Annotated in this window: 57 protein-coding genes and 1 riboswitch (1 of these 58 running past the window's edge); of the genes, 17 read left to right on the top strand and 40 right to left on the bottom strand. The window is 36.6% G+C overall.

Annotated features, from left to right (window positions below; translation table 11 throughout):
- Together BANA01_RS17195 and BANA01_RS17190 are read right to left on the bottom strand one after the other, a co-directional pair.
- Positions 1-365, bottom strand: the 5' end (the start) of a protein-coding gene (locus BANA01_RS17195; protein ID WP_063254093.1) for an MBL fold metallo-hydrolase. Its footprint begins 493 nt before the window's first position; only the first 365 of its 858 coding nucleotides appear in the window; its start codon is at positions 363-365; the stop codon falls past the left edge of the window.
- A gap of 177 nt (positions 366-542) precedes the next feature.
- Positions 543-1,136 carry a cell wall hydrolase gene (locus tag BANA01_RS17190; RefSeq protein ID WP_063254092.1) on the bottom strand — a complete coding sequence of 198 codons (594 nt, stop codon included), beginning with the start codon at positions 1,134-1,136 and terminating at the stop codon, positions 543-545.
- 357 nt (positions 1,137-1,493) lie between these two features.
- Between BANA01_RS17190 and BANA01_RS17185 the strand changes: the two genes are divergently transcribed.
- Positions 1,494-1,940 carry a Dps family protein gene (locus BANA01_RS17185; RefSeq protein WP_063254090.1) on the top strand — a complete coding sequence of 149 codons (447 nt, stop codon included), beginning with the start codon at positions 1,494-1,496 and terminating at the stop codon, positions 1,938-1,940.
- Between the two features lie 41 nt (positions 1,941-1,981).
- On the opposite strand, the gene BANA01_RS17180 is transcribed toward BANA01_RS17185, so the two are convergent.
- Both BANA01_RS17180 and BANA01_RS17175 read right to left on the bottom strand, forming a co-directional pair.
- Positions 1,982-2,389 (bottom strand): disulfide oxidoreductase, encoded by a 408-nt coding sequence (locus tag BANA01_RS17180; protein WP_063254088.1) that lies wholly within the window; start codon positions 2,387-2,389, stop codon positions 1,982-1,984.
- The gene (locus tag BANA01_RS17175) at positions 2,382-3,095 is read right to left on the bottom strand and encodes a DsbA family protein (RefSeq protein ID WP_063254086.1); all 714 of its coding nucleotides are present in this window, start codon (positions 3,093-3,095) and stop codon (positions 2,382-2,384) included. The genes BANA01_RS17180 and BANA01_RS17175 overlap by 8 nt, the downstream gene beginning before the upstream one ends.
- Before the next feature lie 134 nt (positions 3,096-3,229).
- Here BANA01_RS17175 and BANA01_RS17170 point away from each other — a divergent pair, with 134 nt between their 5' ends.
- Together BANA01_RS17170 and BANA01_RS17165 are read left to right on the top strand one after the other, a co-directional pair.
- Positions 3,230-4,285, top strand: a complete 1,056-nt coding sequence (locus BANA01_RS17170) for a lactonase family protein (protein ID WP_063254084.1) — start codon at positions 3,230-3,232, stop codon at positions 4,283-4,285.
- A 27-nt stretch (positions 4,286-4,312) separates the two neighbouring features.
- Complete coding sequence (locus BANA01_RS17165; RefSeq protein ID WP_063254082.1) at positions 4,313-5,017, top strand: DUF421 domain-containing protein; 705 nt, start codon at positions 4,313-4,315, stop codon at positions 5,015-5,017.
- 45 nt (positions 5,018-5,062) lie between these two features.
- On the opposite strand, the gene BANA01_RS17160 is transcribed toward BANA01_RS17165, so the two are convergent.
- From BANA01_RS17160 to BANA01_RS17075, 18 genes are all read right to left on the bottom strand, one after another.
- On the bottom strand, positions 5,063-6,169 hold the full coding sequence (locus BANA01_RS17160; RefSeq protein WP_063254080.1) for an acyltransferase family protein: 1,107 nt from the start codon (positions 6,167-6,169) through the stop codon (positions 5,063-5,065).
- Positions 6,170-6,205: 36 nt separating this feature from the next.
- Positions 6,206-6,784: a YdcF family protein gene (locus tag BANA01_RS29190; protein WP_169803710.1), complete on the bottom strand. Its 579-nt coding sequence runs from the start codon at positions 6,782-6,784 to the stop codon at positions 6,206-6,208.
- 111 nt (positions 6,785-6,895) lie between these two features.
- Positions 6,896-8,125, bottom strand: a complete 1,230-nt coding sequence (locus BANA01_RS17150) for a glycosyltransferase family 4 protein (RefSeq protein ID WP_063254078.1) — start codon at positions 8,123-8,125, stop codon at positions 6,896-6,898.
- Between the two features lie 35 nt (positions 8,126-8,160).
- Positions 8,161-9,978, bottom strand: a complete 1,818-nt coding sequence (locus BANA01_RS17145) for a polysaccharide biosynthesis protein (protein ID WP_063254076.1) — start codon at positions 9,976-9,978, stop codon at positions 8,161-8,163.
- 170 nt (positions 9,979-10,148) lie between these two features.
- Complete coding sequence (locus tag BANA01_RS17140) at positions 10,149-11,327, bottom strand: aminotransferase class I/II-fold pyridoxal phosphate-dependent enzyme (protein WP_063254073.1); 1,179 nt, start codon at positions 11,325-11,327, stop codon at positions 10,149-10,151.
- A 52-nt stretch (positions 11,328-11,379) separates the two neighbouring features.
- Complete coding sequence (locus BANA01_RS17135) at positions 11,380-12,471, bottom strand: GNAT family N-acetyltransferase (RefSeq protein WP_063254071.1); 1,092 nt, start codon at positions 12,469-12,471, stop codon at positions 11,380-11,382.
- Between the two features lie 83 nt (positions 12,472-12,554).
- Entirely contained in the window at positions 12,555-13,316 is a 762-nt protein-coding gene (locus tag BANA01_RS17130) for a GNAT family N-acetyltransferase (RefSeq protein ID WP_063254069.1), read from the bottom strand.
- A 5-nt stretch (positions 13,317-13,321) separates the two neighbouring features.
- A complete protein-coding gene (locus BANA01_RS17125; protein WP_063254068.1) occupies positions 13,322-13,942 on the bottom strand; it encodes a sugar transferase in 621 nt (206 codons plus the stop codon).
- A gap of 76 nt (positions 13,943-14,018) precedes the next feature.
- On the bottom strand, positions 14,019-15,074 hold the full coding sequence (locus BANA01_RS17120; protein WP_063254067.1) for an acyltransferase family protein: 1,056 nt from the start codon (positions 15,072-15,074) through the stop codon (positions 14,019-14,021).
- Positions 15,075-15,077: 3 nt separating this feature from the next.
- Complete coding sequence (locus BANA01_RS17115; protein WP_063254066.1) at positions 15,078-15,896, bottom strand: glycosyltransferase family 2 protein; 819 nt, start codon at positions 15,894-15,896, stop codon at positions 15,078-15,080.
- A gap of 74 nt (positions 15,897-15,970) precedes the next feature.
- On the bottom strand, positions 15,971-17,368 hold the full coding sequence (locus tag BANA01_RS17110) for a sugar transferase (RefSeq protein ID WP_063254065.1): 1,398 nt from the start codon (positions 17,366-17,368) through the stop codon (positions 15,971-15,973).
- Positions 17,369-17,494: 126 nt separating this feature from the next.
- Positions 17,495-19,156, bottom strand: coding sequence for a glucosamine inositolphosphorylceramide transferase family protein (locus tag BANA01_RS17105; RefSeq protein WP_063254063.1), 1,662 nt, complete (start codon positions 19,154-19,156; stop codon positions 17,495-17,497).
- Between the two features lie 82 nt (positions 19,157-19,238).
- Positions 19,239-20,291 carry a glycosyltransferase family 4 protein gene (locus BANA01_RS17100; RefSeq protein ID WP_063254061.1) on the bottom strand — a complete coding sequence of 351 codons (1,053 nt, stop codon included), beginning with the start codon at positions 20,289-20,291 and terminating at the stop codon, positions 19,239-19,241.
- On the bottom strand, positions 20,266-21,582 hold the full coding sequence (locus BANA01_RS17095; protein ID WP_082799567.1) for an O-antigen ligase family protein: 1,317 nt from the start codon (positions 21,580-21,582) through the stop codon (positions 20,266-20,268). The genes BANA01_RS17100 and BANA01_RS17095 overlap by 26 nt, the downstream gene beginning before the upstream one ends.
- Position 21,583: 1 nt before the next feature.
- A complete protein-coding gene (locus BANA01_RS17090; RefSeq protein ID WP_063254059.1) occupies positions 21,584-23,044 on the bottom strand; it encodes an oligosaccharide flippase family protein in 1,461 nt (486 codons plus the stop codon).
- A 49-nt stretch (positions 23,045-23,093) separates the two neighbouring features.
- Positions 23,094-23,735 (bottom strand): CpsD/CapB family tyrosine-protein kinase, encoded by a 642-nt coding sequence (locus BANA01_RS17085; protein WP_063254057.1) that lies wholly within the window; start codon positions 23,733-23,735, stop codon positions 23,094-23,096.
- Positions 23,728-24,468: a YveK family protein gene (locus BANA01_RS17080; RefSeq protein WP_063254055.1), complete on the bottom strand. Its 741-nt coding sequence runs from the start codon at positions 24,466-24,468 to the stop codon at positions 23,728-23,730. Before BANA01_RS17080 ends, BANA01_RS17085 begins: the two co-directional genes overlap by 8 nt.
- 50 nt (positions 24,469-24,518) lie before the next feature.
- On the bottom strand, positions 24,519-25,538 hold the full coding sequence (locus tag BANA01_RS17075) for a pectate lyase family protein (protein ID WP_063254053.1): 1,020 nt from the start codon (positions 25,536-25,538) through the stop codon (positions 24,519-24,521).
- Positions 25,539-26,050: 512 nt separating this feature from the next.
- Here BANA01_RS17075 and BANA01_RS17070 point away from each other — a divergent pair.
- The 8 genes from BANA01_RS17070 to BANA01_RS17035 all read left to right on the top strand — a co-directional run bounded on the left by BANA01_RS17070 (position 26,051) and on the right by BANA01_RS17035 (position 36,800).
- Complete coding sequence (locus BANA01_RS17070) at positions 26,051-26,407, top strand: helix-turn-helix domain-containing protein (RefSeq protein ID WP_034674179.1); 357 nt, start codon at positions 26,051-26,053, stop codon at positions 26,405-26,407.
- Positions 26,408-26,510: 103 nt separating this feature from the next.
- Positions 26,511-26,627, top strand: a riboswitch (SAM riboswitch).
- Positions 26,628-26,711: 84 nt separating this feature from the next.
- Positions 26,712-27,824, top strand: a complete 1,113-nt coding sequence (locus tag BANA01_RS17065; RefSeq protein WP_034674182.1) for a methionine biosynthesis PLP-dependent protein — start codon at positions 26,712-26,714, stop codon at positions 27,822-27,824.
- The gene (metC, locus tag BANA01_RS17060; protein ID WP_034674177.1) at positions 27,824-29,011 is read left to right on the top strand and encodes a cystathionine beta-lyase; all 1,188 of its coding nucleotides are present in this window, start codon (positions 27,824-27,826) and stop codon (positions 29,009-29,011) included. Before BANA01_RS17065 ends, metC begins: the two co-directional genes overlap by 1 nt.
- 2 nt (positions 29,012-29,013) lie before the next feature.
- Entirely contained in the window at positions 29,014-30,873 is a 1,860-nt protein-coding gene (locus tag BANA01_RS17055) for a bifunctional homocysteine S-methyltransferase/methylenetetrahydrofolate reductase (RefSeq protein ID WP_034674175.1), read from the top strand.
- Positions 30,854-34,303 carry a methionine synthase gene (metH, locus tag BANA01_RS17050; RefSeq protein ID WP_034674173.1) on the top strand — a complete coding sequence of 1,150 codons (3,450 nt, stop codon included), beginning with the start codon at positions 30,854-30,856 and terminating at the stop codon, positions 34,301-34,303. Before BANA01_RS17055 ends, metH begins: the two co-directional genes overlap by 20 nt.
- 182 nt (positions 34,304-34,485) lie before the next feature.
- Positions 34,486-34,899: a MarR family winged helix-turn-helix transcriptional regulator gene (locus BANA01_RS17045; RefSeq protein WP_034674172.1), complete on the top strand. Its 414-nt coding sequence runs from the start codon at positions 34,486-34,488 to the stop codon at positions 34,897-34,899.
- 13 nt (positions 34,900-34,912) lie between these two features.
- On the top strand, positions 34,913-36,115 hold the full coding sequence (locus tag BANA01_RS17040; protein ID WP_034674170.1) for an MFS transporter: 1,203 nt from the start codon (positions 34,913-34,915) through the stop codon (positions 36,113-36,115).
- Between the two features lie 121 nt (positions 36,116-36,236).
- A complete protein-coding gene (locus BANA01_RS17035; protein ID WP_034674168.1) occupies positions 36,237-36,800 on the top strand; it encodes an FAD-dependent oxidoreductase in 564 nt (187 codons plus the stop codon).
- A gap of 38 nt (positions 36,801-36,838) precedes the next feature.
- Here BANA01_RS17035 and BANA01_RS17030 read toward each other — a convergent pair whose 3' ends face one another.
- The 7 genes from BANA01_RS17030 to BANA01_RS29585 form a co-directional block, all read right to left on the bottom strand.
- Positions 36,839-37,249, bottom strand: a complete 411-nt coding sequence (locus BANA01_RS17030) for a hypothetical protein (RefSeq protein ID WP_034674166.1) — start codon at positions 37,247-37,249, stop codon at positions 36,839-36,841.
- 123 nt (positions 37,250-37,372) lie between these two features.
- Positions 37,373-37,522: a hypothetical protein gene (locus BANA01_RS29590; protein WP_157411820.1), complete on the bottom strand. Its 150-nt coding sequence runs from the start codon at positions 37,520-37,522 to the stop codon at positions 37,373-37,375.
- A gap of 12 nt (positions 37,523-37,534) precedes the next feature.
- Entirely contained in the window at positions 37,535-38,755 is a 1,221-nt protein-coding gene (locus BANA01_RS17025; protein WP_034674164.1) for a helix-turn-helix domain-containing protein, read from the bottom strand.
- 148 nt (positions 38,756-38,903) lie between these two features.
- Complete coding sequence (locus tag BANA01_RS17020; RefSeq protein WP_034674162.1) at positions 38,904-40,169, bottom strand: S8 family serine peptidase; 1,266 nt, start codon at positions 40,167-40,169, stop codon at positions 38,904-38,906.
- Positions 40,170-40,329: 160 nt separating this feature from the next.
- Positions 40,330-41,268: a magnesium transporter CorA family protein gene (locus BANA01_RS17015; RefSeq protein ID WP_034674160.1), complete on the bottom strand. Its 939-nt coding sequence runs from the start codon at positions 41,266-41,268 to the stop codon at positions 40,330-40,332.
- Positions 41,269-41,475: 207 nt separating this feature from the next.
- Positions 41,476-42,360 carry a cation diffusion facilitator family transporter gene (locus BANA01_RS17010; protein WP_034674158.1) on the bottom strand — a complete coding sequence of 295 codons (885 nt, stop codon included), beginning with the start codon at positions 42,358-42,360 and terminating at the stop codon, positions 41,476-41,478.
- A gap of 25 nt (positions 42,361-42,385) precedes the next feature.
- Positions 42,386-42,529 (bottom strand): hypothetical protein, encoded by a 144-nt coding sequence (locus tag BANA01_RS29585; protein ID WP_157411819.1) that lies wholly within the window; start codon positions 42,527-42,529, stop codon positions 42,386-42,388.
- Positions 42,530-42,620: 91 nt separating this feature from the next.
- Between BANA01_RS29585 and BANA01_RS17005 the strand changes: the two genes are divergently transcribed.
- On the top strand, positions 42,621-42,839 hold the full coding sequence (locus BANA01_RS17005; RefSeq protein WP_034674156.1) for a YozQ family protein: 219 nt from the start codon (positions 42,621-42,623) through the stop codon (positions 42,837-42,839).
- Positions 42,840-43,007: 168 nt separating this feature from the next.
- Here BANA01_RS17005 and BANA01_RS17000 read toward each other — a convergent pair whose 3' ends face one another.
- On the bottom strand, positions 43,008-43,763 hold the full coding sequence (locus BANA01_RS17000; protein WP_034674154.1) for a TraR/DksA C4-type zinc finger protein: 756 nt from the start codon (positions 43,761-43,763) through the stop codon (positions 43,008-43,010).
- Positions 43,764-43,989: 226 nt separating this feature from the next.
- On the opposite strand from BANA01_RS17000, the gene BANA01_RS29955 reads away from it, so the two are divergent.
- Both BANA01_RS29955 and BANA01_RS16995 read left to right on the top strand, forming a co-directional pair.
- On the top strand, positions 43,990-44,163 hold the full coding sequence (locus BANA01_RS29955; protein WP_169803709.1) for a hypothetical protein: 174 nt from the start codon (positions 43,990-43,992) through the stop codon (positions 44,161-44,163).
- Positions 44,147-45,508, top strand: a complete 1,362-nt coding sequence (locus tag BANA01_RS16995; protein WP_034674152.1) for an amino acid permease — start codon at positions 44,147-44,149, stop codon at positions 45,506-45,508. Before BANA01_RS29955 ends, BANA01_RS16995 begins: the two co-directional genes overlap by 17 nt.
- Before the next feature lie 39 nt (positions 45,509-45,547).
- On the opposite strand, the gene BANA01_RS16990 is transcribed toward BANA01_RS16995, so the two are convergent.
- The 7 genes from BANA01_RS16990 to BANA01_RS16965 form a co-directional block, all read right to left on the bottom strand.
- On the bottom strand, positions 45,548-46,174 hold the full coding sequence (locus BANA01_RS16990) for a LysE family transporter (protein WP_034674150.1): 627 nt from the start codon (positions 46,172-46,174) through the stop codon (positions 45,548-45,550).
- A gap of 139 nt (positions 46,175-46,313) precedes the next feature.
- The gene (locus BANA01_RS16985) at positions 46,314-47,351 is read right to left on the bottom strand and encodes a glycosyltransferase family 2 protein (RefSeq protein WP_034674147.1); all 1,038 of its coding nucleotides are present in this window, start codon (positions 47,349-47,351) and stop codon (positions 46,314-46,316) included.
- A 19-nt stretch (positions 47,352-47,370) separates the two neighbouring features.
- Complete coding sequence (locus BANA01_RS16980) at positions 47,371-49,044, bottom strand: DUF6044 family protein (protein ID WP_034674146.1); 1,674 nt, start codon at positions 49,042-49,044, stop codon at positions 47,371-47,373.
- A 180-nt stretch (positions 49,045-49,224) separates the two neighbouring features.
- A complete protein-coding gene (locus BANA01_RS29185) occupies positions 49,225-49,368 on the bottom strand; it encodes an aspartyl-phosphate phosphatase Spo0E family protein (RefSeq protein WP_157411818.1) in 144 nt (47 codons plus the stop codon).
- A 151-nt stretch (positions 49,369-49,519) separates the two neighbouring features.
- The gene (locus BANA01_RS16975) at positions 49,520-49,924 is read right to left on the bottom strand and encodes a YugN-like family protein (RefSeq protein ID WP_034674144.1); all 405 of its coding nucleotides are present in this window, start codon (positions 49,922-49,924) and stop codon (positions 49,520-49,522) included.
- Between the two features lie 87 nt (positions 49,925-50,011).
- Entirely contained in the window at positions 50,012-51,358 is a 1,347-nt protein-coding gene (locus tag BANA01_RS16970; protein ID WP_034674143.1) for a glucose-6-phosphate isomerase, read from the bottom strand.
- A gap of 175 nt (positions 51,359-51,533) precedes the next feature.
- Positions 51,534-52,697, bottom strand: coding sequence for an iron-containing alcohol dehydrogenase (locus tag BANA01_RS16965; protein ID WP_034674141.1), 1,164 nt, complete (start codon positions 52,695-52,697; stop codon positions 51,534-51,536).
- 128 nt (positions 52,698-52,825) lie between these two features.
- Here BANA01_RS16965 and BANA01_RS16960 point away from each other — a divergent pair, with 128 nt between their 5' ends.
- Entirely contained in the window at positions 52,826-53,056 is a 231-nt protein-coding gene (locus tag BANA01_RS16960) for a DUF378 domain-containing protein (RefSeq protein ID WP_034674139.1), read from the top strand.
- A 36-nt stretch (positions 53,057-53,092) separates the two neighbouring features.
- On the opposite strand, the gene BANA01_RS16955 is transcribed toward BANA01_RS16960, so the two are convergent.
- From BANA01_RS16955 to yugI, 3 genes are all read right to left on the bottom strand, one after another.
- Positions 53,093-54,382 (bottom strand): Glu/Leu/Phe/Val family dehydrogenase, encoded by a 1,290-nt coding sequence (locus tag BANA01_RS16955; protein WP_034674137.1) that lies wholly within the window; start codon positions 54,380-54,382, stop codon positions 53,093-53,095.
- 23 nt (positions 54,383-54,405) lie between these two features.
- Positions 54,406-55,605: an ornithine--oxo-acid transaminase gene (locus BANA01_RS16950; protein WP_034674135.1), complete on the bottom strand. Its 1,200-nt coding sequence runs from the start codon at positions 55,603-55,605 to the stop codon at positions 54,406-54,408.
- Between the two features lie 156 nt (positions 55,606-55,761).
- Positions 55,762-56,166 (bottom strand): S1 domain-containing post-transcriptional regulator GSP13, encoded by a 405-nt coding sequence (gene yugI / locus BANA01_RS16945; protein ID WP_034674133.1) that lies wholly within the window; start codon positions 56,164-56,166, stop codon positions 55,762-55,764.
- Between the two features lie 204 nt (positions 56,167-56,370).
- Between yugI and BANA01_RS16940 the strand changes: the two genes are divergently transcribed.
- A complete protein-coding gene (locus BANA01_RS16940; protein WP_034674131.1) occupies positions 56,371-56,586 on the top strand; it encodes a helix-turn-helix domain-containing protein in 216 nt (71 codons plus the stop codon).
- A gap of 202 nt (positions 56,587-56,788) precedes the next feature.
- The gene (locus tag BANA01_RS16935; protein ID WP_034674129.1) at positions 56,789-57,613 is read left to right on the top strand and encodes an alpha/beta fold hydrolase; all 825 of its coding nucleotides are present in this window, start codon (positions 56,789-56,791) and stop codon (positions 57,611-57,613) included.
- The last annotated feature ends 58 nt before the right edge of the window (positions 57,614-57,671 follow it).

The following is a 57,671-nucleotide window of genomic DNA, read 5'->3' as shown; positions in this document are numbered from 1 at the left end:
CTCATTTTTCCAGTCAAAAAAGGAAATTCTAATTCATGTGCATATACAGGGACATTCCAATACTTGACTAATTCAATAATGGCTCCTACATGATCAAAATGACCATGTGTTAAAATAATGGCTTGCGGCCGGCTATTAGCACCGAAACGATCTTCCGTTACAGAAATAATCTCGTTAGCTGATTCAGGCATTCCAGCGTCAACTAAAACAAAATTCTTTGCTTCGGGATTTCCGACTAAACAGATATTTACAATTTGGATGGTGTGGCTATATAAATCGGGCAGGACCTCTATGCCAATACCACTGGCTATTGAAGTTGCGGGGATAAATTTATAATCACTGCCATAAGAAATCTCTTGATCCATTCTTAAACCTCTTTCTTTATATTAGTAATTTGGCTGACAAAGCTATTTTGCGCTTATACTTACTATCCTATGATGTAGGTTTATTTAAAATGGATTGATTAAACTATATACTTGAGATTGTTGTTCCGATCAATAACATAAAAAAAACGCCTGGAAATGTCTCCAAGCGTCCCCTGATTATCGTGCAAAACGATGATTTCCAATTGTCACGGTTACTTCACGTGAAAAGATCCAATCACTAACGGCTGTTTTTGGATTGTAGAAAAATAAAGAACCATTTCCTTTACCCATCAAAGCGATTGCTTCATTCACTGCCCTTTTGGACGCTAAGTCAGCTGGCTGATTAATTTGACCGTTTTGAACTGGCGTGAATGCATAGTGTCCATTTGAAATTTGATAAATGACTCCACGAACGGTGTTAGGGAAGTCTGGACTTTTCACTCGGTTTAGAATAACAGTTGCAACAGCTACCTTTCCGGCATATGGCTCACCAACGGCTTCTGCACGAACAAGTTTTGCCATTAATTCTTCATCTGCCGCTGAAATTGGAGAGTTTGGCAGAGTCATATATTGTCCTGCAATAAGTGGCTTACTATTGTTCGCACTCATTAAGCTATTAACTGGAATACCAAATCCTTTAGCAATTTTCCAATATGTCTCACCATATTGAATTTTGTGAGTAGTTGCTGCTTCTGACTTGGTCACACCAGTAAATGCTGACATTGAAAAGATTAATCCCGCTGCAATAACAAGTTTTTTTAATTTATTCATGTTTTATAGCCTCCTAGTATTCTCGTTGTTTTCTCTACTAATAAGGCTATCAGTTGTAACATACTTATTCATTAGCCAAAAATAACCAGTGCAAGAATAGCATAAATCGCTCCTGCTATGAAAGCATTTATCTATTAAATGGAATAGTTAACCAACTTGTTATCATTCCCTTCTTTTTCCCACTAATGGATAACTAAGGAAAAATTATTACATTCTATTTCAGGCTTATTTCATGAAATACCAATGTAACAATGATACCTTTCACCAAATTGACAAAATATCCCTTGATTTTTCACAGGTTTCTCCCTAAATCTTTGGTAATAATATAATAGAAGACAAAATGATGGAGGGTTCATAATGGAAAATCAGTTAGTCAGCATACTTAACAAACAAATTGCAAACTGGTCAGTATTGTATATCAAATTACATAACTACCATTGGTACGTAAAGGGTGGTCAGTTTTTTACCCTACACGCTAAATTTGAGGAATTCTATAACGAAGCCGGATTGCATGTAGATGAATTAGCAGAACGATTACTTGCAATCGGAGGGAATCCAGTTGCAACGATGAAAGAGTGTCTAGAACTTTCATCGGTTCAAGAAGCAAATGGAAGCGAAACTGCTGAGGAAATGGTTCAAACCATTATAAATGATTTTTCAATTATAATTGGTGAATTAAAAGAAGGTATGAGCATTGCCGGAGATATGGATGATGAAACCACAGGTGATATGCTCCTTGCCATTCATTCTGGTTTAGAAAAACATGTATGGATGTTAACAGCATTCCTTGGCAAATCGATTTAATTTAAGGAAATAAACAAATAAGACTCAGCAAATGCTGAGTCTTATTTGTTGTTGTTTCGAGCAATGAAAACGAAGCAGATGGTAATAATCGTGAAGGCGGTAAACGCCAAGATTGGAATGGTGATAAATCCTAGCCAATTAATATAATCTTTTGAGCAAGGCACACCACTTTTACACATTTCAAATTGCTGCAAATAAGGAATCTTTTGCAGAGCTGTGTGGTAGCCTGAAATGAGCATTCCAATAATCGACAATGGTAATGTGTATTTCACAATTTCATTATCATTCCGGTAAAAAGCAATCCCCAGTATGATTGCTAATGGATACATAAAAATTCTCTGATACCAACAAAGCGTACAGGGTATATAGTAGAGAACTTCACTAAAATACAAACTTCCAATGGTCGCAATAAGTGCTGTAACCCATGCAAGCAGTAAAGGTTTATTCATTCCCTTTCTCCTTCGCCGCTTCCTCAACTAATTTGTTTAAATCGTCCATGGTTTGTCCATCAAATCGCTTCCCATTAACAAAAATGGTCGGTGTTCCACTAACCCCTAATTTCCCTCCAAGAGCCTCGTCACTCTTCCAAGCGTCTTCGGGAGCTTTTGTATCAAAATAAGCCACTACCTTCTTAACCTCTTCCTCAGTAGCCATTTCTTCTAAAGTTTCGGTTAAAAATTCCTCGGTGAAAACATCAATCTTTTCGTATCGTGTATCTTCTGGCTGCTTATCATAAATAAGTTCATGAAATTCCCAAAACTTTTCGTTGCCTAACTCATGATAGACTGCCTCGGAAAATTTAGCTGTCCGATCTGAATCAACATTAATAAATGGATAATTGAAATAATAAAATTTTGCCCTGCCTGTGTCAACAAATTCTTTTACTATTAGCGGTACTACGTTGTCAGTAAAGTTTTTGCAATTTGGACACTTATAATCGCCAAATTCTACAATTGAAACAGGGGCTGATTCTTCCCCTAGAAAAGGCTGGTTGGAATAATCAATCTCTTCTTTAGCATTATCATCTGATTTGTCGTTGTTGGCTAAAAAGATAAATCCAATAACAGCAATTGCGATTAATCCAATAATCCAAAAAACAAATTTTGATGATGTAGATTTTTGGGTTTTGTTAACTTTCTTTTTCTTCTGCGCCATAATTGAACTCCTTATTAAGTAATTACTTTATGTTATTAACTATATAGTGACTTAAATAAAAATTCCACATATTAGACTGAAGCGCTTTGCTAAGGTTAAAATAAAGAGATAATATCTTAAAAGGAGTTTTTTACATGACATCACCTAATTTACAACTTGGCTATATTGGTACATATACCAAAGGCGAAAGCGAAGGAATTTACAGCTTTACATTAAATCGTTCCGAAAAAAAAATAACAGATATTAAAGCTGTAGCTTTCATAGAGAATCCAACCTACCTCACCCTATCAATGGATCAAAAATATTTATACGCTGTAGGGAAAGAGGGTAACTCAGGCGGACTTGCTTCTTTTTCTATTACAGACAATGGAGAACTTGTGCCTATAAATAAACAATTATCAGAAGGTTCTCCTCCTTGCCATGTGAGCGTTGATAGTAAGAATCAGTTTGTATTTAGCGGTAATTATCATAAAGGGACAGTCGAATCCTTCCTAATTAATTCGGAAACCGGCTCGATTCAGCCTGCCTCTTCTATTATCCAACATGAGGGTTCTGGACCTGACCCTAGGCAGGAAAAACCGCATGTACACTATACTGGATTGACTCCAGATGAAAAGTATCTTACCGCAATCGATTTAGGAACAGATTCTCTTACTACTTACGAAGTAAGTCCAGATGGAAAACTAATAAAAGCTCATCTACTGCCTTTAAAAGCTGGCAGCGGTCCTCGGCACCTGACTTTTCATCCTAATGGTATACTTGCGTATCTTATGACTGAATTTAGTTCAGAGGTAATTGTTCTGCGCTATCATCCGGAAAATGGTCATTTTACAGAGTTACAATATATTTCTACTCTTCCTGAAGCGTTTAATGAAAATAATCAAGGAAGTGCTATCCATATTTCAGCGGACGGCCGCTTTGTATATGCAGGAAATCGCGGTCATAATAGTATTGCTGTCTATCATGTCGAAGAAACTGGTGAACTAAGTTTCGTGGAACATACTTCTACGGAAGGAGATTGGCCAAGAGATTTTGCCATCGATCCCAGCGGTAACTTTATCGTTGCTTCTAATCAGGAATCCAGCAACTTGGTACTATTTGAACGAGATGAAAATAACGGAAAATTAACTCTTTTACAATCTGATATTAAGGTACCACACCCGGTTTGTGTTAAGTTTTTAGGAAAATAAACTTAACTTGTGAAGGATGTGTCTTTGATGAATTTCTTCCATAGTCAGGAATCCTTAACAACAATAGAATGGGTTTTACGTGCTGTCTTTGCCTATTTCTTTTTAATATTAGTGGCGAAGGCAATGGGGCAGCGTTCCATCGCTCAGCTTAGAGTGATTGATTTTGCTATCGCTCTAATAATCGGGAACATCATTGCCCATCCACTGTCAGATGAACACCTTGGATTAAAGGGTTCTCTGACGACTACAGTAGTTTTGGTGGTATTGTATATTGGCAGTGTTTATTCAATATTAAGATTTCCACGAGTTAGAAAATTAATCACTCCTGCACCCATTACACTTGTAAAAGACGGAGAAATTATCGTTAAAGGGTTGAATAAAGCCAGAATATCCATCGATATTTTATTAGAAGAATTACGTGAGGAAAAAGTAGAAGATGTTAAGAAAGTTGCCTTAGCATTGTGGGAAGCAGATGGGAAGTTGTCCGTTTTTTTGGATCCAAAATACCAACCAATCACCCCATCTACATATAACTTAGCTACCGAGCCATTTGATCTTCCTAAGACTATTATAAAAGAAGGCAAAATTAAACTTCATGAGCTCCACCAACTAAATAAGGATGAAGGTTGGCTCATAAACACACTAAGGAGCCAGTATCAGACTGAGGTAGGTAATGTTTTATTAGCCACAATCGACCGTAAAAATAAACTCAACCTTTTTTTATATCAATAATCAACAAAGAGGTGTCTCATTAAAGGCACCCCTTTGTTTATAAAATTACCCTTGTACCGTTTTTGTCTTAGGGGCAATCGGGTTACTCATTTTGTTATTATTAATACCTATAGATATCTTTCCAATAAAATAATATCCATATGGAATTTTATTGAGAACAAATGTGGACGCAATTGACAACAGTAGACTAACAAAGAAGTATATTACTGTAAGCATTGCTGGATTTATTTCTACAGGTAATCTGTTGAAGGCTAAATACATAACAGCTAAAAAGACTGAATGCATTAAATAAATTCCAAATGAATACTGGCTAATCCAAACAACAACTCTAGGTACTTTGTGTAATTTTGTAGCTATATAATAAATTAAGAAAATCATACTTGCAGTAAAAAATACCATATCTACTCTTTTGGAAGAAATAACCGGAATTATTTTTGATTCATATAAAAAAAGAACTAAGCCCCCAGTTATGAATGGACTAACTATTACCCATCTTGAAAATGTATTAATATATTTGATAAACACTGAAAAGTTCCTTCCACAGTAATAAGCGAGAGTAAAATAGAAAAACCAGCCAAAAAAAGGTACCCAATAAAACTTCTCCCAAATGTAAATTCCAATTTCATTTTGAGGTGCTTTGACAAAATTAAAGAATCCTAAATACACTAAATGAATGAGCAGCGCACTCCCCATAACGATGAATGGGTTCCACTTTTTCAAATATTTATGGAAGAAATAATGCAATAAATAAAATTGAAAGATTACTAGAATGAAATAACCATGGTAATCCCCCAATAATATATGTTTCCATAGGAAACTTCCAAAAGAACTCATAAAATTGTCTCCAGAACTTAATGATTGTTCAAACCCCTTCATTAGAGCATAAAATGTACCAAATAAAATATAAGGTACCATAATAAACTTTAGTCTTTTAGACCAAAAATTGTCTGGAAGTGCATGTGGATAAGAACGTGCCAAGATAAATTCAGAAATAAAGACAAAAGTAGGTGTCCCAAAAGTTAATAAAACTTGCATTAGGTTAACAATATTGTTGTCGTGAGAGTAAGCTCTTGCCAGGGAATGAAGAAGTAATATACTTAAACACGAAATGGTTCTCATCAGAAAAATTTCGTTTACCAATTTTTTCTCCAAAACTGATTCCTCCTTCTATTACTACTATTATTGCTGCTATTCATAAAAGAACATTTCAAAATAACGATACAATGTTCTTTTTGCTTCATTTCCATGAACACCAAAAGTATTTCCAATAATTTTTACATATTCACTAATGGTAATACCAAAACTGCGTTTGTTCATCCACCATACTATAGGATTATACGAGGTATCACTAGCTACATAAATAAGCTCATGATCACTGCCCTTATAGACTCTTTGAAAATTATATTTCACCCTCCTCATATGGAAATCAGAAGAGACAATGATAACGGAATGAAATTTATACTTTTTCATGAGTTTCTTTACGTAGACAGCGCTCTCATACGTACTATCTGCTTTTTTCTCCAATATTATCGAACTACTGGGCAGATGTTGAGCAGCCTCTGCCCATAAATTATCAGCCAATCCATTAGATACTATCAGTTTACTTGCATATCCCGACTCATAAAGTTCCATTGCTTTTTCCAGTCGTCCTTCTCCCCCACTTAATACGACAATCACATCTACTTTTTTTGGCTTTTCATCAATGACTAAAAATCGTCCTGCAAATATAAGAAAAAATATAAAAAAAAGCAGCACTGAAAAAAACACATATTTAATTTTTCTGGTGGTGAACAGAATTCCATTATTTCTATTCTGTGAAGACATCAACTTTGGAGGTACCATTATATCACCTGTGATGATCTATTTAGTGGTTCTTCTTTAAACGGTTGCTTGTTCAATAATCCTATAAATATCTTTATAGGAATATCTCCTATCAAATTTTTCTTCCGCTAATCTCCTGGCATTTCCTCCAAATGCTGCTCGTAAACCTTTATTATTATAAAGATGTTCAATTAGGGCTGCTAATTTAACCGAATCACCAGGGTTGTAGTTGTATCCTATACTTTCAATTGTCACCATATCCATAAATTCCTTATTAAGACTGCTATTTAATACTGGTAACCCAGCTGATAGAAAATCTCCAATTTTGTTGGTAATACTTTGTTGGGCACCTTTACTGATTGCATTTGCTGCAATATCTGAATTTACAAGATAAGGGATCATTTCCTCATATTTAAAATGGCCCATAAAATCGACAGGGGCATCAAGCTGATTAACCAACCTCTCAAACTTTGGCTGTAAAGGTCCAGACCCGAATACTTTAAAAACGATATTGCTGATACCTTTATGCTTCAGAATAGAAACTGCACGAATTACCGTTTCCAGGTCATAACTATAGCTAATGGTACCAATGTAGGTTATCCAAAATTCATTAGGATCTTTCTTTACATATTTTTCTTTATAGCTATCAAAAATACCAAGGTCTGTTCCAATAAAAATGGGTAAATAACTTTTAGCATTTTCATGGACATTATTTACTCGTTGAACATAACTTTTTGAAACCCCCACGACGTAATCTGCTAAACTATAAATTTTATTTGCATAGATAGTAAGTGGATATAATAAGATATCAGCCATTACCTCTGGAAGGGGTATTGCATTTTTGATTGCTTCTGGCCATACGTCCTGAATATCCATTACAAATGGAATTTGATACTGTTTGGCATATCTTCCAGCAATAAAAGCCGCATCCATCATTGGATACGCACAATATATTACATCGGGCTTTTGTTTACGATTCTTTAAATACAGTGCTAGTTGTTTTGAAAAGTGTCTATGACTTTGAATTCGATCAATGCCAATATTCTTTTTGTATCCTAGTTCTTCAATCATGACGATTGTGTACTTAAGGCTCCTGCTGATTTTTTCAATTACTGCTTTGTCTCTGAAGTTCTTATCACTGTGCTTAAAATTACTCGTAAGTAACGTAACCTTATGACCTTTGCTGCTTAACTTTTCTGCAATATACGTAAATCGATTAAATCCTTTTTCCCCAGGAAGTATTGTAAAGGGAGCGACTAAAAGAATCTCTCTTTTATTTAAAAACATCCTTACACTCTCCATCCAACGAGTTAGCTTGACTGCTAAACAACTGCTTTAATATTTTCATTAGATTGATTGGTCATAAACAACAGGAATTCCTTTAGTGATTCTCTATCAAGATAGGCATAATTTTCAATTAAATCTGTAATTTTCGTACTATCGACATTCACTGGTTTACCTACGAAAATCTTTGGATGCACCTGATTGTCTTGTGCTTCATTTTGGTTTAGAATTTCTTCAAATAATTTCTCACCCGGTCTTATCCCCGAATAAGTAATTTCTATCTCATCCTCTGAATAGCCGGATAAGCGTATTAAATTTTTTGCTAAATCAACTATCTTCACCGGCTCACCCATATCAAGAATAAATATCTCCCCGCCTTCTGCACGCGCTCCTGCTTGTAACACAAGTCTAGAGGCTTCAGGGATGGTCATAAAATACCTTGTCATTTCAGGGTGCGTTACCGTAATAGGACCACCTTTAGAAATTTGGCTCTTGAATAACGGAATAACACTCCCTCTGCTGCCTAATACATTCCCAAACCGGACGGCTACGAACCTTGTATTGCTTTTTTGGTTTAACTCTTGCACAATCATCTCTGCAATTCTTTTTGTGGCTCCCATAACACTTGTTGGGTTTACGGCCTTATCTGTGGAGATCATGACAAATGTCTCTACATGTGTTTCCCCTGCTGCCTCTGCTACATTTTTTGTACCAATAACATTATTCTTAATCGCTTCTTCTGGATTTCTCTCCATTAATGGAACATGCTTATGAGCAGCAGCATGAAATACTACCCTTGGCCTATATTCATCCATAATCGCAAATATCTTATCCCTGTCCGTAATATCAGCAATTTCAGTTACAATTTCAATGTTGTTACTTAATGAGGACTTCAATTCCATTTCTATGGAATAAATACTATTCTCCCCGTGACCAAGCAGAATAAGTTTAGACGGATCGAATTGTGAGACTTGTCTGCAAATTTCAGATCCAATCGATCCACCGGCACCTGTTACTAGGACAACGCTATTAGCAATGTATTGGGAAATCGAGTTTGCATCTAATTCAACAGGCTCCCTGCCCAAAAGGTCTCCCGGTTCTACATTGTGAATTTCATTAACAGAGACCTTACCTGTTACCAAATCTTCAAACATCGGCATCATCTGTGTATTAGCCTTTGTTTTGGAACATTCCTCAAAAATAATGTTTAGTTCTCTTTTAGTAAGAGATGGGATAGCAATAATAATATTTTCAATCCTTAAATCTTGTACCGCTCTTTTGAGCGTATTTAAGCCGCCAAGCACTGGCAACCCTAAAATTTCAAGGTGTTTCTTTTGTTTATCGTCATCAATAAAAGCGACAGGAATAAGCTCACTATTGCTATGTTTTAATTGTCTCGCAGTCAAAATGCCCGCAGATCCTGCACCGAAAATAAGCGTACGCTTTTTAACTTTGGCTTTTTCAGAAAAATGTTTATCTTTATAAATACGCCAAGAAAATCGTGATCCGCCAATTAAAAACATATGCATCATCCACGTTGTTGTTAAAATTCGAAAATATACATGTTGCCCAATAATAAGCTGAATGATTGCGGCCGTGATGATTGAAAAGGTTACTGCCTTTAGAACAGTTACCATCTCACTTACACTTGCATACTCCCATGCCCTTTGATATAGCTTATATTTATAAGCAAATAGATGATGACTTAAAAGCAATGTTGTTGATATTAGTACTAACTGTTTTACGGCAGGCATAATAAAGCCTGGGAACAAAATAAAACTGCATATATATACCGATGTAAATACAATTAGAGAATCAATTACGATTAAAGAAAGAACCCGTTTTTGGTAACTCAATCTTGGCCACTTCTTTCTGATTTTTATTAACGTCGACATCGAAAGAAAATCAAACAAAAGAAATCATTGCACAAATAAAAAGAACCATCATGTTCTTTTTAAAGAACATAAATGCATATAAAATCTTTCTTCAATTTACTGATCCAGTTTTTTAATTACACAAAATGGATCTATATTCCTATAAAATGTCGGCTTTTTCTGCGACTAACAAAAGATAGTATAGCTTCTATAACCCGGGATTGTTCTTCTTCGGTCATGTTCGTCCCAGAAGGTAAACAAAGCCCTCTTTCAAATAAATAACTTGAAACACTTATTTGGTTAGAATGTTGGTAGTACTTGAATTTATTGAGTAATGGCTGCAGATGCATCGGTTTCCATACTAGTCTCGCTTCAATGTTTTCTTTTTCAAGTTCCTGTACTAACTCAAAAGGGGTAAATGATAGTTGGTTCGAATCAATAAATAGAGTAGTTAACCATCGATTATGTCCTGTCCCTTGATATTCTGGCATAAAGACAAACTCTTTTATATTATTTAATTCCTGTACATATCGTTGAAACACAGCCTGTTTTTGTTTTACTCTATCTTCAATTACAGCCAGTTGAGCAATACCAATTCCAGCAAGGATATTGCTCATACGATAATTGTAGCCTAACTCACTGTGCTGATAATACGGCTTATTGTCACGTGCTTGGGAAGCGAGGAACTTTCCTTTTACAAGTGCAACCTTGTCATTTGAAACTAACATTCCTCCTCCTGATGTAGTAATAATTTTGTTGCCATTGAATGAATACACACCAAATTTCCCTGTCGTACCACTCTTTCGCCCCTTATAGGTAGTACCAAGTGATTCAGCTGCATCTTCAATCACGGGAACCTGATAAAAATTACAAATTTCCATTATTTCGTCCATTTTGGCATTCTGTCCATAAAGATGAACGACAATGACTGCTTTGGGCAAGTTCCCCTCTTTTTCAGCGTCCATAAATGCTCTTTTCAAAGCTTCTGGGGACATATTCCATGTATCAAATTCAGAATCTATAAACACAGGTTCGGCTTGTTGATAAAGAATCGGGCTAGCACTAGCAACAAATGTAAGAGAGGAGCAAAAAACTTTATCCCCAGCTTGCACATTAAGCAACCTTAATGCGAGATGGATGGCCGCAGTACCTGAACTAACTGCTAGAGCACCCTTTGCTCCAACATATTGGGATAAATCCTCTTCAAACCTGTCAACATTAGGTCCTAAAGGTGCGATCCAATTTGTCTCAAAGGACTGATTGATGTATTTATGCTCATTGCCTGTCATATGTGGTGACGAGAGATAAATTCTCTTATTATTACTTTCCATGAACTTACATCCACTCCCAAAAAGCATATTTATATTAAAATATAAGCAATCGTTATCGTTTACTTAGCTGAGTTTGTAAAGTAAAATCTGGATGTCTGTACAAAGGAAAGTAATTTTCGTTTCCTGGCAGATCTTTAACCAACTGGTGATAAATTTCCTTATTACGGATTCTTTTTCCAATGTAAAAAGGTAAATCCCCATATTTATTAAAACGCTTTTTAAAACGATATAGTGTATCCGTATCTCCAGCATATCCTCCACCTAAATGTAAAACTTTCTTGCCTTTAGACTTTGCCCATTCTACAACGTAATGAATTAAAGAATTATTAGGGGAGTAATTTAAATATTCCTCGTCCGAACCTAATAAGTGATAATGTATGAAATCTCCATAATGCATAAAAAAGCAAGACATAATAACTTTATCGCCCATCATAACTTCTATTAATTCCAAATGATTTCTCATAAGTTCCACACTGTTTTCAAAATAGGCTCTCTCGAAATAGTAATAATCATATGCGTTTTTCTTATCCATCGTTTTATAATACAGTTGCATAAAGTTATCAAATTCACTTGGAGACCGATGGACCATTGTAAAATATTCATTGGTTTGTGCCTTGCGTAGTCTATTTCTGTTTTTCGTGTCATAATTAGCCCATATATCTTGTAAATCCAAAGATAAATCAACGTAAATGGTATGACGGTTTAATGTTGATTCAACATCTTTATAATCCTTGTCATTTCTAATCAACGGATGAAAACGAACAAACTCCGAAATAATATTGTTGTCAGAACAAAAAGAATGAAAGGATTCCTCAAATCCGCTAAATAAATGGTTTTTATCGGAATTTTCAGTCATGTTAGTAATCGGGCCTCCATACCCATATGGAGTAGTAATATCGTATAAGTCCCCATATTTTCTCCTTATGTCTTCTGCATATGGAATGTCATTTAGACTCCTCATTAAAAACGGGTAATAGACAAAATCCTGACCATTCTCGTAGATAAAGAGCTGAGCCTTCCCCTCCCCATTTCTCTCAGAAACCTCAAAATATTCTGGTGTGAAATATATATCCTGGCTTGCTGTCTTTTCTAAGAATTCGTGCCATTTCTCTTTTTCACTTAAATCAAATATTTTATAAACCACTAAAGTCCCCCCAAAAGTTCTGTTTCATTCCGTTAAATTCAAACGAGATATGAAAAATCAATTAAAATTTAAATAGACCCATCTTAAATCTCTAATTTCATCCTGCTACTTACACAAGCCAAGGCGAAGGAAAAGTTACTTGAGAATTCTTCATTGCTCAATAGCAGGATTTTCCGTTTGGGATCAACCTGATAAAGGCAGTGGAGTAAATCAGCATTATTTAAAGACTCAGTGTTTGTTAGTCGATAAAATTGATTTTTAATTCTACCAATTTGATAAATTCCATTTTTTGTTGAACAAGTAAACAAAGAAAAATCGTATGCCTTTTGTTCCGCTTCTGCATTTGGATAATTTTCTATATAACATTCAAACGCACTGTTAGGGGTTATCGCTAGCTGCTCCCCAACATTCCAATTAATGGATTCCTGTTTCACAAAACCGATTTTTTCATACCAACTCATAGCTTTTGCATTATTATTAAAAACATCTAAGGTTATGCTGGATTTTCTGTATTCCTCCATTAACTTATTACCGTGTTCTTCTAATAGAGATTTTCCAAGGCCCAGCCCCTGATAATCTGGGAAAACATAAATATTATTTAAAAAAAGGCTATTCTCAAAAATACGCCATTCTGTATAGCCGGCTAACTGGTCCCCTACAAAGGCTCCATATAGTTTTACTCTTCGGTGCTCCTCAGGAATTGTTAGCAATTTTTCCAGGTAAGCTCCATATCCTTTTGAACTAAAAATGGTAAGTTTAAAAATACCCTTATCCATCCCGGACTCAATCAGCTTGGGTATAAGGTGAGCGTCTTTACTTTTTAAAGGTTCAATACGTAATTTCATTTCATTTATTCCACCTTTTGAATACTAGCTTTCATCCTTCGTTCCACATCAAAATCCAACATTTGTTGGTCTGGCACATCAGCAATCCCTTCCCGTTTTAGCGTCTTACTGATGGTCTTGAATATAATCCTCAAATCTAATAGAAAAGACAGGTTCTCTACATAAGTGACATCCAATTTCAATCTGCTGGTCCAATCTAATTGGTTCCTTCCCTCCACTTGTGCATACCCAGTAATTCCGGGTCTAACTGAATGTCTCTTTCCTTCTACTGGAGTATAGTATGGTAAATAGCGGACTAGAAGGGGCCGTGGTCCGACCAAACTCATGTCTCCTTTCACAACATTTAGTAATTGTGGTAACTCATCCAGACTCATTCTTCTCAGCCAAAGTCCTACCTTTGTTAATCGAATAGAATCCGGCAAATCATTGCCAGCTTCATCCTTTTGATTTGTCATTGTCCTAAACTTATAAAGAGTAAAAATTCCCTCATGATACCCGACTCGTTCTTGTTTAAAAAGAATCGGAGAACCTAATTTTAATCTGACCAAAATTGCAACTCCCAGCATGATGGGGCAGAAGAGGCACAATAGGAGCAAACCTGCAACAATATCAAACAATCTTTTCATGGTTACCTCCTATTTATTTTTTCAATATAACAGATTAATCCGTTTCTAAAAACGAACAAGAAAGAACATAATTGCCTCATTTTGCAATTCCTATTGGTATTTCTACAGGACGAATTTTTTTCGTAAATACCAATTTTCTTAAATATTTTGTCATCGGCCTTTCAACAAGTTTATAAACGAAACATGACGATATTACTGTTAAAACAATGACGATCGCCATTGAAACAAAATAGCCTAAAGAACCAATTAAATGAAGCCTGATCAATAAAAAGAGATAGAGGTGCAATAAAGGTGTATGAGCAATGTAGATTGAATAGGAAGCATCCCCCATGAATGATAGTATTTTCGGGACTTTTCTCTCCTTCTTGTCTTTTTCCGAGATACCTAGCATAAGAATCATAGAAAATACAGAAAAGAACAATGGCCCATGCAAGTACATAAAGTTGTATATATTATTGATCCAAACCGCTAAATATCCAAGCAGCCCGATTGAAATCAATAAGGTAGAATATCTAAATGAATAATTAAGAGTCAAATATGCAACTAAACACCCGAATAGGATTTCCAAACTACTAAAACTAAAAATAAACGAATCCTCAAAATATGGAACGAGCTTTAACTCGATTAAAATAGTCGCCACAATCCACATAAATATAATAGGCTTAAAGACTTTTGGACGAAAAAGAAAAGCACTAAATAATAGATAGAAGAACATGATATGACACAGTGACCAAGCAGAATCAAGTATAGGTACAGAGGGCAGAAGAATGAACGACTTTATAATAATTTCCCAGGTATATCCCTCAAATTTGGACGGAGATAGTAACGGTAACGCAATCAAAATTAAAGTAAATAACCAGTAAAGGGGGTAAATTCTTATTGCACGCTTTAAGATAAATTCAGTAGTCTTTCCGGGTACACCCGCATGTTTATGATAAAGGTAATAAATCATAAAACCTGTTACGATAAAAAAGAAATCCACACCACCCGTTCTTTCCCATTGCCCCATATTAAACCAATCGTATTGATAGTTGGTATAAAATAAAGTGTTCACATGTCCTAAGAGGACAAATAAAATGGCTACCGCCCTAGAAATCTGTACATATGATAAAGTTCTTCTTCCACTTGCCATTGCTTATCCCTCTATTCCAAAAAATCTTCTTTTCGATTTATCTTTTATTGCCTTAGTTTTCGAATGTTTCTTCAAGGCACGAATTGAATAGTTTGCAAAATACCATAAGGAAGAAGGGATCGTAAAATTTTCTACCTTTCTATATGTGTTCCATGTTTTCTGAGCAGATTTTAGCTTGTTACTTGACAGTGACTTTTCACACTTCCTGTATATTGCTAACTCCTCCGTCAGACCCACTGCTTTGATTCCTTTAGATAAGATTGATAGCCATAATCCATAATCCTCGGAGCAATCCCGATGTAATGGCATTTGTACAATCCCTACTTTCCTTCTATCTAGCATGACAGTCAGCGTACCTATTATTGTATTTTTTAACAGGCTCTTATAATCAATCATAACTGGTACTTGAAAAACAACATCTGTTCTTTCACCATTTTCAGTCATAATCCTGTATGCTGTATAAGAAAAGGCAAGATTATTTTGTTCCATAAACATTAGCTGACGCTCCAATTTTTTAGGAAGCCAAAGATCATCACTGTCTAGAAAGGCAAGATAGTCTCCATTAGCAGCACTGATAGCTATATTTCGTGCATAGGCAGGTCCGCTATTTTTTTCTAGTTCTATTAACTTAATTCTAGAATCCTTAACCATCTCTTCCTTTACAATTTCAACCGTGTTATCTAATGATGCATCATCAACAATAATCATTTCCCAATTTGTAAAAGTTTGATCTTTAACAGAATGTATGGTTTCAGTAATATATCTTGCAGCGTTATAGGTTGGAGTAATAACTGAAACAATCGGTTTAGTGTATTTTTCCATTTTTGTTTCCCGCCTTCTCCTTATTAATACAGATATTTGGACTTATCCGAATCTGTTAACTTCTAGCAAGATATCTAGTGATTAATCACCTTGTTTTGATCAAGATTTTTTAATAATTTTTGGTTACGAATATTTCCTTCTTTTAACCCTTGAGCTTGTTCACGGTGGAGAACGACCCTAATCGTCTGCAGCAGGATTTTCAAATCCAGCCAGAATGAATAATTGAGAATGTAAAGAAGGTCAAAACGCAATTTTTCTTCAACTGGAGTAGTATAGTTAGCTAAGACTTGCCCTAATCCTGTTATGCCTGGCTTTACCGTTAATCGAAACGAGTATTCCGGCAGGTTTTGTTTAAATTCATTAATGAAATATTCTCGCTCGGGTCTTGGGCCTACTATGCTCATTTCACCTTTCAGTACATTAAATAATTGTGGGAGCTCATCTAAACGAACAGCTCTAATCACTCTTCCAATTAACGTAATTCTTGGATCCTTATCTGTCGCTAATACTGGTCCTGTTCTCTTTTCAGCGTCTTGTATCATACTTCTAAACTTATAAATCAAGTATGGATTCCCATTTAACCCAATGCGTTCCTGTCTATAGAGAGCTGGTCCTTTCGAAGTGAGTGGTATTAATAAAAATAAAGCCAATAGAAGAGGACAAGATATTACTAATAAAATGGATGATACAATTACGTCAAACAGCCGTTTATTAATCTGTTGAAATACGCTTAAGCGTGGAGGTTTTATGGAAATGACCATCATATCATCTATTTGTTGTGTAGTAGCACCTATAATAGATAATTCAAATAATTGTGGTATTACCATTATTTCTTTTCCATGGTTAATGCATTGCCTTACAATTTCCTCTTTATCCAACCTATTAATAGTAGGGCTAAGGAGAAAAAGGTCACCCTTTTCTAGAAACTCATGTATGGAGCCCTTTTTAGATAAAGGAATATAACCTGAGATTTCGAACCACCCTTTATTATGGTTTAGGAATTTACCAGCTAAATATATTCCTGTATTAGAATCCTCCCCGATAATATAAACCTTCTTTTTACCGAATAATTTCTTGTTAACCAACCAAAAGCATATACGCATACAAATTAATAGATTTGTTTGAATAAGAAATACCACAAAAATATAACTTAGCTGAAAGGATAAATAAGGTGTCCATTTTGATATCATAAATTCAAAACCAGAGAAGACAACCATCGATAAAACAATGGAATAAACTAAATGCTGTATACTCTTTCGGCGCCAATCCGAATATAGATCATATAGATAAAAAACAAATAATGATGACGCCGATAGTACAATCAATTTAACGTTATCAATGATAGTCCCCTCAGTCGGGATTGAAAGTAGCTCGAATACCCAATATGTCATGATAAATCCTAAATAGACTAATATGATATCGACCATTGCCAACAAGATTCTTACAAATCGCCCTTTATAACCTTCCTTCATTTCAATCCTCCTTCCAAAAACTTTTATAATTGGAGCAGTAAGATTTACGTTTGCTCAACAAAACAATATTTTCTTAATAAAGAACAACCAAATCAAAAAAATTTTGTCTCTTTTTTCCCTCATTTTTCAAAGAGGGTCAACTGTTGTAGTTCCTTTCTCGAGCTGGGACGAGTTTACTTGCTTTATATCTTTTACTGGTCTTAATTTATATAGTTTTCTGAAAAAGTGGAAAAGGCTGTAGTCGAAACGTTTGCCATCTATAAGGGTAACTCCTCCTACACTCGAAAGCGTATGGACTCCATCTGGATACAGGCTATCGCTTTGGGGTTCTACAAAACTAACGGATTCTTCTTCAAATTCTGAGATTGTTAATGTTTTAATTTTATTTAGAACAATTCTGCCGCCATATGTTTTTGAACAATCCTGGGCAGGGCGGTAGAGCATCCCTTCATGAACGAAGGGTGTGCCGGCCGGCCGAGAAGACCGTATATCAATTTTAACCGGATTTAAACAATGCGGTTTCCATTCACCAAATAATTCATCAGCATAAAAAATATGAAGTTCATTGTTATGACTTTGTATCGTCGAAAACGATTTAGTACAAAACAACCACCAATGATCTCCATGTTTTACGATTGTTGAATCTACCGCATGAAAATCCTTAATTAAGGTTTTCACTTTTTTCCATTCTTTACTTGATTTATTTAATTGATAAATGGACGCTTCCTTTACTTCAGACGTTTCTGGAATGCAATATACTTCATTTTCATGTTCCAAAATAAATGGATACGACATATGACAGGGGAACTTTAACATTGCCTGATTAAATGTAACAATATCCCAATCCACATTTTTCTTAACATTTAGGCCACTTATATACCCTTTTACGACTTTATAATCCAATTCTTCCATTAAAATCCGAAGTCCGCCTTCTTCTTGATAGGCAAAGGGATCTGCATAATATAAATCCTTCTTTTGAAATAACCATTTTATTTTTACATTTGAATCATTAAGAACCTCATGTATTGGTTTAGGAACAATTCCAATATTCCAATATTCATAGGAAAACAATTTTGAAAACACCTTTTTACACTTATTTATTAACAACTTTCCTAAAAATCCTCCCATTTGCTTAGTAGTAGGTTTCATAAACTTGGGTGGTTGTGCAGCAATAGAACCTTGTCGCATGTAAGCAGAATGATTATTCAATATTTCCTGACAGACCCTTGCTGGCCATTCTGAGATTACCGAAGTAATGTGTAGTTTATTTTTCTTATAGGAATCTTTAATAATAGAAAAACAACCTTTTTTCAATAGTATATTTTCGTGTGAGATTTGGTTTAATGAAGCAAAGGTTACGTGTCGATCATTATAAATCTCCCAAATATATTGAGGAAGGTTTGAACAATGTTGAAAGGACCATACACCAAATCGGGGCAATTTTGTTATTTCTCCACCGAGATTGCCTTCACAAAGATTTAGCAGAAAATCTAGTTCAAAACCATTAATCTTTTTCAAATCTTTCTCAGAAAAATGATTATCATCTGTAACAGATTTTACGGAATCACATTCTAATATTGTTATGTTTTTCATAATGCTTGTTAGATTCGTTTTCCTTACATAAGTATTCCTGCCAAATATTTGCTTACTTTGATTGGAGTTAATCAAAATGATTAATCCTGCCTCAACAAACTCCAAATCCAGCATTTTCCTAATGCTATTTAATTGCCATCCTTCAACGTTGATGTTGTCACAAACAACGCCAAAACGAAGTCTTTTTATTCCCATTCCTTAACACTCCCAGGGTTTTACATAAAATAATGGTGTTCAATGTGACACTGCTGCAAGGTTCACTAATTGTTGTGACCGTTCAGCTGCAGTTCAAATACTCTTTTAACGTATTACTCACCATTTGTTCTAACGAAAAATCCACTTGAACCTTTTTTCTGGCATTTTCAATGAAATGTTTCCTCAGCTCTTCGTTCGTTTTCATTTCCAAAATTTTATTACAGAACTCATTAACTGAATGGTCATTTATAAGGACACCTGTCTGATTCCCGATAATAGCTTCCCCAATCCCGCCTCTATTAATGGAGATGATTGGAGTTCCAACTGCCATCCCTTCTAGAATCACCATAGGGAATACTTCTCGGTGGGATGTCAGTAATAATACGTCCATTTCTTTAATAAACTCCTCAGGATTGTGAACGGCTCCAATCATCTTTATCTTGTGAAGTAAGTTTTGTGATTGAATGATATTCTCAATTTTTGTTTTTTCTGGTCCATCACCTGCAATATAAAACATTAGATTTGGTATATCGCGAAGCTGGTTTGCAATCTTGATAAATAGGTCATGATTCTTTTCCTCGGATAACCTTGCTAATATCCCAACCTTAAAAGTTTTGCCTTTTTCTTTTTGATGAAAAGTAAACTGATTTAAATCTACACCATTATAAACAGTAGTAATTTTGTTAGGCTCAATTCCTGCATTAACAAGATTTCTCTTTTCAAATTCACTGACAGTGATGATTCTTTCGACATATTTATTTAATAAATGAGAAAAGATAACGGGATTTTTTTCCTCGAGAACGGTAACATTATGCTTTGTATAAACAATCTTAAATTTCTTTTTAGTAAACTTTTTTACTGCTATACAATAGAGAACCATTCTCAAACTATTCGCATGAACAAGGTCAATTTGTTTATCGTTAATCAATTTTCTTAGCCTTCTAATATTCTGAAGATGTTTCGTTCGGCTCATTTCATTAAAGTGGTTTTGATGTTTGATTTTCTTATACAATTCTCCAGGACCCGCAGCGTAGTAAAAAGAAATGTTTGGATGTTGTAATTGGTTCTCTAATTTACAAAAATACATTTCTGCGCCGCCGTGAATAAGCTTATCCGTTATGACTAGAATATTCATGTTTTGTTTCACTTCCTTTATAATTAACATTCATTTCTACTATTTGCTTACTGGTGGATAAGGAAGAAAACAATGCTGTCTTATGTTTATTATTGTTTAATTCGCGATTTTCCTTATGTAAATAGGTCGTTAAAATGGCAATATACATAAAAAACATGTCGTTAATAATGACCGATAGGAATCCCATTTGAAGAATCATGCCCACTAAAGCTAAAAAAAGGTATGGTTTATTTATGTGAATCTTGCTTTGAAATAACTGAACGAATAAAAAAAAGATAAATAAACAAAAACATGTCATTCCTAGTAAACCAGACTCTGATAAGATATCTAAAAATGTATTATGAACTTCTAGACTATCTCCATATTGAAAGAAGTTGTATTCTGAATAATTAAAAGCTCCAATTCCAATAACCATATGCGATGTAAAGTAATCCCACGCTCTCCCCCACAATTCAATCCTTCCACTTCCACCATCCTGGGAGAAGTCTTCAATTCTCGACTGTAAAATTCCAAATATATCAAATTTCATATAAACGATTGCAACATACACGGTGACCACTAGTGATAATACAAGGCCAAGCACTAGTTTTATCTGTTTAAAGGGGTTTTTAATGATAATAAAAATAAGGAATAAGAGTGCCATGACTAACAGTCCGCCTCTTGAAAACGTTAGTATGTTTGCAACTACGCAGAGAATCAAACCAAGCTTATTTTTCAAGGACTGCACATTACAAAGATAATAAGAAAAAAAGAGGGTATTATAGAAAACAAAGAAATTAGGATCCTGTAATAAACCAATTAGCCTTGGGTAATCTCTATCTAGCAGTACCCCGAATTGGACGACCCTATCACCTTCAAATACAAACCCTAGACTTTTTAAGCCAACAAAATAGAGGGTTAAACTTGCAACATTAAAAAATATTCCAGCGTCGGATAGTGCTCTTTCAATCACCGAATCTCTAGCATTGCCAATAACTGATTTCATAATAAAATAGCAGAAGATATAAAGGATAATTCCAAAGATGATTCTAATACTTGCCGCAGGATATAAAGCAAATGCCCCACTGAAGCTATACATCAAGTAAAATAACAACATTGCAATTTCAAACAAGTGCAGCCTTTGGAAGTAAAATAAACCAAGATTAATAATAAGAAACAAGATGAGGAAAATCATATAGGGCTTTATAGCAAACCCTACATAAATGTAATAATTTGCAAGTGTAACTAATAAAAAGAGAAGGAAGATTGTAAAGCTGTAATTACGTGATTTTGGAGTTAAATTATCGTACATCTTAAACCCCCTCAGATTTCTTCGATTTCCACCTTTTATTGATTCCCAATGGTTTTATATAACCGTTTATCTTTTCCCTATTTTCTTTATCGAGAAAGACTACAAAAGCCAATAAAATGTAATTGACGACAATGGCTAATAATGGGAGAGAATCTAGAAAAAGGTCAATAAAAGCTAAACAAATAATAAAAATGGCTAAGTACGGAACAATTACCCTTTTTGCAATAATCCAGCGATTTGGTATGCATAACCAAAAGCCTAGTAAGGATAACACTTCAATCATTACACCAGCAACTGCTGCACCAGATACGCCATAAGATTTACTAAAGAACATATAAAGAAAAACACCAAGAAAGACTGCGATTAATTGAACACCGGTACGATAAGACTGTAATGCTCTTGACGTTAATCCATCTGCTAAGGCAATATTTATCGCCTGTAATATTAACATTACTGATAAAATCTTAAGTGGTAAGGCTGCTTGAATCCACTTTTCACCAAATAACAACTGAATAATACTTTCTGACATATAGTAAAATGGAATTGTCATGGCCATTCCAACTAAAGAGATAATTTTTATTAGCTCAATGTTGTATTTTAAGTGATCTTGTAAAAGGTTATTATTATATGATCTAAACAATACCGGGTAATAGGCTCCAGCAACAATAAAGGGAATCTGCTGGAGGGCTTGTGGGATTCGATATGCTACTGCAAATAAGCCGACTTCTTTAAGGGTTATCGTCTTTTCCAACACAAGCGGTCCTAATTGGGGCAGCATGACAAAAATCAAACCACCTAATGTAAATGAGCCTAAATTTTGTAATAATCCTTTATGGAATGGGCATTTCAACCTGATATTTACATTTTTACTAACAAGGCAGACCCCAAATATACCTGCTGCAAAATAAGAAAGTCCATATAGAGTGCAAATGATCAGTGGATTAAGTTGAAGAATCATCCCAATTGTAAGGGTGACTACTAAACAAATAGATGAAATAATACGGATTAGTCCGTAAAACTGCATTTTCTCAATCAGTTGAAAATAGGTTGTTCCTATGCTTTGTAATGCAATTCCTGTAACCATTGGGATTATCAAAAAATAGGATGTCTGAATGATTTCTCGTTGTCCTGCGTTTGATAGATGAATAATTAGGAATCCACATAGAAATGTAACGACCAGTAAACCCATTCTCATTTTCACGTACGAGGAAATAAGAATGGATGTGTTAACCTCCTTCTTAGACCCTTCTCTTAGGACGATGTCACTTAGTCCAGCATCTGTAAAATAGCCCATGATCATGGCAAACGCTAAAACAACACTAAACATTCCATAATAATAAGACTGTAAATAATAAGCTAACACGATTAACGCCGCAGCATTTAATACACTAGATAAAGCTGTACTATAAAATAAATGTATAATATTCTTTGCAATTGAATTCTTCTTAACTATATTGTCCATGAATTAGCCACCTTATTTTGACACCTGGTTACCAAAACTACTGCCTGCATTATCCTGTTTGATAAATGACTCCAAGGATTTTTTGACTTGTTCTCTCTATATACTCTTTCGTCTTAAGTGCCTCTTCTTTCTTGGTTTTATTAGCTCTTACCACTAAAATTACACCATCACAGTGGTTTACTAGAATATGAGAATCTGATACGGTCAAGAACGGTGGAGCCTCATAAATAACGATTTCAAATTCTGATTGACACTTTCTTGCCAATTGATTGATCTTTTTCGTAATCCATATGTCTGAAAGATTTAAAGGAATAGGACCGGTTGGTAAGAGATACAGACCAGGAAATAACGTTTCTTTACAATGAAGTTGGAGATCTTCCTCCCTCGTAATTACATTGGTTAAACCAGTTTCATTGTCTAGATTAAACCAATTGTGCAGAGTAGGTTTCCTTAGATTGGCATCCACTAAAAGGACTTTTTTCCCTTGTTCAGCAAATGATAAGGCTAATTTAGATGAGATAATTGATTTTTCTCCTTCTTGGGTAGGTGAGGTCAACATAAATGAATTTGAATCCCTATCTAATTTTGATTCTATATTAGCTCGGATCATTCTAATTTGTTCCTTACTAACTGATTCCTCATTGAGCTGTAGTCTTTGCATTCTTTTTATTGTTTCATCTTTCTTAAACACCGATTTGTTCCCCATTTCTTCTTAAGATTTCAGCCTGAGGCTTCGTATAAGTTTTATTTTTAGATTTGTTTCTTTTATTCTTCAAATTTACTTCTCCTAAAACAGATATACCTAGTATATCTTCCACTTCTCTTGTATCCTTTATTGAATCATCCCAGTACTCTCTAAGCATTGAAAGACCGATTCCAAATAGAAAACCAACCATTATACCAATTGCGATATTGATCGTCATACTTCCAACTTTCTTTACTGACGGCTCCCCATTTGTATCACGTAATAGTTTAATATCACTGACACCAAACAGTTCCTGCATTTTATTAACAGAGACAGTGGCAATTGTGTGGGCGAGCTCCTTCGAATTTTCCATATTACGGTCTCTAACCACTATATTGATAATTTGTGAGTTTCTATTATTTTGAATAACCACTTTTTCGGCTAATTCATCATCCAAAATATTTAGCTCATTCTGAACTGAATTTAGTACTACAGGACTCTTTATGAAATCAATGGTAGAAGCAAGTAACATACTTAGCTCTTGTGCACCGCCATAATTACTTTCATTCTTTTCTAATTTACCAATTAATATATTTTCAGTGGCTTCATAGGTCGGCTTTAAGTAAAATCCCGATATTGCCAAGGTTAATAAAAAAACAATTAGGACTGTAATAATGATGGTAAGTATTCTCTTCCGGATAATGTGCATAAATAATTTTAAATTGATTCTTTCGTCCATAATAACCTCCAAAGAAAATAAATTATCTATAAACAAAAATGCTGTGCCTTTTACCTATTATTCTTCGCCTCTTCTTCCGGTGAAGAATAATAATTATTCTTCCCTTTATCTCTAATATAGGCTGATCCTATATTAGAAAATAAACTATTCCTCATAGAATCCTTCGAAAATTCTATTATTGATTTATTGTCCTTTAAAAGATGAACGTCCCATATCATACCTTCAAATTTATTATCAGAACCGTTAACTGTTATTACTTCTTTCGTATGTTTAGACACCTGAATTTGAAGACCACTAAATTCATTACCAGAACTTTCATTTGGAATCGTAATGGAACTAATAATGTCAATTCCTCTTACACAGTCATCTAATGTTAGATTTATAAATCGGTTGCCATTAATAAAACTATATTTATCTTTATCCTTTGGTTTAACAGCTTCTAATTTAACACCAGTATGAAATCCAGCAATTCGTATTTCGATAAAATTAACAAAAGAAATGAAATGACCTGACTCACCGGCATAAAGATGGATACCTGTACCTTTATTTGAACCGGCAGCGTTTACGATTGTTACATTTTTTATTTGCGTTCTATCCCATGACCAAATTTTTTGTTCACCGTCGATGTAAATGACATCTGAACTAAAGTTAGGATTAACAATTTCAAGAACACCATTTGAGATTGATGCATTCTTTTTCACATCGATTGCTCGGAAATTCCCATCTATTCTTAACCTCGTATTTTGACCAAATTCTAGTTCAACTCCCGCTTTTAATACCAGTCCCTGCTTCAAAATATATTTTTTATTTCCAAGTAGCTTAACTTTTCCAATTTTTGAATCATAACTATAATCTATTGCTGCCTGTATGGATTGGGAATCATCTTTCGAATCCTCTCCATTAGCACCAAATTCATCCACATTCACATATTCGGTCTGAACATTAACTGCCCTTGCTACTACTTTGTCTTCCTGTTCATATTTGTTATTGACTTCATTGTTATATAAGAAAAGAATAGCTGTTACCGACATTAATGCTGAAAAATATAGTATCAAACTCCTTTTATTCATAATCTTCTGTACCCACCTGTTAAGAGAACTCTCATCATTGCACCTCCATATACTGTGAAACACTCTTTAGCACTAATCGTTACTTAACCCCAATTTATAAGAGTCCCCGTTTTACACAAATAACCAATTCGATATTAAGAACATTATAGCACTGTGGGTCGAAAAAACAAATCCAAAATACATACCAATTTTTCCTGTTTTCCCTCAATATTTGACACATTTCCTTCTTAAATTTTAGAAAACCATGATTTTTTTTATCAAAATTTAGTTCTTTAAAGAGAACAATTTTTAGTTTATAATATGATTAATGTTTAAATAGTTTGTTCCTCTCTAGCCTTTTAAGTTAATCCATGATTGGATTCACTTTATACTTTTCAAGTGTATTTGCAGTGCCTCAGTATTTTACTAAACACTCTAAACAACCCCATGATATGCAGATTGTCTTTCTACTTATTTTTTTGCAAATTTCCAGAAGGTAAGAAAATTATAAATTTGGTCATAAGGAGAAGCCTATGATTGGAGAACGAATAAAGATTTTAAGAGAACAAAAAGGATATTCAATTACAGAATTAGCTGATCTCGCTAATGTATCAAAATCCTATTTAAGCTATATTGAACGGAACCTAAATAAAAATCCATCTATACATTTTCTAATGAAGGTTGCCAAACCTTTAGACATTTCTATTGAATATTTATTGACTGGGATGGATTCAATAGAGAATCAGATAGAAAACAGTGGAGATTGGCTGCTTGATAAAGAGTGGAAAAGTTTAGTAGAAAAAGCCATAGAAGACGGAATTAATAAAGATGATTTCAAAGAATATATAAACTATATTAAATTTAAAATATGGGAAAAAAACAAAAAATAAGATTAACCGCTTTCATTAATAATTGTTTGATATTAATTTGTTAAATGCATTGACACTTCTCCTTTAGTGTAGTAAATTTTATAAAAAGTCTAAATATTGTACTTTCTTATCAAGAGAGGCTGAGGGAATGGCCCTATGAAGTCTCAGCAACCTTCAATGTTGTTTTTCATTGAAAAGGTGCTAAGTCCATCAAGTTATTTATTAACTTGTGAGATAAGAAGAATGACCTATGCTAATGTGCATCCAAAAGTCTTCTTCTTATAGAAGGCTTTTTTTGTTTATATAAAGGAGGATAAAGATAATGGTGTATAAGATTGATACGAAGTTAGCACAAATTGGAAATAGAAGTGATACGGTGACAGGCACCGTAAATCCTCCTGTTTATTTTTCAACAGCCTACCGTCACGAGGGAATTGGACAATCCACAGGGTATGATTATTCACGTACAGGTAATCCTACCCGCCAGCTTCTCGAAAAGGCGATTGCCGACCTAGAAGGTGCGGATCAAGGCTTTGCCTGCAGTTCAGGGATGGCAGCCATATTTACGATTCTTTCTCTTTTCGAGTCCGGGGACGAATGGATTGTGAGTGAGGATTTGTACGGAGGAACGTATCGTTTACTAGAAAAGGGATTTAAAAAATGGGGCCTGAAAACCCAGTATGTTAATACTTGTAGTCCAGAAGAAATTGAAAGAAGGATAACCCCTCAAACCAAGGCGATTTTTCTTGAGACTCCAACTAATCCACTTATGCAGCAGTCAGACATAGGTGCTGTATCAAATATTGCGAAAAGGCACGGAATTATTCTGATTGTTGATAATACGTTTTATACCCCGCTTCTCCAACAGCCAATCTTGTTAGGCGCGGATATCGTCATTCATAGTGCGACGAAATACTTAGGCGGACATAATGATGTCCTTGCAGGTCTAATTGTTGCTAAGGGTAAAGAAATTTGTGAGGCATTGGCTTTCCATCATAATGGAGCCGGCGGTGTTCTTAGCCCTTTTGATTCTTGGTTAGTTATGCGCGGAATGAAAACTTTATCACTAAGAATGCAAAGACATGAAAGCAATGCGAAGGCGATTGTCGAATACCTTTCTAATCGTGATGGTATAACAGATGTCCTGTATCCAGGAAAAGGAGGAATGGTATCCTTCCGCTTACAAGACGAAGCTTGGGTAAATCCATTCCTTCAAAGTCTTTCTCTTATCACATTTGCCGAAAGCCTGGGCGGAACGGAAAGTTTTATCACGTATCCTGCAACACAGACTCATGCAGATATTCCAGAAGAGATTCGAATTCAATCAGGTGTCTGCAACCGGTTATTAAGGTTCTCCGTTGGTCTGGAAGATCCAACTGATATTGTTCAAGATCTTGAACAGGCATTAGCAAAATTAAAAGAAGGAGTGATTAGATAATGAGTTCAGAAAATTATAGTTTTGAAACCAAGCTCCTTCATAATCAGCATAAAGTCGATCCGGCAACGGGAGCCGTTAGCGTGCCCATTCAACATGCTTCGACCTTCCATCAATTTGATTTAGATCGTTACGGAAAATACGATTACGCTAGAAGTGGAAATCCTACGAGAGAAGCGCTTGAGGATGTTATTGCAGAGTTAGAGGGCGGAACGCGTGGCTTTGCTTTTTCGTCAGGAATGGCTGCTATCTCAACTGCCTTCCTTCTTCTATCATCTGGTGACCATATCGTGATTACCGATGATGTGTATGGCGGTACTTATCGTATGGTCACTCAGGTACTGACTCGCTTCGGAATTGAACATACCTTTGTTGACATGACAGATCTTGATCAAGTAAAAGCAGCAATCAAGCCTAACACCAAAGCATTTTACGTAGAAACACCGTCTAATCCTTTATTGAAGGTAACGGATATCAAAGCAATTACAAGTTTTGCGAAAGAGATTAACGCAATCACTTATGTAGATAATACTTTCTTAACCCCTGAATATCAAAGACCTTTAGAACTAGGAGCAGATGTTGTCCTTCATAGTGCAACTAAGTTTTTATCCGGCCATAGCGATGTGGTTGCAGGTCTAGCGGTTGTTAAGGATGAGGAATTAGGTAAAAGGCTGTATTCCTTACAAAACTCCTTCGGCGCCGTACTTGGGCCACAGGATGCATGGCTCGTGCTTAGAGGAATAAAAACCCTGCATGTCAGACTCGAACAGTCACAAAAATCAGCGATTAAAATAGCAGAATTTTTAGCGGAACACCCGTTAATCGAAGAGGTTTATTACCCAGGCCTTGAAAATCATCCACAGCACGAGCTTCAAAAAAGTCAGGCTGCTGGACCGGGTGCAGTTTTATCGTTTGAATTCCAGAATGAAAAAGCACTTCAAGTCTTTCTAACCAATGTAAAAATCCCTGTTTTTGCCGTTAGTCTTGGTGCGGTCGAATCCATTCTATCCTTTCCGGCAAAAATGTCACATGCAGCGATGTCGCAAGAGGAAAGGGAAAAACGAGGAATTAAAAACAGCCTCATCCGGTTATCCGTAGGCTTAGAGAATCCAGATGATCTCATAAATGACTTCTCTCAGGCTTTACATCAGGTGAAAGAAAAACTATTGGTCTTGCAGCAAGGAGAATGATCATGACCTTTTTAGAAAAATTAAAAAGCCAAATTTTAATAGGTGATGGTGCCATGGGCACCCTTCTATATTCATTCGGCAAAGATAGCTGCTTGGAAGAGTTGAACCTTTCCCATGCGGAAAAAATACAAGAGATTCATAAAGCTTATATAGAAGCAGGTGCGGATGTCATTCAAACCAATACCTATGCAGCGAATTATCTAAAACTGCAGAGATATGGTCTAGAGGACTCTGTTAAAGCAATTAACAGCGCCGCTGTCGAGAATGCTAAATTAGCAGCACATAAAAATGCTTATGTACTAGGAACATTCGGCGGTAACCGCGGGATTAAACCTAGCACCTTATCGATTGAAGAATTAAAGCGCAGTTTCCGTGAACAGCTATATTGTATATTATTAGAAGGTGTGGACGGGCTTTTATTCGAAACCTTTTATGACCTTGAGGAACTGGAAACGGTCCTTACGATTGCTCGAAAGGAAACAAAGCTGCCGATTATTGCCCAGGTCTCGCTTCATGAGCCTGGCATTTTACAAGACCAAACACCGATTAATGAAGCCTTTACCCGTCTTGAAAATCTTGGTGCTGATGTTATCGGCTTGAACTGCCGGCTTGGTCCCCATCATATGTTAAAGACCCTAGAGCAGATTGAATTGCCTAAACACGCTTACCTTTCTGCCTACCCCAATGCGAGTCTGCCAGCTTATACAGATGGTAAATTCCATTATGAAGGGGATTCAGATTATTTTAAAAAATCAGCTCAAAGCTTTCGTCAAGAAGGCATACGCTTGCTCGGCGGCTGCTGCGGTACAACGCCTGCCCATATCCATGCATTTGCAGCAGAATTAAAAAACAGTGTGCCTGTCACCGATAAAGTAGTTAAACGAGAAACAAAGAAAATCATCATTGAGCATAGTGCAGCTAAAAGAGAGCACCAGCCTCTTGAGGAAATTGTTAAGGAACGCCCGTCGGTTATCGTAGAATTAGATACTCCTAGAAAGCTTGATACCAGCAAGTTTTTTGAAGGAGCAAAGGCGTTGAAAGAAGCTGGAATCGATGCAATCACAATGGCTGATAACTCTTTAGCTCAGGTGCGGATTTCCAATGAATCTTTAGGTTATCTTGTTAAACAAGAATTAGGAATGCGCCCGCTTATTCATATTGCCTGCAGAGACCGCAATATTATTGGTTTGCAATCTCACCTAATGGGGCTTCATACCCTTGGAATGCATGATGTACTTGCTATCACTGGTGACCCTGCGCGAGTCGGAGACTTTCCAGGAGCCTCCTCTGTTTACGATGTATCATCTTTTGAGTTAATTCAAATGATGAAACAGTTAAATGAAGGCTTGTCATTCTCTGGGAAAGATCTTGGTCATAAAACAGCTTTTAGTATTGCAGGCGCTTTTAATCCAAATGTCCGTTCAGTAGAAAAAGCGGTGAAGCGTCTTGAGAAAAAAATAGAATATGGTGCCGATTATTTCATTTCACAGCCTGTTTTCTCTGAGGAAAAATTAATCGAAGTCTATGAACATACTAAGCACCTAAGTGCACCTATATATATTGGTTTAATGCCTTTAACAGGAAGCAGGAATGCAGAATTCCTTCATAATGAGGTACCAGGAATTAAAATTGCACAATCGATTCGAGACAGAATGGCAGCTTTGAATGATCAGCCATTACAAGCTGCACGTGAAGGAATTGAAATAACAAAATCTTTAATTGACACAGCACTGGATTTATTTAATGGAATTTATTTAATCACTCCATTTTTACGCTATGAACTAACAACAGAGTTAGCCATATATGCCAGACAGCGTGCAAGTCAAGTTAGGGGGAACAGCTATGTCGAAAGCTCCATTTAATGAACAACTACACAAACGAATCCTAGTTATGGATGGTGCCATGGGTACCATGCTTCAGCAAGAAAATTTAACAGCTGAAGATTTTGGCGGCGAGCAATACGATGGCTGTAACGAATATCTGAACCTAACAGCTCCTCAAACTATCGCAAAAATTCATCGCGAATATTTAGAGGCTGGTGCGGATATTATTGAAACCAATACCTTTGGAGCCACAAGCATTGTTCTTGATGAATACAATCTTGGTTTTAAGGCTTATGAATTAAATAAAATTGCCGCACAAATTGCTAAAACGGAAGCTGAAAAAATTTCTACTGCCCAGTGGCCACGTTATGTTGCAGGATCAATGGGACCGACCACAAAGACGTTAAGCGTAACTGGCGGGACTACTTTCGAAGCACTCGCTGCTTCCTATGAAGAACAGGCAATCGGGCTTATTGACGGTGGTGTCGACCTTCTGCTGCTTGAAACAAGCCAGGATATGCTGAATGTAAAGGCAGGCTTCATTGGAATAAAAAATGCTTTTAGCAAAACAGGCAAAGTTCTTCCATTAATCGTGTCGGGTACTATAGAGCCGATGGGAACAACCCTTGCGGGACAATCGATTGAATCCTTTTACATTTCATTAGAGCATATGAAACCTGTCGCGGTTGGGTTAAATTGTGCGACTGGGCCGGAATTTATGCAGGAGCATGTCCGTTCCCTATCCAATCTAGCTTCTACAGCGATTATATGTTATCCAAATGCTGGATTGCCTGATGAAGAAGGACATTATCATGAAACACCGGAAACGTTAGCGAAAAAGCTTGCCGATTTTGCTGCCCACGGATGGTTAAACATTGTTGGAGGCTGCTGTGGTACAACTCCTGATCATATTCGGGCAATCTCTGAAGAAATGAAAAAGTTCTCACCACGCGAGGCACAGACTTCTGACTTCCACATGGTATCTGGGATTGAACCCTTTGTATACGACGATCCGACATTGCGTCCTATTATGGTCGGAGAACGTACAAACGTGATTGGCTCTCGTAAATTCAAACGCCTTATTAATGAAGGTAAAATTGAAGAAGCTGCAGAGATTGCACGTGCCCAAGTTAAAGGCGGTGCACATGTTATTGATATTTGTCTTGCGGACCCAGATCGTGATGAGCTTAGCGACATGGAGAATTTCATTCCTGAAGTGGTAAAAAAAATAAAAGTTCCACTTGTCATTGATTCAACTGACGAGAAAGTAATTGAAAAAGCACTCAAGTATTCTCAAGGAAAAGCTATCATTAACTCCATTAACCTTGAGGATGGTGAAGAAAGATTTGAGGCTGTTGTCCCACTTATTCACAAGTACGGAGCAGCGGTTGTCGTTGGTACAATTGATGAAAAAGGTATGGGTGTTACAGCTGAAAAGAAATTGGAAATTGCCAAACGATCTCATGACATTCTTGTTAATAAGTATGGTTTGAAGCCGCAAGATATAATTTTTGACCCGCTTGTTTTCCCTGTAGGAACGGGTGATGAACAATATATTGGTTCCGCAAAAGCAACAGTGGAAGGAATTAAGTTCATTAAAGAACATCTTCCTAAGACACAAACCATTCTTGGCATCAGTAATGTATCATTCGGTCTGCCTCCTGTCGGAAGAGAAATTCTAAATTCTGTCTTTTTATATCACTGCACATTAGCTGGACTGGATTATGCGATTGTTAATACGGAAAAGCTTGAACGATTCGCTTCCATTTCAAAGGAAGAAGTTCAATTAGCAGAGGATCTTCTTTTTAATACGACAGATGAAACGTTGGCCACTTTTACCGAATTTTATCGAGGTAAAAAGAAAGAGACTAAAAGTACTGTACCCAACATGAGTTTAGAGGAACGACTCTCTTACTATGTAATAGAAGGTACAAAGGAAGGTTTATTGCCAGATTTAGCTTTAGCGCTTGAAAATTATCCTGCTCCCCTCGATATTATCAATGGACCATTAATGGAAGGCATGAAAGAAGTAGGACGATTATTCAACGATAATCAGCTGATCGTTGCCGAAGTACTCCAAAGTGCTGAGGTCATGAAGGCTGCTGTGTCTTACTTAGAGCCCTTTATGGAAAAAGGCGATGTCTCTGCTTCCAAAGGGAAGGTTATCCTTGCAACAGTAAAAGGCGATGTTCATGACATTGGGAAAAACCTTGTAGATATTATATTAAGTAATAACGGCTATGATGTACTAGATTTGGGGATTAAAGTATCACCAACTGAACTAGTTCAAGCGATTCAAAAGGAAAAACCAGACATTGTTGGATTATCAGGCTTATTAGTAAAATCTGCACAGCAAATGGTTTTAACAGCACAAGATATGAAAGAGGCGGGAATCTCAACACCTATTCTAGTTGGTGGAGCTGCACTTTCTAGAAAGTTTACCGATACCAAGATTGCAAAGGAATATGAAGGACTCGTTCTATATGCAAAGGACGCAATGAATGGGTTATCACTGGCCAATCAGCTTCAAACTCCAGAGGAGAAAGAAAAACTGATGGCAGAAAAACATGAAAAACTAGCGGCTTTAGAACTGCCGCGGGAGCTGCCAAGTCGTTCTTCGGTTTCAACAGCCGTAAAAACTAGACCAGCCGTTTCCACTGAAGTACCTGTATTCACACCGATGGATACCAAAAAACATATTATGAAATCCTATTCTCTATCCCATATTGAGCCTTATATCAATATGCAGATGTTAATCGGTCATCATCTTGGTGTAAAAGGAAAAATTGCAAATTTGATTGCTTCCAAGGATGAAAAAGCAATCAAAGTGAAAGAAGTTGTAGATGGATTATTAGCAGATGCTAAGAAAGAAAACTGGATTTTACCTGCTGCGGTGTATCAATTTTTCCCTGCTCAATCTGACGGAAATAAAATATTTATTTATGATCCAGAAGATACTAATCGCATTATTGAAACATTCGATTTCCCACGGCAGGAATCTGCACCACATTTGTGCTTGGCAGATTTCATAAAGTCTGTAGACAGTGGAGAGAAGGATTATGTTGGTTTCTTTACAGTAACTGCTGGTAGAGGAATCCGTGAACAAGCTGACAAGTTAAAAGCAGAAGGCCGTTTTCTTGAGAGCCATGCCCTACAATCCCTTGCACTCGAAACCGCTGAAGGATTTGCAGAATTAATCCATCGTCAAATGCGAGATCGCTGGGGATTCCCGGACCCGCTGACATTTACGATGCAGGATCGTTTTACAGCTAAGTATCAGGGGCAGCGCTTCTCTTTTGGATATCCAGCATGTCCAGATTTAGAAGATCAGAAGAAATTATTTGCCTTGATTCATCCAGAGGAAATCGGAATAGAATTAACGGATGGTTGCATGATGGAGCCTGAAGCTTCTGTATCAGCCATGGTATTTGCTCATCCTGAGGCAAGATATTTTAATGTGTTAAGATAAATGAAGTCCGCGGATTAGATTCTGCGGACTTTTTTTTGAATTTTTATAATTTACTCGCCCGCCCACTGTATCTAAGACTTCATTCCTTGACATTTCACTTCAAAACGAATATAGTTACCTAGGTAATCATTTTAATTACCCAGGTAACTAATGTGCATATATTAATTTTGGAGTGAACTTATTTGACCAACCACGCTTTATTTCATACTCTACATCAACTTTCCAGACAACTGACCAATAGACTTAATGAAGCCCTAAAACCATTTGGATTATATAGTGCCCAATGGTCTGTACTCTTTGCTCTACATACAAAAGGTTCACTAACTCAAAAAGAACTCTCTGAGTATCTGTTCGTCGAAGCTCCTCCCATGACTCGTACGATTCAACGGCTTGTTAAACAAGGGTATGTTAGTCAAATTCCAGGTAAGGACAAACGGGAGAAATACATTCAATTAACGGAGGAAGCAGTGCAAGAATTCCCTAAGTGGGAGAAGGCTGTCTTAGAATGCAATCTGGATTTATTGAAAAATTTCCCAGAAATTTCACAAAATGAATTAACAAATCTACAAAGTATCTGGTTAAAACAGCTTTTGTAAAGGAGTGCAAAATATGAACAAACCTAAATTATGGACGAAGGATTTTATTAATATTTCCTTGAGTAACTTTTTTTTATTTTTGACATTTTATATCCTACTCGTCACTTTGCCTATTTTTGCTTTACAGGAATTTGACAGTAATGCTTCACAGGCGGGATTAATGACAACCGTTTTCTTACTCTCAGCCATCCTATCACGACCACTTGCTGGCCAATGGCTTGAAAGAGGCAGCAATAGAAAAGTGTTATTAACGGCTCTTATTATATTCGCAGTTGCTTCCCTTTTATACTTTTTCCCAACAACTGTAACAGGATTCCTTGTCATACGTCTATTACACGGTGTGGGTTTTGGAATGGCGACTACTGCAGTAGGAGCGATTGTTGCGGATCTTATCCCTAGCTCACGGAGAGGAGAAGGAATGGGATACTTTGTTATGTCAACAAACATGGCGATGGTCTTGGGGCCATTTGTAGGGTTGACTGCCATTCAACAGTGGGGAGCAAAAGTAATGTTTATCCTATCGGTAATTGTAGCCATTGGGGCGTTAATCACTGGTCTCACAGTCAAGTTATCAAAGCCTGAGCAAACTAACAAGAAGGTTATTGTTCCCGCTTTCTCCTTAAAAAACTTTATTGAACCTTCAGCAGTATCCATTGCTATTGTCGGCAGTTTTTTAGCTATTGTATATTCTGCCCTTCTTTCTTTCGTGTCCGTTTATGCAAATGAAATCCATGTTTCTGAAGTTTCAAGTCTTTTCTTTGTTGTGTACGCGGTTATATTATTAATGTCCCGACCATTTACAGGCAAATGGCTGGATCAATATGGTCCAAATGTGATTGTATTCCCTTCTATTATCTTGTTTGCAATAGGAATGTTTGTCTTGAGCCAAAGTGGAGGGGCAATTACTTTCCTAGTTTCAGCCGGAATGATTGGGTTAGGATGGGGTACCCTTTTCCCAACCTTTCAAACGATTGCCATTCAAAATGCAGCACCTAGAAAACGTGGTCTGGCTACAGCCACATTTCTATCAATCTATGATATTGGTATTGCATTAGGCTCATTCTTGGTGGGATTAATTGCTGCAAAGATGGACTTTAGCTCGTTATACTTCCTATGTTCTTTCTATATTCTTATAGGAGCTATTCTTTACTATTTCATGCAAGTTCGAAAACCAGAAATAAAACGTCAGCAATATTTAAAAGTAAAAGAGCACTAATTGTTTTGAACCATCAATTTCTTGATGGTTCTTTTCTACATTCTGAGCAGTGATTTTTACTTTTCAACATTATTAGGTTACACTTTTTTTGTATATTCATTTTTCGATTGGAGGTTTTTACATGTTGGATGTTGTTGTGATTGGTGCAGGACCAGCAGGAGCGAGTGCAGCCTTATTGACTGCTAAAGCAGGAAAGAAAACATTGGTGCTAGATAATGATAAGACCGTTACAAAGCGAGCTTGGGTGGAGAACCATTATGGCGTGTTAGAAATCTCTGGCCCTGACCTCGTTGAAATTGGTAAGCAGCAAGTAACTAAATTTGGCGGAGAAATTGTCCAGTCTACTGTTACGAATATTAGCAAAGTTGGAGAAGGCTTTAAGGTGGAAACCGAAAACGGTGACTATGAAGCAAAGCATGTAATTGTTGCTACAGGTTTCCTTGTAGACGTAGCTGAAAAAGCTGGTTTAACTACTAAGCCTGGTACGGAGCCTCGCGTAAAAACAATCCTTGATGTAGATGCACAAGGTAAAACAAATATCGATGGCATTTGGGCAGCTGGTACCGTGGCTGGCGTAAGCGTACATACCATTGTTACTGCTGGTGACGGAGCGAGAGTCGCAATCAATGTAATTAGCGAATTGAATGGCGAGCGCTATGTTGACCATGATGTATTAAAAGCTTAAGTCGATTTAAGAAGGGTGTCCCCATTGGGACACCCTCTTTACACCTCTAAATCTTTTCCTTCTTCAACAATATGGAATAGAAGGTGGGCTAGATGGTGAATCGGTCCATAGTCTTCTTCATCTTCACTAATCTCTTCATTAAATTCAAGATCGTTTAGGTAAAGGGCCGTAAATTCATAAAAATCTTTCAACTGGAAGGAATAGCAGGCCACCGGATCTTCACTTCCATCCTCGCCAGTCGGATCCTCATATTGAAGAACCATATAGGAAACATCTCCATCTGCATCCTCAGCATCAAAAAAGACAAAAAAGCCAATGTTAGTATCTAAATCAAATAAATGCCTTGTGCCACCTTCTGTTGCTTTTTCAAAATCTTCCTGGCTTAGCTTTTGAATCTGCATCGAATCCACATTATCTTCTTGATGAAAACCAACAACAAATGATTTCATATTATTTCCTCCTTCTTGTTAAACACATATAATCTACTTTGCCCCTTAATTATAGTTTTAATTAACAATATGGGGGAAAATAAAAACTCGACAGTCGCAAACTGTCGAGAAGAAATTTTACGGTTACCCTACTGGAGGATAAATAGGATCTGCTTGCGCAGGTTGAATACTAATCTTGGCAAGATCATAAGATGGTTGATTGTTTACATCATTTTCAGGTGTTGCAAAAACAAGTAATGAGAATGTGAATAATAAGATAATAGCCTTTTTCATTTTTCTTCCTCCTCAAGTAATTTTAGAAAGATAATTTACTGCCTCTAGATAATTCCCCTGTTGATTATAGTGCTGAGAAAGCAGCTTATAATATCGGATTCGTTCTTCCTTATGTTCTTTCGATCCCTCTAAGAAAGGAATTACCTTCATTTCTAAATATTTCATTGCTTTTTCAGGAGATTCCATATGAATTAAATAAAATTCAGCTAAAAGACCTTGTTTTTTTATACCAAGATCTTTTGAAAGAGATTTGACTTGAAGAAAACATTCCTTAGCATTCTCAATTAATTTTAAATTGTAATTAATTTCTCCAATGCCATACAAAGTTACTATATAGTGTTGGTTTTTTACTGGTTGTAACGATAAGCTTTTTTCATAATAGAGTAATGCATTTTTTGGATTATTCATTTTATCTTGCAAGTAACCCATATTATGATAGATTTGTGGAAGCATTCTTTCTTCCTTTAACAATTCTGCATTTCGAATTAAATGTTTAAAACAAACCTGTGCTTCCTCGTAAATGTTTGAATTCGTATAGTTAATACCAAGAAGCATTAAAGTATGAAGAATTCGATAAAAGTTATGCTGGTTCATAAAGATTTGCAGTGCTAATCTGCCGAAGTGTATCGCATGCCCTGGCTGGTCAAGTGCACTCTTTACTAAAGCCAAGTGGTATAAGAATTCTCCATTCGTTGTTTCATTATTATTTTCTGCAAATAATTCATCAAAGATCTCGTCAGCCTTTTTATGATTACCCTTTAATATTAAGGATACAGCATTATAATAACGAAATAAATACATCTCATGTTGGGAAAAATTTTTCTTTTGCTTATATAAAATATCCCGTTGGGTGTCTGCTTCTGCAAGTAAACCCTTGAATAATAGATATCGATATTTATATAATTCATATGAATAAATATAGTCAGAAAATGGGATAACATGTTCAATTTCTTTTAACCTAGTAAATATTATTTCGATTTCCTCACGTAAGTAAAAGTTAATCTTTTCACCAAAATCTTTTAAGAGATTTTTTATTAACTCTTCTTTTTCTTCCATTTCTTCAAAGCTTACATTAAGTCTTTCTAATAGGAGGGAAATAGTCTCTCCATTCGCATCCTTTGAATTATTCTCGATCTTACTTAAATGAGGGATAGAGCAAATTCCAGCAGCAAGTTCTTTTTGGGTAATCCCTTTTTGGGTCCTGTAGAATTTTATTAATGGTCCAAATTCCATAACATCACCACCTTAAGGAGCTCTTCCTTTTTCTTATCATTTTATAACAACTCTGCCGCCTCTTCCATCTATTTGTTCAGACAATTTAAAATATTGTTAAATAAATTTAAAAGCCATCTGTTTGCACTAAACAGATGGCTTTTTTCTATTATTTCACTCTAGGGAAACCAAATCCAGAAGCATAGTCATCACCTGCAGCCGCTCCTGTACCACCCAAGATATCATTAGATTTTGCACGGTTTTGAAGCTCTGCACGTAGTTGTGTATGCGTCATTGAAGGATTTTCAGCCCAAATTTTAGCTGCTAAACCTGACACATGCGGGGTTGCCATTGACGTTCCACTAATCGTATTGTATGAACCATCATTCCATGTAGATTCAATCGCCCTGCCAGGAGCAGAAACCTCTACATCACGTTCTTGAATGACATAGTCACCATCTGTATTTGGATTCCCTCGTGAAGAGAAATCAGCGATACGATATGTACCGTTCTGCTGAACATCTTCCAATGCCGCTACCGCTACAGCATTAACTAATGCTCCCGGATACCCAATTGTATTACTTGTTGGGCCATCATTTCCAGCTGCTGCAATCACTAATACCCCTTTACCATAGGCGTAATCAACAGCACTAGAAATTAACGAGTCTTTTGCACTTGAACCTAAGGACATCGAGATAATTACCTTTGAACCGGTTCTAGTTGCCTCATCTGCCGCCATACGAATAGCAGAAGCAATATCATCCGAATAGCCAGAGCCTCGGTTATTTAATACTTTATATGCCCAAAGATCAGCCTCTGGTGCAACACCATATATCCCTTGTCCAGTACTGCCGCCATCTGCAAGTACAGTACCGGCAACATGTGTTCCATGACCATTACCATCCGAGCAGCTGCCATCAATCAGTGGTGATTTAGTTTGTGTAAAATCCTTACATTGCTGGATTTGATTTGTTAAATCGGCGTGGCTGGAAAGGACACCTGTATCAAGGACTGCTACCTTTATTCCATTCCCTCCAGAGGTCGCCTGAATAGCAGAATCATTATATATCGCTTGGATTCCCCATGGAGTTCGATCACTTGGCCCAGAGTTAGTGGAGCCGCCTGGTTTTGCAGCCGCTTCTACTTTTGGTGCGAGCTGAACTTCCTCTACTTTTTCAATGGTTAAATTTTTATTTTTCAATAATGCCTGGTATTGCTTGCTGTTAACCGTTGTGGTAAATCCCTCTGACCCAAAATCCCAGCGTACCCCAACATTCTTCATCGCTTGTGCTTTATCAGCTGATGGTCCTTGAATGATGACACGAACAGGCTCTTCCAGGCTGTTTGGCGCTTGACCGAAGGCACCTGTTGCAAACATCGATACCCCCATTACAAAGCTAAGTACTGACGCTCCTACTACTTTTCTTTTTTTCATCTACATTCTCCTCCATCATTTAACTCCAGGCATGGACCTGTCCCTTTATTCTATTTTGAATTTTCAGAATAAAGAAATGAAAAACGACCCAGAAAAGTTGGGAAATTTTTTGAAACGATAAAAAAACCGTCCTCTCTTGAAGGACGGTTTTTTAATATACTTAAAAATATTTCTTTTTCCAAAAAATTAATGCGGTTAAGGCAGATAATACACAAGCTACCGTTATCGATATCCAAAAGGCATGTGGACTATTTTGTAACGGTAAATCAACATTCATGCCGTAAAAACTGAAAACGATTGTTGGAAACGAAAGAATAATCGTGAATGATGTTAAAAATTTCATAACAATATTTACGTTATTAGAAATAATCGAAGCAAATGCGTCCATCATCCCGCTAAGGATTGAACTGTATGTTTCGGCCATCTCAATCGCCTGGATCTTTTCAATCATCACATCTTCAAGTAAATCCTTGTCTTCCTCATACATTTTGATATAACTAAAACGAAGAATCTTATCTAAAACCACTTTATTGGATTTTAGAGAAGTTGTGAAGTAGACAAGACTTTTTTCTAAAGCAAGAAAGGCATACAATTCCTTGTTTTTCATCGATTGGTGAAGTTCACGCTCAATTTCATTCGTTCGCTTATTAATTTGTTTTAAATAGCGAAGATAATAGGATGTAATGATAGCAAGAATCTGAAGAGCAAATCGGTTCTTTTTAAAGGTATAGAACTCTTTTATTTTATTATTCTTAAAAACTTCTAAGATTGGTGTATCCTTTAACGATACAGTCAGTATACATTCATCTGTTAAAACAATCCCCACAGGGATAGTCTCGTAGATAGGAAATCCTGCATCATCGTGCGTAATATAGGGGTAATCGACAATGATATAAACTTGCCCATCTTCACGCTCAATTCTCGGGCGTTCTTCATCATCAAGGGCGTCTCTTATAAAGTCAACGTAAATGTTCGCTTCATCTGCAACCCTGTTAATTTCTTCTTCTGTTGGGGCATACATATTAACCCAGCAGCCCTTTGAAATTTTCTCTACCTGTTCAAGTACTTTAGTTTCGGTGCTTTTATAAATCTCCAACATGATAAAACCTCCTCACTTACTTTGTTCGAGGAAGCCATACTACCTTCTTAAGAGCTGATATTCCTGAAGAATCCAATTCAAAGATAACGCTGACTTCCCCCATACTACTAGGGTCCGGGTCTATTGCATAACTCAAAAATATCAACTCCTTAACATTTAAGTACTTCATTATCATAAACCCAAAATCAAAAAAGCACAAACAAGATTTTATTCCGGAAAATAGGGATTTAAGTGAATTAATACCTCGTCAATGTTATCATACCTCTCCATCAATCTCCCCTTGATGGACTTAGCAAGGTCATGACCTTCCTTAATGGTTTTAAAGTGATCAATCGATATTCTAAGATCCACTAAAATATAATGGCCATGTTCCCTCGCTCTAATTCGGTCAATCCTCTTAACCTCTTGGAATTCATTCACTACATTAATGTATTCCTGCAGCGTTTCGGCGTCAATATTCCTTTCGAGCAAAATATCAAAAGCTTCCATTAGCATCTCTTTAGAGATTTTAAAGATTAAGTAGGCAACAAATATGCTTGCCGCTTTATCACCATAATGCAGGAGTAAGATATTAAAGTGTTCTCCAATGATTGAAAGGAGAACTCCTATAGCTGCGGCTATAGAGGCAACAATGTCTGCTTTGTGGTCAAAGGCAATTGCTTCAATTGCCTTACTATTATGCTCTTTCGCCACCTTTAATGATGAACGGTATAATATAATTTTTGTGATGTATGAAATGATTGCTACCCACATAGCTAAGAAGCTTGGTGTTTCCACTTCATGAAAGAAACCAGAGATTCCTTCATATACCACATAAATGGATACGAGAAAAAGTAAAATCCCTACAATCCCAGAAACAATTACCTCTGCCTTCCCATGACCATAAGGGTGCTCCTTATCAGCAGGTTTATTGGAGATTTTAATTACCAATAAGACGATTACTGACGCAAAAACATCCGCCGCTGAATGAATACCATCGGCAAATACAGCGTCACTATTTCCATACCAGCCGATAATAATCTTCCCTACTGTTAAAATGACATTACTGATCACACTAATCCAAGCAATCTTCTTAGCCAAGGATTCCCTCATCTTTTAAATCCACCTCATAAAAATTCTATTTCTCCATCTGATTCTTTCCATTTGCCTCCATTTTCATTTCTTCCTCTTCCTCTTCGACTGTAATCCGGTTAATGGCGTCATGAAGAAAATGAAATGCCTCGTCTAGTTCTTCCCTTGATGGATATTTATCTTTGTTCATCTAAATCATCTCCTAATATTTTTATGAGTAATCGTCGAATAATAAGTAGAAAATACGGGTGTACCTTATTTTTTTAAAAGGAGTGTGCAGCATGGATAAAAAAAATCCTACCACAAACAGTACTGATCTTGCCGGACGCATCTACGAGACAAGTGATTATCAAAAAAACGATGTTCTAGCAACTGGTCTTTCGACCACCCACGAACAGGCAAGCGACAGCTATATGCAGGGTGAAATAGATCCATCTACTGATGATGATTTAAACGCGAAAGATCTCCCGATTGCACAAAAACCCTACCGAAACAAATGAAATGCGTAAGCGCCTTGACCAGGGGCGACAGGCATAAGACGAGCCGACAAGAAGGTTGGTTTTTACCTTCTTGTCGGATTGGCTTATGACCCCGAGCCCCTAGGCGCTGAAGCTAGACAAATAAAAATCAGGAAAACAGCTTTCAAAACGAAAGCTGTTTTTTCTTTTTTATTTATCGTCATCTACATAAGGATCATGTTCATAGGCTGGCAAATCTCCAAAGCTAGTCATGATTCCTTCCTCGTCAAGAGACTGTTCATAGCGTTCGTGTTGTGAGTTAGGGTAAACAGTAATATTGTTTCCATATATATCATTTCCAACAAAGTTTTCAAAGTCCTCAACATATCCCTCATTCTCATCGGGTTCATTATTAACATCATTATAATGTTCCTGAGGAAACGCTAGATCCGATGGTGTATCAGATGTTCCCCATTGGGATACAATCTGCCAAGAGTCCTCCGCATCAAAGGCAACATTCTCATCTTTAGAATCCATGTCAAACTTTCCGAATGGCGGCATTAACACGCCTTCTTCAATGGGACGATCATGGGAAACAACTTGGTCTGGACTGTGTTCTTTACAATAGATGGTATTAGGTAAGGCCTCTAACCGTTCAAATGGAATTTCTTTACCACATACCTCGCATGTTCCATACGTTCCATTTTCCATTGCTTCCAGTGCTCTGTTAATATTTAATAGCTGCAAATCAGTATGTTGATTTAATGCAATATCCTTTTCGCGCTCGTATAAATCTGTTCCTTCATCGGCAGGGTGATTATCATAACTTGATAACTCTCCCATCGATTCATGATAATGCCCTCGTTCTAAACCGTAGTGATCATTTTGTTCGAGACGCTCTTCAATTTCATCTTTTTCCTTTAATAATTGCAAACGAAACCCGGCTAGCTGTTCTGTCGTTAACATATAGGTAACCCCTTTCAAGGTTTATTGCCTTCTTTATCGCCTATTTTATATATTTCAACTTTGTCTTGTACCTTTTTATTTTCATTGATTTAGGCGGCGATTATGTAATGAATTTATTGATTCCAACAAAATCCTAAATTACTCTAACGAACTTACTGAATAAGTTTTTAGTGAGGGTGTATCTTAACATATAGAAAGATATTAGAAAGGAAATGAGGGGACCTACATGGTAAATGAAAATTTTAATAAATTCAGAAAAGAACAGCAGGAACACCAAAGCATATACTTAGGCGGTGCCAATCGGCAACGTGGACAGAATGATCCTGACTATAATAATCAAGAAATAACCGATAAGTCGCCAGGAGCAACTGGGAGAAGCAATAATGGGAAAATCGAGTAGCGGTGCAAAAGAAAAAGGCAATATGAAGTGGTGGCAGCTTACGTTATTTGGGGTAGGTTGTACAATCGGTACAGGCTTCTTTCTAGGGTCAAGTATTGCGATAAAAATGACAGGCCCAGCCATTTTAATTGCCTTCATTCTTGCCGCTGCTGGAACCTATTTTGTCTTTGATGCTCTAGCAAAAATGACAGCACAAGAACCATTAAAAGGAGGTTTTCGCTCCTACGCGAAAAAAGCCTTCGGCAGATGGGCTGGTTTTAGCAGCGGGTGGGTCTATTGGATGTCAGAGGTATTAATTATGGGGAGTCAAATGACTGCACTTTCTATTTTTTCACGTTTCTGGTTCCCCAAAATTCCGCTATGGGTATTTGCTGGTATATATGCTCTGTTAGGACTAGTTGTTGTCCTAATCGGTGTAAGTATTTTAAACAAACTAGAGAATGTATTGGCCATTTTAAAGATAGCAGCGATATTGATGTTCGTCATTATTGCTTTACTGGCTATATTCGGAGTCATTGATGGAGACAGACCGATCCAATATCCTGATAGTCAAAAGGACATCATTCCGCATGGTGTTTTAGGGTTATGGTCTGGTGTTATCTTTGCCTTTTATGCATTTGGAGGCATTGAAATATTAGGATTAATGGCTACTCAATTAAAGGACCCAAAGGAAGCTCCCAAGGCTGGCAAAGTAATGTTATTCACCCTTATGATTATCTACATGCTCTCCATTGGTCTCGCTGTCTTAATGGTACCTTGGAATCAATTTAATGGCGAGAAAAGTCCTTTTGTTAACGCATTAGCTAATTACAATTTAACTTTCATTCCACATCTTTTTAATGGAGCATTAATTATTGCCGGGTTTTCAACTATGGTTGCCTCCCTTTTCGCCGTAACCAGCATACTTGTTACACTCTCCGAAGAAGGGGATGCACCTGGATTATTTTGCAAACAAGGAAAACTAAAGGTACCAATCCCTACTTTACTCATTACAGTACTAGGAATATCAGGATCGATTGTCTGTGCATTATTAATGCCAGGCAATGTGTATGAGTACATTACTACAGCTGCAGGGCTTATGCTTCTTTATAATTGGATATTTATTTTAGCTTCATCATGGAAATTATTAGAGGTCACCGCCAAGGATAAAATCAAATACTCACTAGGTATTCTGTTCATATTAATCGCTGTTAGTGGTACCTTATTTCATAGTACAAGCAGACCAGGCTTCTTCATCAGCCTAGCATTCGTTGGTATTATTGGCTGCATAACCTTGATTATGAATCTTAAATGGAAAAAGAAAAAGAAAAAAGGTAAGGTATTTAGTCCTTGGCCTACCGCTTAAAGTCCGGATTGCCAGCGTCTGACATGCTGGCTTTTTTTGTTATCCAAATAATATATTAAATGCTTGAAAACCAAAGTAAATACCAAATCCAATCAATGATACTCCTGATAAAAGTGATATTACTACAAGCAGCTGGGAGGTTAAATATTTTCGGAAATTACTTGCAATTCCTGCCATTGTGATATCCCATAGTAGTAATCCAATAAAGATGGCACTGCTATAAAGGATTAACTGACTCGTTTCATAAGTCGCCGCTGTCTTAGCAAGAACAGAGCCGTAAATACCGAGCCAGAATAAAATCGTCAATGGATTGGATATAGACATAAAAAAACCAGATAAGAAGGATTTTGCTAATGGCTCATCCTTCCGGTTTTCTCCTATTTTCAACTTATTTGCTGAAAGCAAGGTTTCAATTCCCGTATAAATTAAGACAAAGCAGCCAAATAACCACAAAAAGGTTTTCATAAAAGGAGTTTCAAGAAAGTGAACAACTCCAAAATAAACGACCATCATATAAACACCATCAGCCGCAACCGCTCCTACCCCAATAAGCCATGAATGCATGAAGCCATGCCTTATTCCCTTATCAATTTGAGCTGCATTGATTGGACCAATCGGAGCAGCTAGCGACAATCCTAGTAATATATAACTTAAAAATACATTCATTCCAATCTCTCCCTGAATCAATAATAGAAGCCTGTCTTTCAATTTCTATTCAGGAAGGAGGGTTTGTACCACTTTTATTTAAAAAAAGAAGAGCCTTCTTTAGTTCAGAAGACTCTTAAAGAGATTTTACGTATAAGAATTAGTTGGACTCAGATAATTTTCGATGTTCAATTTTATAAAACTCTTGATCATCACTTTCTCTGATTAAATGATGACGTGCAGCAGGCATTGAGAAGGTATCGATATCAATTATAAACTTGGGACGGTGCTTTGATTCTTTATAAATTTTCCCTACATACTCTCCAATTAACCCTATGGCAATAAGCTGTAAGCCGCCAATTAACCAGATAGAAGTAATGAGTGACGTCCATCCTGTCTGAGTCTCCCCTATTGCTTTTAATAGTAAGAAGTATAAGCCAAATAACAGGCTTAGAAAAAATGAAACAAACCCAATAAACAATACCAACCGAATCGGTGAAACAGAAAAAGAAGTTATTCCATCAAAAGCAAATGCTAGCATTTTTTTCAATGGATACTTCGTTTCACCTGCTTGTCTTTCTTTGCGGTCATAATACACGATATCTGAGCGAAATCCAAGGAGTGGAACAATTCCGCGTAAAAAAAGATTTACCTCCTTAAATCCCTCTAATTCCGTGACTGCCCGTTTACTTAGTAAACGAAAATCCGCATGGTTATAAACAAGGTCTACACCCATTTTTCTCATAATTTTATAAAAACCTTGTGCCGTGCTACGCTTAAAAAAGGTATCCGTATCTCTGCGCTTCCTGACGCCATATACGATTTCATTTCCTTCATTAAATTTATGGATAAATTCACGAATTACCTGAATGTCATCCTGTAAGTCGGCATCAATTGAGACAACACAATCTGAAATCTCCTTTGCAGCGAACAAACCTGCTAATAACGCGTTTTGGTGCCCCACATTCCTTGATAATTTTAAACCTCGGATATGCTCATTTCTTAATCCTTCTTTATAAATCATTTCCCATGTTCTGTCTTTACTCCCATCATCAACAAACAGGATTTTTGTTCGGTTAGAAACGAGCTGTTCACTTATTAACTGTTTTACAAGCAGGTCAAGCTGATTCATCGTTTCAGTTAATACCTCTTCTTCATTATAACAAGGCACAACAATCGTCAGGACAGGTTCAATCATCCGTTATTACCCCCGATGTTTATAAAGTCTTGTATAAATAGATCTTCCATGCAGCGTTTTTTGATTCAAAGACCTTATCCAGTTTTAGTTGATTTTGCTCAGAATTAGCGATTGGCAGAGCAGATAGTATGTATTCTCCACCCATTTCTTTAAAGACTTTAGTATTTAATTGCAAGTCTTTTAATTTCCGTTTGGAGTCCTTTTTAATCATATATTTCTTCCCAAGCTGTGAAGTAAAAATGTAACAGCGGCCGCCCCATTGATCAAAATATTTGCGAATGGTTTTATTTTTCGCGAGCTCTGCATCAATTATTTTCCTAAACTGATGTTTATAAGATAATGGGTAAAAGTTATTATAGGTGTCCAATGTATAAAAGCCATTATACTGGGATACGGCAGGATGAATTCCAATACTAGCCACCCGGTAATTTCTTTGTTCTTGACCTATATGTTCCTTTATCTCTTCAAATAATTCCTCTGCATAAAACTCTCCTACTGTTGGTTTTTTGTGATAGATAATCTCATCATTAAATAAACAAAGCAAGAAAATTTGAGAGATAGCAAACCATTTAGCAGTATTCGCCCAGCTGCGCCCTTGCAGTGAAATAATTTTTAATGATAGGGCAAACCCTGCATAAATGACCATCGGTCTTAAAAAATGATAACGTGCAAAATTGAAGGTATCCATAAAATGAAACTTCTTTGTTAATGGTAACCAGCCTTTATAAAACCAAAATGCATACCATAGTGATAACAAAAAATTTAGTCCAAATAAAAAGACATATAACTTTTCCTGATTCCAACGTTTTTGCGAAAAGACAAAATAAAATGCTATAAACATTGCAGGTAGAATAAAAAGACCATGTACAGTCATTACATGTGTATGTCCTAAAACATAATTTTTAACAGTCAGCCTGACTACTCTCCATAAAGGTAAGTATGCATGAAAATATTCATCCCTGCTGTTTGGCTCCGTCGAAAATAAAAAGGAATAGACTAATCGATATTCAACAAGCATAAAAATACAGGTCATATAAGCAATAGATAGTAGGAAACGAAGATTCCACCCTTTTCCTCTAAGAATATCTGTAAGCCATAAGATTCCCATTGCACTTAAGAAAAAGAAAAACCCTAAGACAATGCTAGCGTAAAAAGGGATTAATGTTAAAACGAGGTAATCTTTCTTGCTTCCTTGTCCATTTCGGATATTTAGGAATGCCCACAATGCGAGCGGCATTCCCAATGTACTAAGCATTCCTGATGGCCAAAAGGGAGTTAAGGCAAATGCCAGCGATACACCCACTTGAAGGAAGACCCATTTTTCACCAGGAAGAAAATGCTTTTTTAATAGTAAATACATTCCAATAAATGCAACTACCCTAGTTAAAGCTTGACTTAGACCATAAGCAATCATGGTTGGAAACAACGCATATAGCCATACGATGATACTGTATTCCGTTCCAAATGCATTTCTTGGCACTCCATTAATAATTTGAGGAATTACCGCATTGACATCCCCAAACATTTGACCACTCTTGGCTAGGACTTTGTACCACGCTAAATTCGAATCCAAGTTATCATGAACACGTATATGAGCATTTTCTTGGAGAATAAAGAGTGGGGAGAGATATATTGTTAGAATTAGCACAGCAAAAATGATCCATCTTTTCTCTTTTTTCTTATCAGTGAACACTCATTACACCTCGTAAGCCTTCTTTCTCTTGTTTAATAAAGTTTGCATCTGGGATGGAAATTATTCCTTAAATCAATTGTTTTCCTAATTCAAACGTTAATCAGAGATTAGTTTCATGATAATCATAATTAAAACACCTTCCAACTGAATGGAAGGTGTCTTTATTTTGAATTTAGTGTTTTATCTTTTATTTTCGTAAACATTTAAAAGAAGGTCGAGCTTTTGGCTGCATTGAACAACATTTGGGTTTGAATATCCATATTGTTGTGCTAAATCGATCATTTCAGTCCTTGTTTTTTCAATATCAGATAACAAATAGTTCATGCTCGTCTCCACGGCTCAACCTCTTTTCATGTTTATAACCTATTTATATTATTAACCTTAATTTAAGAAATTTTTCACTTTAAAACAAGTAGTCTACCTTAGAAATAATTGTAACTTTCGTGAACATTATACTAGTACAATATTCAGGTTGTTATGAGAATTGGCTAGAACTCAGCATTAATTCTAACTCTTTGACAAGGACTTTTCCTGTTTCAATATACTGTTGGGGAAAACTTGCGTCCTTATCAACCGGTTCAGAGAACTGATTTAAGGTGCCTGCGCTGACATTGTCATCAAGACCGATTTGATACTTATGAGACAATAAGAATGGCCTTCCAAGCTCCACTGTACAGTTGTGTGCGTCTAACTGACCATCTATGGCTGAAAACGGCAGCCTTAGAAACTGATAGCCCACTTCATCATTTATTTTGTAATCAAAGGCACCGTGATCATAATCCCAGTTACCTCCGATTGAATAACCGATTGGTTTAAGCATTTTTTCGAGCTTATACAAATCAAACTGTTTACCTTCTACACTTGATCGTATTTCAATCATCATACAGCCCCCTTTTCATCATTATTATTTAGTTTTCCCAAAAAAACAAAAATAGAGTACTGATTTTTTCAGTACTCTACTTTTTTATTACAATCTTTCTTCTAGTTCTGCTTTCTTTTCTTCAAATCCTGGTTTGCCTAATAATGCAAACATGTTTACTTTATAAGCTTCGACTCCTGGCTGGTCGAATGGGTTTACACCGAGCAGGTATCCGCTCATTGCACATGCTTTTTCGAAGAAGTAGACTAGGTATCCAAATGTGTATTCGTCCATTGCTGGAATGGATACGATTAAGTTTGGTACGCCTCCATCTGTATGGGCAAGCATGGTTCCTTGGAATGCTTTATTGTTTACAAAGTCAACAGATTGTCCTGCAAGATAATTTAAACCGTCTAAATCACTTTCAGCTTCTTCAATGATCAATTCATGGCGTGGATTTTCTACCTTAATAACGGTCTCAAATAGATCGCGGCGTCCTTCTTGTACATACTGTCCAAGTGAATGAAGATCAGTTGAGAAATTCGCAGAAGAAGGGTAAATCCCTTTTTGATCTTTTCCTTCACTTTCTCCAAATAGCTGCTTCCACCATTCAGAAAAATACTGAAGTCCTGGCTCATAATTGATAAGCATTTCAATCGTTTTGCCTTTATTATAAAGCGCATTTCTAACTGCAGCATATTGGTATGCAGGATTTTCTTCTAGCTCTGAATGGCTGTAGTCTTCTTGTGCTTTAGCTGCACCTTCCATCATCTTATCAATGTCTGCACCGCTAACAGCAATTGGAAGTAATCCAACTGCAGTTAATACTGAGTAACGTCCGCCAATGTCATCTGCAATCACAAATGACTCATATCCTTCTTCAGTGGCTAAAGTTTTCAAGGCACCTCTAGCTTTGTCAGTTGTTGCATAAATTCTTTTACGTGCTTCTTCCACACCATACTTTTCTTCAAGAAGCTTACGGAAGATTCTAAAGGCAATCGCTGGTTCTGTTGTTGTTCCGGATTTTGAAATTACGTTTACGGAAAAGTCTTTTCCATCAAGCAAATCCATAACATCTCTCATATAAGTAGAACTGATATTGTTACCGACAAAAATAATTTGCGGTGTTTTACGCTTTTCTTTTGGCAAAGCATTGTAGAAGCTATGCTGTAACATTTCAATTGCAGCACGTGCTCCTAAATAAGAACCGCCAATTCCGATTACTAAAAGTACGTCAGAATCTGACTTTATTTTTTCTGCTGCTTTCTTAATCCGTGAGAACTCTTCTTTATCATAGTTTGTAGGAAGGTCAATCCAGCCTAAAAAGTCACTACCTGCACCAGTCTGCTCGTGAAGGGAATGATGTGCTACCTTCACTGCATCACGTAAGTATGTAATTTCATGCTCTGCAAAGAAGGTTAACGCTTTTGAATAATCAAAACGTATGTGTGTCATGTATGTAATCCTCCAATAAATTTATTTTCAATTCTCACTTTAACGAATGCTGGACAGATTATCAAGAAGGGTATCTCCTTGTAAGCGTACCCATTTTCGCCAATTTTTTTACATCTCTCACTTTTTGTCGAAAAAAAAAAGAAACAAGCATAAATTTTATGCTCGTTTCTTTTAATTAAAGTGATTCACGATAGATGGCTAATACGTCTTTTCTGTTTAGTTTTGTAAAGTTTCCGAATTCACCGTAGACCATAGCTCTGTCTGCCATTAATTCTAGCTGGCTGTCATCGATATTATAGTCTGCTAAGCGGGCAGGTGCTCCAATACTGTTCCAGTATTCACGTAATTTCTGTATACCCTCAAGTCCTGCCTCTTCTGCAGTTTTACCTTCTGGGTCGACTCCAAAGACTCTTACAGCCAGCTGTTTAAAACGTTCTGGTTTTACCCTTAGATTATGTTTCATCCAGTGAGGGAATAAAATTGCCAGACCCCCGCCATGTGGGATATCATACACTGCTGATACAGCATGTTCAAGATTATGGGTAGCCCAATCACCACGGTAGCCCATATTTAAAATACCGTTTAATGCCATTGTCCCACTATAAAGGATCGTTGCACGGTGTTCGTAGCTTTCCAAATTCTCTAACAGTTTAGGTGCTGTTTCCATTACTGTAATAAGTAAGGATTCACACATACGATCCTGGAATAAAGTATTTTCTTCCAAGTGAAAATAATGCTCTAATACATGTGACATCATATCGACAATCCCATAAATGGTTTGGTCTCTTGGAACAGAAAAAGTATGTACAGGATCCAAAATTGAGAATTTAGGAAAAGTAAATGGACTTCCCCAGCCATATTTTTCATTTGTCTCCCAATTGGTAATGACAGACCCCGAATTCATTTCTGAACCAGTAGCGGCTAGCGTAAGGACAGTTCCAAATGGTAATGCCTCGTTTACGGCTGCTTTTCTAGTAACCAAGTCCCACGGGTCGCCATCATACTTTGCACCTGCTGCAATTAACTTCGTACAATCAATAACACTTCCGCCGCCAACAGCTAAAAGTATGTCTATTCCTTCATTTTTACAGATTTCTACCCCTTTACGAGCTGTAGTAATCCTAGGATTCGGTTCAACCCCAGGTAATTCAAACACTTGAGCATCGATTTCTTTCAATAAGTTAATGACCTTGTCATAAAGACCGCTGCGTTTAATGCTTCCTCCGCCGTAAACTACAAGTACTTTCTTTCCATAACGAGGAATTTCAGATTTTAGCTGTTCAAGTTGCCCTTTACCAAAAATTAATTTGGTTGGATTCCAAAAAGTGAAATTTTGCATGATATGCACATCCTTTCCACATCCATTATTATCGAAAAAAAATTTTTTTGCAAAGGTTATACTGATGTATATTTTTTCTCCAATTCAGCAAGCTAATAGTGAAAGTATATTGATAGGAGGAATCTACCTTGAGTACCATTCAAAGAATTGCCCTAATCCTTACCATTATTGGTGCTATTAATTGGGGATTAATTGGTTTTTTTGGATTTAATTTAGTTGAAGCTATTTTTGGGGATAATTCAGCACTATCCAGAATTATATATGGCTTAGTAGGAATAGCTGGACTTATTAACCTAGGACTACTGTTCAAGCCAAATGAGCAGCATGTGAGAGAACCACAAACAGATACAACTCGATAAGAAAAAAATCCTTGCATTGCTAATGCAAGGATTTTTTCATATCCATCCCCTAAACTCTGCCGCTTCTACCATTTTTCTTACACCGACCATATACGAAGCAGTCCTCAAATTTACCTGATTGAGCTTTGAGATTTCATATATTTGATGAAACGCACTGATCATTTTTTCACGTAATTTAGTTTCTACTTCCTCTACATCCCAATAATAACCCTGCTTGTTTTGAACCCATTCGAAATAAGAGACAGTAACTCCACCAGCTCCAGCTAGAACATCGGGAACCAGTAGTATTCCCCGTTCAGATAGAATTCTTGTCGCCTCAATGGTCGTAGGACCATTGGCAGCCTCGACGATAATCTTTGCTCTAATATTTTGAGCATTCTTAGCTGTAATTTGATTTGAAACCGCCGCAGGAACCAGAATATCACAGTCCTGTTCGAGCAATTCTTCGTTGGTAATGGTTCCATCAAATAGAGAAGTGACAGTACCAAAGCTGTCGCGACGACTAAGTAAATAGTCAATATTTAAACCATCCGGATCATAAAGGGCGCCATATACATCAGAAATCCCAACGATAATCGCTCCCGAGTTACTCATGAATTTTGCGATGTAACTGCCCGCATTACCGAAACCCTGGACAATGATACGTGCCCCCTTAATGGGAAGTCCACGTATTTTTGCAGCTTCTCCGATACAAATGGCTGCACCCAGTGCACCTGCTTCTTCCCTAACTTCTGACCCTCCAAGGACTAGTGGCTTCCCCGTTATAAAACCAGGAGAGTCGAACTTCCTCAAACTGCTGTATTCATCCATCATCCAAGCCATGATCTGAGAGTTTGTATACATATCGGGTGCTGGGATATCTTTGGTTGGGCCAACAATTTGACTGATAGAGCGAACATAACCGCGGCTTAGGCGCTCTAGTTCACCAAATGAAAGGGTACGGGGATTACAAATAATACCTCCCTTTCCACCTCCAAATGGTAAATCAGCAATACCACATTTCATGCTCATCCACATAGACAATGCCTTTATATCATCGTCAGTTATCTTAGGATGAAAACGAACGCCGCCAATCGTCGGTCCAACAGAATCATTATGCTGTGCTCGATAACCGCTAAAAATTTTAACAGAGCCATCATCCATTCGAACCGGAATTCGCACTTGGAGCATCCGTACCGGTTCTCTCAACAACTCAAAAGCAGATTCTGGGAGTCCTAATCTTTGCAATGCATCATGAATAACAATCTGTGTAGATGTAAGTAGATTTAATGTCTCTTTATCTTTATCGTTTTCACCTGCACGTTTCGTTATATCCTTCTTCCCCATTTTTGGCACCTCAAGTTTTTCATTTAACTAAGTACTTTATTAATGCGTTCAATCGCCCAATCTAATTCATCCTTCGTAATAATTAGAGGAGGGGCGAAACGAATTACAGTATCATGTGTTTCCTTACATAACAGTCCTTGTTCTTTTAATTCTTCACAATATTTTCGCGCTGGCTCATTTAATTCTACACCGATAAACAATCCACGGCCTCTTACTTCTTTAATCCTTGGATTCTGGATTTCTTTTAATTTACTTACAAAATATCCGCCTAACTCTAAAGATTTTTCTGAGAGTTTCTCATCAATCAGTACATCTAGAGCAGCGATTGATACTGCGCAGGCTAGTGGGTTTCCTCCGAATGTAGAACCGTGAGATCCTGGATTAAATACACGTAAAATATCTTTGTTTGCGACGACACAAGAAATTGGGAATACTCCCCCGCCAAGCGCCTTACCTAGAATATAAATATCAGGGTCAATTCCTTCCCACTCACAAGCAAACATTTTTCCTGTGCGAGCCAAGCCAGCTTGGATTTCATCGGCGATAAAAAGCACATTGTTTTGCTTACATAATTCAAAGGCTTTTTTCATAAAGCCTTCAGGAGGAATAACTATACCAGCCTCACCTTGAATAGGCTCAATTAAGAAAGCTGCGGTATTCACAGAAATTGCTTCTTTTAAAGCTTCTAAATCTCCATATGGTATTAATTTTATTCCTGGAAGCATTGGTCCAAATCCACGTTTATATTCAGCTTCTGACGATAAGGAAACAGCAGTCATGGTTCTCCCATGGAAGTTTCCTGTGCAAGCAATTATCTCTGCTTGGTTCTCAGCAACTCCTTTTATATCATAAGCCCAGCGTCGTGCTGCTTTAACCGCTGTTTCTACTGCTTCAGCACCTGTATTCATAGGAAGTGCCATTTCTTTTTTTGTTAATTTGCAAATCTTTTCATACCACGGGCCTAATTGATCATTATGAAAAGCGCGGGAAGTTAACGTTACTTTATCTGCTTGATCCTTTAATGCTTGAATAATTTTTGGATGCCGATGGCCCTGGTTAACCGCTGAATAAGCACTTAACATATCCATATATTTATTACCTTCAGGGTCTTCTACCCATACTCCTTCTGCGCGTGAAATAACAATTGGAAGTGGGTGATAGTTATTTGCCCCGTATTTCTCGGTTTTTTCAATTAAGCCTTTCGTTTTCTCTTCTGCTGCCATAATACTTATCCTCCGTTCAAAAGGGAATTATGTACATTTCTATTGTAGCCGAGCCTGCCAAAAGAATGAACCATTACCCAAAAAACTTTTTTAATGAAAAATAAAAAAACCTAGTTCTGCCAGTAATTAGCATGAAACTAGGTTTTTTAATGTTTATTATTTCTTGATTAAATCTTCACGCTGTGATTGGTCAATCCATTCCTGAAGCTTGTCTTTTAATGTGTTAAAACCTTGTTGGCCTTCAACTTCTGGAACAATTGCAGCAGCTTGACGCTTACGAGGCTTTTTTGGTTTAGCAATTGTTTGTTGTACTGGAGCTTCTTCCGTTGCACGAATCGATAAACCGATTTTCCCAGCATTTTCATCTATAGATAATACCTTAACCTGCACTTCGTCTCCGACTTTCAGATGGTCGTTAATATCTTTCACATAACCATGTGTAATTTCGGAAATATGGACAAGACCTTGTGTATTTTCATCTAATGCTATGAACGCTCCATAAGGTTGAATTCCTGTTACTTTACCTGTTAAAACACTTCCAGTTTCGATCTTTTCTGTCATAAAAACACTCCTAAGAAATAATTATTTTATCTTCTATATACGCAATAAAAAATTATAGCACATTGTGAACATTTAATCAAAAAAGGTTTTCCTTAAATTTAATTAGAATAGTTAACATAATGTTCGAAAACGATTTTTTCAAGTAAAAAGAATTTTATGATAGAATAAAGATGGGATAATGTCTAAATAGGAGAGGTGATCATTTTGAACACAATTGGCAATACAATCAAAAATTACCGTGAGCATTTGAAAATGACGAAAGAGGATTTAGCTCAAAAAATAAGAGTAGGAATTCATACCATTGAAAAATATGAATCTGGCGAACAAATCCCTAGTACCCAAACCCTTCTTAAATTGTCTACTGTTCTTGATATTCCTGCTTCTGAACTATTATTAGACCAACTAGACCAACATATTTAAATTTTTAAAACACTGTATAGAATATAAAAAATTAGGAAATCACTATTATATAAGCTTTCTAGTATTCCCCCCTTTTTTGAAGTGGACAACCACATATGGTTTGTCCTCTTTTTTTTCAAAAAAATGTAGCCGTAAGTGTTAAATAAGTGATTACTGGAGAAATTATAATCACTGATATCTCAGCAGAAGGCGGGTTGAATAGGTGGAAGAGAAGGTTTTTTATCGAAATCAGCTAGTCAATAATATAAATCTTTATTATGAATTCTATCCAAATCCTAATTCTAAAAAAACACTTGTACTACTTCATGGATTTCTATCTTCTACTTTTAGTTATCGTAGATTAATTCCTTTTTTAAACAAAGAATTTCAGGTGGTTTCTATTGATCTTCCTCCCTTTGGAAAAAGCGAGAAAAGCAACAAATTTGTTTATTCCTATCGTAATCTTGCACAAACAGTTATTCAGCTTGTTTCCTCACTCAATTTAAAAGAGATTACTCTTATTGGTCATTCTATGGGCGGGCAAATCGTGCTTAATATTCTTCATCAACAGCCCGATATTGCCGAAAATGCGGTTCTCCTATGCAGTTCATCTTATGCGAAACGTTTGAAACTGCCTTTAATCATCGGAAGTTACATTCCCTATTTCCACTTGTATGTAAAGTTTTGGCTCGCTCGTTCAGGTGTAATGAAAAATCTTCAGAATGTAGTTCACGACCATACAATGCTAAATGACGAAATGCTTTTTGGCTATCTAAAGCCCTTCTTAGAGGATGAAATTTTCTTAGCCTTAACCAGAATGATACGTGACCGTGAAGGGGATTTATCACCCGGATCTCTCAGCCAAATAACCCATCCCTGTTTATTAATTTGGGGCGAGTATGATAAAGTTGTCCCATTATCAGTTGGACAACGCTTAAAAAATGATTTAAGAAGGTCTGAACTGATTATCTTAAAGGAAACCGGTCATTTAGTTCCTGAAGAACGTCCAGAAGATGTCTTTCAGCATATTAAACAATTTTTGGCATAAAAAAAACGACAGCATACTGAACTGCCCCTTAAAAGTTAGACACCATTTTAACTTTTAA

The sequence above is a fragment of the Neobacillus niacini NBRC 15566 genome (assembly GCF_001591505.1).
In the GTDB taxonomy this organism is placed as follows: Bacteria; Bacillota; Bacilli; order Bacillales; family Cytobacillaceae; genus Neobacillus; species Neobacillus niacini.
The sequence above is the reverse complement of the archived record's forward strand: the minus strand, read 5'-3'. Positions and strand labels throughout refer to the sequence as shown.

Bases quoted from the DNA above. Each gene is read 5' to 3' on its own strand.
- BANA01_RS17100 (WP_063254061.1), bottom strand. From the start codon at position 20,291: ATGAATATTCTAGTCATAACGGATAAGCTTATTCACGGCGGCGCAGAA.
- BANA01_RS17040 (WP_034674170.1), top strand. From the start codon at position 34,913: ATGAACAAACCTAAATTATGGACGAAGGATTTTATTAATATTTCCTTG.
- BANA01_RS17090 (WP_063254059.1), bottom strand. From the start codon at position 23,044: ATGGACAATATAGTTAAGAAGAATTCAATTGCAAAGAATATTATACAT.
- BANA01_RS17075 (WP_063254053.1), bottom strand. From the start codon at position 25,538: ATGAATAAAAGGAGTTTGATACTATATTTTTCAGCATTAATGTCGGTA.
- BANA01_RS17110 (WP_063254065.1), bottom strand. From the start codon at position 17,368: ATGAAGGAAGGTTATAAAGGGCGATTTGTAAGAATCTTGTTGGCAATG.
- BANA01_RS17080 (WP_063254055.1), bottom strand. From the start codon at position 24,468: ATGGACGAAAGAATCAATTTAAAATTATTTATGCACATTATCCGGAAG.
- metH (WP_034674173.1), top strand. From the start codon at position 30,854: ATGTCGAAAGCTCCATTTAATGAACAACTACACAAACGAATCCTAGTT.
- BANA01_RS17125 (WP_063254068.1), bottom strand. From the start codon at position 13,942: ATGAAAAGATTGTTTGATATTGTTGCAGGTTTGCTCCTATTGTGCCTC.
- BANA01_RS29955 (WP_169803709.1), top strand. From the start codon at position 43,990: ATGGTAAATGAAAATTTTAATAAATTCAGAAAAGAACAGCAGGAACAC.
- BANA01_RS29590 (WP_157411820.1), bottom strand. From the start codon at position 37,522: ATGAAAAAGGCTATTATCTTATTATTCACATTCTCATTACTTGTTTTT.
- BANA01_RS16970 (WP_034674143.1), bottom strand. From the start codon at position 51,358: ATGACACACATACGTTTTGATTATTCAAAAGCGTTAACCTTCTTTGCA.
- BANA01_RS17025 (WP_034674164.1), bottom strand. From the start codon at position 38,755: ATGGAATTTGGACCATTAATAAAATTCTACAGGACCCAAAAAGGGATT.
- BANA01_RS29185 (WP_157411818.1), bottom strand. From the start codon at position 49,368: ATGAACTATTTGTTATCTGATATTGAAAAAACAAGGACTGAAATGATC.
- BANA01_RS17010 (WP_034674158.1), bottom strand. From the start codon at position 42,360: ATGAGGGAATCCTTGGCTAAGAAGATTGCTTGGATTAGTGTGATCAGT.
- BANA01_RS17185 (WP_063254090.1), top strand. From the start codon at position 1,494: ATGGAAAATCAGTTAGTCAGCATACTTAACAAACAAATTGCAAACTGG.
- BANA01_RS17150 (WP_063254078.1), bottom strand. From the start codon at position 8,125: ATGTTTTTAAATAAAAGAGAGATTCTTTTAGTCGCTCCCTTTACAATA.
- BANA01_RS16985 (WP_034674147.1), bottom strand. From the start codon at position 47,351: ATGATTGAACCTGTCCTGACGATTGTTGTGCCTTGTTATAATGAAGAA.
- BANA01_RS17020 (WP_034674162.1), bottom strand. From the start codon at position 40,169: ATGAAAAAAAGAAAAGTAGTAGGAGCGTCAGTACTTAGCTTTGTAATG.
- BANA01_RS17130 (WP_063254069.1), bottom strand. From the start codon at position 13,316: ATGAAATTACGTATTGAACCTTTAAAAAGTAAAGACGCTCACCTTATA.
- yugI (WP_034674133.1), bottom strand. From the start codon at position 56,166: ATGACAGAAAAGATCGAAACTGGAAGTGTTTTAACAGGTAAAGTAACA.
- BANA01_RS17190 (WP_063254092.1), bottom strand. From the start codon at position 1,136: ATGAATAAATTAAAAAAACTTGTTATTGCAGCGGGATTAATCTTTTCA.
- BANA01_RS16955 (WP_034674137.1), bottom strand. From the start codon at position 54,382: ATGGGGAAGAAGGATATAACGAAACGTGCAGGTGAAAACGATAAAGAT.
- BANA01_RS17180 (WP_063254088.1), bottom strand. From the start codon at position 2,389: ATGAATAAACCTTTACTGCTTGCATGGGTTACAGCACTTATTGCGACC.
- BANA01_RS17005 (WP_034674156.1), top strand. From the start codon at position 42,621: ATGGATAAAAAAAATCCTACCACAAACAGTACTGATCTTGCCGGACGC.
- BANA01_RS16965 (WP_034674141.1), bottom strand. From the start codon at position 52,697: ATGCAAAATTTCACTTTTTGGAATCCAACCAAATTAATTTTTGGTAAA.
- BANA01_RS16990 (WP_034674150.1), bottom strand. From the start codon at position 46,174: ATGAATGTATTTTTAAGTTATATATTACTAGGATTGTCGCTAGCTGCT.
- BANA01_RS17165 (WP_063254082.1), top strand. From the start codon at position 4,313: ATGAATTTCTTCCATAGTCAGGAATCCTTAACAACAATAGAATGGGTT.
- BANA01_RS17175 (WP_063254086.1), bottom strand. From the start codon at position 3,095: ATGGCGCAGAAGAAAAAGAAAGTTAACAAAACCCAAAAATCTACATCA.
- BANA01_RS17055 (WP_034674175.1), top strand. From the start codon at position 29,014: ATGACCTTTTTAGAAAAATTAAAAAGCCAAATTTTAATAGGTGATGGT.
- BANA01_RS17015 (WP_034674160.1), bottom strand. From the start codon at position 41,268: ATGTTGGAGATTTATAAAAGCACCGAAACTAAAGTACTTGAACAGGTA.
- BANA01_RS17000 (WP_034674154.1), bottom strand. From the start codon at position 43,763: ATGTTAACGACAGAACAGCTAGCCGGGTTTCGTTTGCAATTATTAAAG.
- BANA01_RS17170 (WP_063254084.1), top strand. From the start codon at position 3,230: ATGACATCACCTAATTTACAACTTGGCTATATTGGTACATATACCAAA.
- BANA01_RS17070 (WP_034674179.1), top strand. From the start codon at position 26,051: ATGATTGGAGAACGAATAAAGATTTTAAGAGAACAAAAAGGATATTCA.
- BANA01_RS17035 (WP_034674168.1), top strand. From the start codon at position 36,237: ATGTTGGATGTTGTTGTGATTGGTGCAGGACCAGCAGGAGCGAGTGCA.
- BANA01_RS16975 (WP_034674144.1), bottom strand. From the start codon at position 49,924: ATGATTGAAATACGATCAAGTGTAGAAGGTAAACAGTTTGATTTGTAT.
- BANA01_RS17095 (WP_082799567.1), bottom strand. From the start codon at position 21,582: ATGTACGATAATTTAACTCCAAAATCACGTAATTACAGCTTTACAATC.
- BANA01_RS17120 (WP_063254067.1), bottom strand. From the start codon at position 15,074: ATGGCAAGTGGAAGAAGAACTTTATCATATGTACAGATTTCTAGGGCG.
- BANA01_RS16995 (WP_034674152.1), top strand. From the start codon at position 44,147: ATGGGAAAATCGAGTAGCGGTGCAAAAGAAAAAGGCAATATGAAGTGG.
- BANA01_RS29585 (WP_157411819.1), bottom strand. From the start codon at position 42,529: ATGAACAAAGATAAATATCCATCAAGGGAAGAACTAGACGAGGCATTT.
- BANA01_RS17115 (WP_063254066.1), bottom strand. From the start codon at position 15,896: ATGGAAAAATACACTAAACCGATTGTTTCAGTTATTACTCCAACCTAT.
- BANA01_RS17030 (WP_034674166.1), bottom strand. From the start codon at position 37,249: ATGAAATCATTTGTTGTTGGTTTTCATCAAGAAGATAATGTGGATTCG.
- BANA01_RS17140 (WP_063254073.1), bottom strand. From the start codon at position 11,327: ATGGAAAGTAATAATAAGAGAATTTATCTCTCGTCACCACATATGACA.
- metC (WP_034674177.1), top strand. From the start codon at position 27,824: ATGAGTTCAGAAAATTATAGTTTTGAAACCAAGCTCCTTCATAATCAG.
- BANA01_RS16950 (WP_034674135.1), bottom strand. From the start codon at position 55,605: ATGGCAGCAGAAGAGAAAACGAAAGGCTTAATTGAAAAAACCGAGAAA.
- BANA01_RS17105 (WP_063254063.1), bottom strand. From the start codon at position 19,156: ATGGGAATAAAAAGACTTCGTTTTGGCGTTGTTTGTGACAACATCAAC.